A 56,636-nucleotide genomic window follows, 5' to 3' on the forward strand; every position below is an offset into this window, starting at 1 on the left:
ACGGCGTGGCCATCATGAGCGTGCGGGAGGGCATCGATTTCGGCACCGTCGTCACCACCGACAGCGCCCCGCTGCACCGGATGGTCGCGGCCATGCTCCACGCCGCCGGCGCCGCGGTGCACGCGCTGCGCGATCCCACCCGCGGCGGCCTGGTCGCCGCGGTCGTCGAGATCGCCCGCGCGGCGACGGTGGGCATCGAACTTGATCAGGCGAAAATCCCGATTCCCGAGACGGTTTCGTCCGCCTGCTCGTTCCTCGGGCTGGACCCCCTGCAGGTGGCCAACGAGGGCAAGATGGTGGCGTTCGTCGACCCCGGGCACAGCGAAGCGGTGCTGGACGCGATCCGGGGCCGCCCGGAAGGCGCGAACGCCGCGATCATCGGCCGCGTCGTCGCCGAGCATCCCGGCATGGTGGTGGGCAAGACCCCCTTCGCCACCACGCAGGTCATCGAACGTCAACTGGGCGAACAGCTTCCGCGTATCTGCTAGGCCGCCCACCAGCCGCGGTGGACGGCGCGAGAGTCGTCGGCCAGCAGCTGGTCGGGGATATCGAAGCCGGGCCGCACCCCCGCCGCGCCGGTGAAGTCCTGGCCGGCGGTGTAGCCGTTGGTCACCACCGGGGTGGCCAGTCCCGCCGCCCGCGCGGCGCGCAGGCCGATCGCCGAATCCTCCACCGCCAGCGCCGATTCGGCGGGCAACGCGAGCGCGTCGAGTGCCTTGAGGTAGGCCTCGGGTTCCGGTTTGAGCCGCTCCACATCGTCGCCAATGCCAACGACGAGGAAGCCGACGGTGTTCAGCAGCGCGACGACGACCGACACTCCGGCCGCGTCAAACCGAACCGCGACGCAAGGCGCACCGGGTAGCCACATCCACCGACACCACCAACCACCAAGCGGCTCCTTCGGTGCGGCTCACAACCCGGTCATGCGAAAGCTAGCGCCGATGTGGAACTTGTTGCCGGCGATTCGCAGGAATCGCCGCGTGGTTTTACGGCCGGACCATCAACCGTTTTGTACATCGACCGCGCGGCGCGGCGTTCCGGCCTTCCGTGAAGTCCGCGCGCCGGTGCCGGCCATTCCGTCAACCGATTTCGGCGAGCCGGGGGATCACCTCGTCGCCGAGGCGGCGGATGAAGCCCACGGGATCGGGGTTGCCGGGGAAGGGGCCGGCGTTGACCAGCTCGACGCCCAGTTCGGCGAAGGCCTCCACCGTCCCGAAGTACCCGTCGAGGTCATCGAACGGATTGACGAAGAGGCCCACGGTCTTTCGGATTTCGGCCGGGTCGCGGCCGACGGTGTCGCAGTGCCGGTTCAGCACCTCGATCTTGTGCTTGAGCTGGTCGGGCTCGGTCACCGTGCTGTTCCAGATGTCGGCGTACTGCGCGACCAGTCGTAGCGTCTTCTTCTCGCCGTCACCGCCGATCATGATCGGCGGGCGGCGAATCGGTTGCGGCTCACAGATCGTCTCGGCCAACTGGTAGTGCTTGCCCCGGTAGGGGCCGTCGTTCTCGCTCCACATCTGAAGGCAGATCTGCAGCGTCTCCTCGAGCATTTCGAAGCGCTGGCTGACGGGCGGATAGGGGAAGCCGAGGGCGACGTGTTCACGGTCGTACCAGGCCGCGCCGAGCCCCAGCGCCGAGCGACCCTGCGACAGCACGTCCAATGTGGTGACCGCCTTGGCCAGCAATCCCGGATAGCGGTAGGTGACGCCCGTGACCAGCAGGCTCAGGTCGATCTTGGTCGTCTGTCCGGCCAGAAAGCCCAGTGATGTGTAGCCCTCGAGGAACGGGTCCTCCGCGGGTCCCAAGGCTTCCATCTGCAAGAAGTGGTCGGCCAGTGTGAACAGCGTCGCGCCGCCCTGTTCGGCGGTCTTGGCGGCGTCGGTCAGCGTCGGACCCAGCGCCGCCGGATCGCCTGGCAGAAAATCGATGAAGTGTACTCCTAGTTCCATTGCAGCCCTTGCCCTTTCATTATTCGGTCAAGCGCTCGAGCAGCGCCAGCGCATCGAGGATGACGCGACGCTCGCGTTCCGAATACCGCTCGTGGATGGCGCGCGCCAGCCACTCCTCACGGACCTGTCGATTGCTCTCGGCGCGTCGCCGGCCCGCCGCCGTCAACGAAATCAGTTGCCGACGGCCGTCTTCCGGGTCGGGCGTGCGCTCGATGAGCCCCCGCTGCTCGAGGGCGGCCACTATCGTGGCCATGGATTGTGGACGCACCCGTTCGGCCGAAGCCAGGACGCTCGCCGATGAGGCCCCCTCTTTCCAGAGCCGGTTCAGCACCGCGGTCTGCGAGGGGGTCAGGTCGTCGTCGGTGGCGAGGTCCCTCAACTGACGCCGCAGCCTGCTGAACATCACCCGCAGGTCGCGGGCAGCCGCAGCCGCGGACTCGGTGATACCGTCCACAATGCCAGTCTAGACTGATCAGTTCAAGCTGTCTAGTTTCGCCCGAGCAACTGGAGGGCGGCGTCGACCGCCAGCGCCGCCACGTTGAGGGTCTTGGATCGCAGATCGTGCCGGGCCCCGGCGATCTCGACGACCGCCGTAGTGCCGGTGACCAGCGCGGCGGCGGCGCGCAGTTCGTCGGGCGTGCCGAAGGGGTCCGACGTCCCGTGCGTGAAGACGGTCGGCACCCTGATGTCGGGCAGGTGCTCGGTGCGGGCGCGCTCCGGCTTCCCCGGCGGATGAACCGGATACGAGAAGAGGGTGAGCATGTCCACCGGCGCTTCGCGGGCTGCCACCACCATGGACGTCTGCCGGCCGCCGTAGGAGTGCCCGCCGGCGATCAGCGGGCCGTCGGCGATGCCGCGGCACACCGTGATCGCCTCGACGATTCCGGCGCGGTCGGTGGCCGCCGAGCCGGACGGGGGCCCGCTGGGGCGCCGCCGCCGGTAGGGCAGGTTGTACCGGATGGCGAGCCAGCCGCGCCGCGCCCACTCGTCGCAAACCTGTTGCAGCAGAGGTGAATCCCGATTGCCGCCGGCGCCGTGGGTCAATACCACCACCCCGGCGGGCGGCCGAGCGGGTTCGTGCGCCACACCGGCGATCCGATCCAGGTTCACAGGAGCCTGAACAGAGGTGAGACGGGGCCGTGCCCGTGGCCCAGCGGATAGGAGGCGCGCAGGCACTCGGTGACCCACCGCTTCCCGAAGCCGACCGCGTCGGGGACGGTGTAGCCGTGCGCCAGCGCGCACGCGATCGCGGTGGCCAGCGTGTCGCCACCGCCGTGGTCGTTGCCGCCGGGCAGTCGCTCGGCATCGAACTCGTACCAGGACGCACCGTCGTAAAGCAGGTCGCAGCTGCGATCGGACGACCGCAGGTGGCCGCCCTTGACCAGCGCCCACCGCGGTCCCAGCGCGTGCAGCGCCTCGGCCGCCGCCCGCTGCGAAGCCACATCGACGACGTCGATGCCCACCAGCAGCCGCACCTCGTCGAGGTTCGGCGTCACCAGCGTGGCCACCGGAAACAATTGGCCGCGAAGCGAATCCAGGGCCGATGCCGCCAGCAGCGCGTCGCCGTGCATGGACGCACACACCGGATCGACGACGAGCGGGACACTCAACCCCAGCCGGCGCCAGGTGGTGGCCACCGCGGCGATGATGCCCGAGGACGCCAGCATCCCGGTCTTGGCGGCCTGGATGCCGATGTCGGTGACCACCGCCTCGATCTGGGCGGCCACGACGTCGTCGGGCACCTCGTGAAAGTCCTTGACGCCCACCGTGTTCTGCACGGTGACCGCGGAGACCGCGATGCAGGCGTGCACGCCCAGCAGCGCCATCGTGCGCATGTCGGCCTGAATCCCGGCGCCGCCCCCCGAGTCGGACCCGGCGACGGACAGCACGCGCAGCGGGGTCGTGCCCGGCGGCGGGAGTGGCAGCGTCGGAACCGACGAACTCAAGGCTGCGTGATCGGCAGATACACCCGGTTGCCGTGCTCGGCGAACTCGCGTGACTTCTCGGCCATGCCCTCGTTCATGACCGCCTCGATCGCCTCCTCGCTGTCGAGCCCGTGCTCGGCGGCGTAGGCCCGAACGTCGGCGGTGATCCGCATCGAGCAGAACTTGGGCCCGCACATCGAACAGAAGTGCGCCGTCTTGGCGGGCTCGGCCGGCAGCGTCTCGTCGTGGAATTCCCTTGCGGTGTCGGGGTCCAACGACAGCGCGAACTGGTCGTTCCAGCGGAACTCGAAACGTGCCGTGCTCAGGGCATCGTCGCGCTCCTGGGCGCGCGGGTGGCCCTTGGCCAGATCCGCGGAGTGGGCGGCGATCTTGTACGCGATCACCCCGTCCTTGACGTCCTTGCGGTCCGGCAGCCCCAGGTGTTCCTTGGGGGTCACGTAACACAGCATCGCGGTGCCGGCCTGGGCGATGATCGCCGCGCCGATCGCCGACGTGATGTGGTCGTAGGCCGGCGCGATGTCGGTGGCCAGGGGCCCCAGGGTGTAGAACGGGGCCTCCTCACACAGCTCCTCTTCCAGGCGCACGTTCTCGACGATCTTGTGCATCGGGACGTGCCCCGGTCCCTCGATCATCACCTGCGCGCCATGGGCTTTCGCGATCTTGGTCAGCTCGCCCAGCGTGCGCAGCTCGGCGAACTGCGCGGCGTCGTTGGCGTCGGCGATCGACCCCGGCCGCAGTCCGTCACCGAGGGAGAAGGTGACGTCGTAACGGGCGAAGATGTCGCAGAGCTCCTCGAAGTTGGTGTAGAGGAACGATTCCCGATGATGCGCCAGGCACCAGGCCGCCATGATCGAACCGCCGCGGGACACGATCCCGGTGACCCGCTTGGCGGTCAGCGGCACGTACCGCAGCAGCACGCCGGCGTGCACGGTCATGTAGTCCACGCCCTGCTCGCACTGCTCGATCACGGTGTCGCGGTAGATCTCCCACGTCAGCTCCGTCGGGTCGCCCTTGACCTTCTCCAGCGCCTGGTAGATCGGCACCGTGCCGACCGGCACGGGGGAGTTGCGCAGGATCCACTCGCGGGTCTCGTGAATGTTCTTGCCGGTGGACAGGTCCATGATGGTGTCGGCGCCCCAGCGGGTGGCCCACACCATCTTGTCGACCTCCTCGGCGATCGACGACGTCACCGCGGAGTTGCCGATGTTGGCGTTCACCTTCACCGCGAAGGCCTTGCCGATGATCATCGGCTCGCTCTCGGGGTGGTTGTGGTTGGCCGGGATCACCGCTCGGCCGCGGGCGACCTCGTCGCGCACCAGCTCGGCGGGCATGTCCTCGCGGGCGGCGATGTATGCCATCTCGGCGGTGATTTCGCCGGCCCGCGCCCGCTGCAACTGGGTGCCGCGATCGCGGACCACCCCGGGCCGGGGCGGCAGCCCGGCCGTCACGTCGATCACCGCGTCGGCGTCGGTGTAGGGGCCGGAGGTGTCGTAAAGGTCGAAGTGGTCCCCGGTGGACAGGTGCACGCGCCGGAACGGCACGCGCGCACCGCCGTCCAGCTCGCGGTAGACCTTGCTGCTGCCCGCGATGGGGCCGGTGGTTACGGACGCCTCGACGGCCTGGGAAAGCTCGGGGGTTTGTGCCAAGGTCATTTTTCATCTCCCTACGCCGGCATTACCCGGTCAGGTTCGTACGGTCGACGGCCGCAAGCCGTCCTCTCAGCGCATTCGACGTGCGCTCCCGCGTATTTGGATGTTCCGCACGCGACGTTACCCCCACCCCGCGCCAGTCGGCAGGCCGGCGGCCAATCTGCCCGGGCGGTAGCCGGGTGTATCCCCCGAATGGAAAAATGCATACGTGCAAGAGCAGGGGGAGATGGACGGGTCGACACCCGGCGGTGCCCGCGGCCGACAGCTGAGCCCGGTCGAGGCGGTCGCCCGCTATCTCAACGTCGGCGCCTTCCGGTTCTGGTTCATCGGCGAGCGCTGGGAGTGGTCCGACGAAGTCGCCAGGATGCACGGCTACGAACCGGGCACCGTCGAGCCGACCACGAAACTCGTGTTGTCGCACGAGCACCCGGAGGACCGCCAGCACGTCCAGGAGGTGCTCGACTACGCCCTGCAGTCGGCGGAATCGTTTTCCAGCCGGCACCGGTTCCTCGACACCGCGGGCAATGTGCACGATGCGATCGTGGTGGCCGACCGCATGTACGACGAGTCGGGAGCCGTGGTGGGCACCGCCGGGTATTACATCGACCTCACCAACACCTTGGACGAAACCCGGCAGGAGGCGCTCGACGAGGCGCTGCCGGACCTCTTCGAAAACCGCGCCGCGATCGAGCAGGCCAAGGGCGTGCTGATGTGTGTGTATCGGGTCAGCGCCGAGCAGGCGTTCCGGGTGCTGCAGTGGCGGTCGCAGGAGACCAACGTGAAGCTGCGGGCACTGGCCCGGCAACTACTCGCCGATGTCACCACTTCGGCGGGCGCCGCACCCGCTCTGCAGAGTCATTTTGATCACGTGCTGCTGACGGTGCATGAACGGATATCCGACGAGTCCTCTGGGTAACCAGAGGAATACGCGAATGGGGCAGCCCGCAAACAGTTAGTGTTCCTAGACACTGCGAGCGGCGCGCGCCGCTTGCGGACCGGCTGCGAAAGGCACAGACAGTTGTTGGCGGTGGAACACGAGGCTCTCGATGATGCGGTAGTGGTGCGCGTCAAGGGCGGTGTCGACTCCAGTACCGTCGATGAGGTCACCGCTCACCTGAACGCCGCGCTCAAGCTGGCCGAGGCACACCCGGCCCGACTTGTCGTCGTCGACCTGCAAGCGGTCGACTTTTTCGGAAGCGCCGCGCTGAACGCGATGCTCGAGTGTCACGACGGGGGCAAGGAAGCGGGCACGTCGGTCCGGCTGGTCGCGGACCACGACCAGGTGCTTCGCCCGATCCAGGTGACCGAGCTGGACCGCATCTTCGACATCTACCCCACGCTGCCCGAGGCGCTGCAACCCAAGCGACGGCAATGAACCCGGCGCTGCCGGCCGATCTCGCGGCTGCCGTCGCGTTGGGTGGGGAGATGGGCCGCAGGTTCGCCGAATTCGACTGGGACGCCCATCCGTTGGGTTCCCCCGTGGGCTGGCCGAGCGAGATGCGGGCCGCGGTGGCGACCACCTTGACGTCGCGGTTCCCGCTCGCGCTGTGGCTGGGCACTCACGATTTGTTCGTGGTCTACAACGAGGCGTACATCGAAATCCTCGGCGACCGGCACCCGAGCGCCCTGGGGCGGCCCGGCCGCGACGTGTGGTGGGACATCTGGGATTCGATCGCCTCGATGCTGGCCGGCGTGGTCGCCACGGGCGAGGCCACCTGGTCGCGCGACATGATGCTGCCGATGGTCACGGCGGGCCGGCGCGAGGAGAGGTACTTCAGCTTCACCTACAGCCCGCTGGTCGACGCCGCCGGCCGGCCCTTCGGCGTCTTCTGCCCCTCGTACGAGACCACCGAGCGCGTGCTGAGCGAACGCCGCCTGCACCTGCTGAACGCGGTGGCCTCCGCGCTGATGGGCACCGGCAGCATCGAGGACGCGGTGGCCGTGGCCGTCACGGTGTGCGCGGGCCAGCCCGCCGACCTGCCGTTCATCGGCGTCTACGTGGACGACGCGGAGACCGGCTGCGTCGCGTTGCGCGGCGCCACGCCGTCGGTGTCGTCGCTGCTGCCGCACGATCTGGCGCGGCTGACCGAGTGGGGTTCGGAATCCAAATCGCGCGCGGAGGTCACGCTGATCGAGCGGCTGCCGGAGGCCATCCCGGGCATCGGCCACGCCCTGGCGGCCGATTGCCCCGACCAGGCCCTGGTGTTGCCGCTCGGTGAGGCGCCGGCCGCCGGCGCGCTGGTGGTCGGCCTCAGTCCTCGCCGCCCGCTGGACCCGCAGTACCGCGGCTTCTGCCAGCTGCTCGCCGACCAGCTCACGTCGACCTTCGCGCAGATCGTCTCCTACGAACAGCAACGGCAGCGGGCCGACGCGCTGGCCGAGCTCGACCGGGCGAAGACCGCGTTCCTGACCAACGTCAGCCACGAATTCCGCACGCCACTGACGCTGCTGCTCGGGCCGCTCGACGATGCGCTGTCCGAGGCGGCGCCGGACAGCGTGCTGGCGGACCGGCTGAGCACGGCGGTCCGCAACGCGCGGCGCCTGCAGCGCCTGGTCGACTCGCTGCTCGACTTCTCCCGCATCGAGGCCGGCCGCGCGGACGCGAAGTTGGTGTGTACCGATGTCGGCGCGCTGACCGCCCACGTCGCGTCATCCTTCACCGAGCTCTGCCGCCGGGCGGGGCTCGAGCTCGTTGTGGAGTGTTCTCCGGTGCTGGCCGACGTCGACCCCGGCATGTGGGAGACGATCGTCCTCAACCTGCTGTCCAACGCGGTGAAATACACACTGCACGGCTCGATTTCGGTCCGGGTGCGCGCCGAGCCCGGGTACTGCGTCGTCACCATGCGCGACACCGGGGTGGGAATCGCGGCAGATGACCTGGACCGCCTGTTCGACCGCTTCTACCGCGCCGACAACCTTCGGGGTCGCAGCGTGGAGGGCACCGGCATCGGGCTCTCGCTGGTGCGCGGGCTCGTCGAGCTGCACAGCGGGACCGTGGAAATCGAGAGCGAGCTCGACCGCGGGACCACGGTCACCGTCCGGCTGCCGCAATCGATCGGCACCGCGGCCGACCAGGCGACCGCGGGCCAGCTGGACGAGACGAATCCGTACGTCGCCGAGGCGCGGCAATGGCTGACACCCGTCCCGGGGGGCGACGGGCCGGCCCCCGCGCCCGAGAGGTCGCGCCAGCTGGTGCTGATCGCCGACGACAACGCCGACATGCGACACCATCTCGACCGGGTGCTGTCGGCCCACTGGGAGACCGTGCTCGCCGCCGACGGCGAGTCGGCGCTGGCGGCGACCCGAAACCTGCGCCCGGACGCGGTCGTCACCGACGTCATGATGCCGGGCATCGACGGCTTCGGACTGGTGGCGGCCATCCGCGCGGACCCGGAACTGGCGGCCACCCCGGTCCTGATGCTGTCGGCCCGGGCCGGGGCGGAGGCGATCGACGAGGGCTACGCCGGCGGCGCCGACGACTACCTGCCCAAGCCGTTCCGCTCCCAGGAACTGGTCGACCGGGTGAAGTCCCGGCTGGCCGCCGTGGCGCGCGAGCGCGACCGCCAGCGCCGCGCGGCGGCCTCGGATCTGGTGCTACTCGACTCGGCGCTGCAGGCCACCGACTCGGTCGCCGGGATCCTGGACGCCTTGCTGGAGTCCTCGTTCGGCTCCGCCGACGCCGCCACCGTCACGATCGGCATCTTCGACGGCGAACGCTACATCCGGTTCGAATACGCCGGCCAGCTGCCCGGCGAATTGCGCGACCGCTATCACGTGACCACGCTCGACTCCCCGGTGGTGGGAGCCGACGTGGTGCGCACCGGTCAGCCGATGGTCATCACGGACACGCTCGACCTGCCCCCGCGCTATCAGCACGCGGTGCAGGACACCGCCGGCAGCGTCCGCGCCTGCGTCGCCCACCCGCTGCGGGATCACTCGGACCGGGTGTTCGGGGTGCTGGCCCTGCTGTGGCCCACGCCGCGAGAGTTCGACGTCGCCGAACTCGACGCGTTCGGCCGGATGGCCGAGCTGACGTCCTCGGCCCTGGACCGGGTCCGCGTGCTGGCGCGCGAACACCGCATCGCGGTCGACTTCCAGGAGCAGCTGCTGGAGCTCGACCGCGGCTCGACGGCGGCGGTGGTGGCCGCCGTGTATCAGCCCGCGGGGGAGGCGATGCGCGTCGGCGGTGACTGGTATTCGGTGACCCCACTGGATCGCACCCACCGGTTGGGGATATCGGTGGGCGACGTCGTCGGGCACGGGTTGGCCGCCGCGATCGTGATGAGCAGGCTGCGCGCCGCGGTGGCGGCCTCGGCCCTGACGGCGGGCGAACCGGGCGCGGTCCTGGGCGCGTTGGACCGGTACGGGGCCAGCGTGGCGGGGGCGCGCTGCGCGACGGTGGCCTACGCGCTGGTCGAGACGGAACCCGACACCGGGTGCGCGACCGTCAGCTACAGCTGCGCCGGTCACCCCTATCCGCTGGTCGTATTTCCCGACCGTCGCGCGCTGTTCCTGACGGCCGGCCGGCGTCTGCCGGTCGCCATCAAGGAACACGACGCCGAAAGCTACCCGGCCGACGCCACCGCGACGGCGAACCTGCCACCGGGGAGCCTGATCCTGCTCTACACCGACGGGCTCATCGAGCGGGCCGGCGAGACGCTGGACGACGGCCTCGCCCGGCTGCGGTCCGCCGCCGCGGACTGCGTCGACCTTCCGGTCGAGTCGGTCTGCGTCGAGCTGCTGTCCCGGATGGCGCCGCTCACCGGCTACCGCGACGACGTCGTCCTGCTCGCGCTGCGGGCCGGCCACCAGGCCCCGCGCAGCTTCGCCACCGTGGTCACGGCCGCGCCGGGGCAGATCCCCGTCGCGCGCGATCGGCTACGCAACTGGCTGGCCGGCATCGCCGTCGACCCGAAGCGCGAGCTGGACATCCTGCTGGCGGCCGGCGAAGCCGTGACCAACGCGATCGAGCACGGCAGCGACGGCGAGCCGCGCCGGACGGTGTCCCTGGAGGCCTTCCTGCGCCAACACACGGTGGCCGTCACGATCAGCGACACCGGCCGATGGGTGGGCGATTCCTCGGCCAGCCTGCGCAGCCGGCGACGCGGCCGCGGTCTGACCCTGATCGGCGGACTGGCCGATCACGTCGACACGCTGCGGACCCCGGGAGGCACCCGGGTCACGTTGCGGTTCGACCACGCCGTACGGACGCCTTAGGCCCGCTCAGGCCTCTTCCATCGCCTCGCCGAGCTCCTCCAGGAGCTTGTTGTGGTGGTTGGCCGCCAGGAAGTGTCCGGCGGCGATGACCACGGCGACCGGCCAGTCGATGAGTTCGAACGCCGCCAGGGCGGCCAGGCCCCCGAAATAGGCCAATTGCTCCGGCCGCGGAATCTCCATCTGGCCGACGACCGGAAGGTTGACGACGAACGTCTCGCCTTCGCGGATCTTCTCCACCGCCTCGCGCTGCGACGTCCCCCTGCGCGACTTCTTTTCCGCCATCATTTGCCTTTCAGTAACGAAGGGTTTGCCGCGCCGCCGGGTGCCGCGGCCACCGTCGGACCTATGTCGACGATGACCGACGCCGGGGGCGATCCGCTAGTTTCCTCTATTGCTCGGGTGCTGAAGGTGCCGTTACAGGAACTCTATGCGCTCCTGTGGCGGGCCGGGGTGGTAGAGGTTCACCCACCTCGACGGGGGCCGCGGCGGATTTGTCCGGACCCGTCAGCGCACGATTCGCAATCCCGATCGCGACGGTCGCCGCGGCGGCGGACCCCAGCCCCTGCGCCCAGCCGACCGGACCCAGCGGTGTGCATCCCAGCAGTTGGCTGACCACGGGGATGCTGATCAGCGTTCCCATCGCGGCCAGCGAGCCCACTGCGGTGAACACCACCAACGGGGCGTGTGAATCCAACAGCGTTTGACCAAGCTCGGCGCCCACCAAGGCGACCAGCGCCACGGTGGACGCGCGCTGTGGGCGGCCGGTGACGCTTCCCATCGCCCACGCCGACGTCGTCGCGGCGGCCGTGGTGACGCCGCGGATGGCCACGGCACGCCACAACGCGGGCTGATCGGGGCCCCGGATGCTCGGGTCGACCGGGCCGCTGGGCTTGCTCACCGCGAGGGCCGCGGCCGGCAGCGCGTCGGTCATCATGTTCACCAAGAGCAGCTGCCGGGTGTTCAGCGGTGAGGTCCCGGTGATCGCGCTGCCGATGATGGCGAACAACACCTCGCCGGCGTTGCCGCCGAGCAGCACGGACACCGCGGCCTGCACCCGTTGCCAGAGTTGGCGTCCCTCTTGGATGGCGTGCAGCAGGCCCTCGATGCGGGCGTCGACCAGCACCACGTCGGCGGCCATGTGCGCCGGGTCGCTGCCGCCGGCGACGACGCCGATGCCGACCGTGGCCGCCCGGATGGCGGCGGCGTCGTTGGCCCCGTCCCCGACCATCGCGGTGCGCACGCCCGCGCTTTCGAGGGTCTGAACGACCTGGACCTTGTTCTCCGGTGTCATCCGGGCGAAGATCACCCGCTCGGTCACGACGCGCTCTTGATCCTTGCGCGACAACGCGTCCCACTCGGCGCCGCTGATCACCTGCTCGGCGGTCACGCTGAGCCCGAGCTCCTCGGCGATGGCGCGGGCGGTGATCGGGTGGTCACCGGTGATCAGCTTGACGTCCACCGAAAGCCGGCGCAGATCCGCGAGCAGGTCCGCCGCCTCGGCGCGCGGGGTGTCGGAGAGGCCGAGGAACCCGGTCAGCGTCAACCCATCCCGCGCGAAGTCGGCGATGTCGTCGGGATCCTGCCGGATGGCTTGCGCCTGAGCCGGATTCAGTTGCCGCCGCGCCACCGCGATCACGCGCAGGCCGCGGCCGGCCATCTGGGCCACCGTCTCCGCCAGGTCGGGGCTCACGTCCGCGCAGGCGGCCAGCACTACCTCGGGGGCGCCCTTGATGGCGAGCTCGGTGTCCGTCGCGGAGGCCGAGAACGATCGGCCGGAGCGGAACGGCAGGTGCGCGACGGCTGCGCTGGTGCTGTGGCCGTTGACCGACGCGGCGGCCTCGACGATCGCGACATCGGTGGCATGCGCGTGCGGGCCGCCGTTGGACGGCGGCGCGGCGCGGGCGGCGCAGCGCAGCACCTCCTCGCGCGAAGTGCCCTGCGCCGCAACTACTTCGGCCACCCGCAACCGGTTCTGGCTGAGCGTTCCGGTCTTGTCGAAGCAGACCACGTCGATGCGGCCGAGCGCCTCCACCGAACGCGGGACGCGCACCAGCGCGCCGAACTTGGTGAGCCGCCGCGCCGACGCCGCCTGCGCCAGGGTCGCCACCAGCGGCATGCCCTCCGGCACCGCCGCGACGGCGATCGCGATCCCGCTGGCCACCGCCTGGCGCAGGACCGAGCCCCGCAGCAGCGCGAGCGCGCTCACCAGCGCTCCGCCGGTCATGCTGACCGGGAACGCGCGGTTGGTGAGCTGGCTGAGCTGGTGCTGCAGCCCGATGTCCGACGAGAGGTCACCGGAGACCAGCTCGGCGGCGCGACGCTCCTGGGTGTCGGCCCCGACCGCGGTCACCACCGCCACCGCGGTGCCTGCCACCACGGTCGTCCCGGCATACAGCATGCAGCGGCGTTCGGCGAGCGCGGCGCCCGGCGTCGGCTCCACCTGCTTTTCCACCGACAGCGACTCCCCGGTCAGCGTCGACTCGTCGACCTCGACGTCGACCTCCTCGATGATGCGGGCGTCGGCGGGCACCACCTCGTGGGTGCGCACCTCGATGACGTCGCCGGGCTGCAGTTGCGCCGCGATGACGTCGGCGTACACGCGGTCCCCCGCACCGTCGGAGAGCACCTTGCGGGCCGGTGGGATCTGTTGGGCGAGTAGGTGATTCAGCCGGTTCTCGGCGCGGAGCCGCTGGCTGGCCGCCAGCATGGAGTTCCCGGCCAGCACCGAGAAGACCAGGACGGCGTCGACCGGGGAGCCGAGCACCGCGCTGGCCGCCGAGCCGAGCGCCAGCACCGGGGTCAGCGGGTCGGTCAGCTCGGCGCGGACGGCGGCCGCGAACTGCAGGAAGGCGTGCGCGCGTGTCTCGGGCTGCGGGGCGCCGAGGGTGGCCAGCGCCAGGCGCCTCGGGTCGCCGGCCGGCTCCGAGTCGGGTGGCGGCAACGCCCGACGGACGTGCTCGACGGCCATCGCATGCCACTCCTGGACGGGAGCCGGGCGGGGGGCATCCGCCCTGATGATGCCGCGCGCCAACAGGTATCCCGACAGCGCACCGGCCGCCGCGCCACTGGTCACCGGCCCGCGCCCGATGCCGCGCACACCGGGAATCATCAGCAGCGAGCCCATCGCCGTTGCGCCGGCCGAGATCCCGACGCCGCGTTGGGCGGCGGCCCGGGCCGCCGGCAGCGCGTGCAGGACACGCCAGGCCGCGCCCAGGTCGGGCAGCAGCAGGTCGGCGTACCACGGCGGGGGACCGTCGCCGGCCTCGGGCATCATGCCCAGCGCCACGTCGGCCGACCAAATGGCTTGCGCCCCAGGGGATGACAGCACGGCGACGGTGCGGCCCGCCTCCTGCAGGCCCGCCACGGCACCCGCCAGCGCGTCGTCGATGGAACCCCGCCCCAGCGGCCTGATCTCGTCGAACGCCGGCCGCAGTTCGCCCAGCGAATCGTCCTCGACCGAAACCAGTTCGGATCCCGCCCGGTGCGCCTCCGAGACGACCGCCGACGCCAACGGATCGTGGGTGAAGCAGAACAGCGCCTCGACTTGGGTGTTCGGCTTGCTGGGCGATATCGCAGGCACCGGATGCCAGCCCGGACGCAGCCGATTCTTCTCCAGCATCAGCTGGGCCCGCGACCACGCGGCGGGCAGCTCGGCTTCCCGGGCGCCGCGAATCAGCGACACCCGCAAGCTCTTGGTGCACAGCACCCGGGGATCGATGACGATCGCGTCGACCCGGTCCAGGCGGCGCAACGCCTCCGGGCGCAGCGCCAGGACGGCGTGCCGGTCGGCCAGCCCCCGGCCCAGCGCCGCGGCGAAGGCCTCCGGCGTGGTCCGGTTGGCCGCCGGCGTGGTCACCAGGACGGCCAGGGCCGCCTGGTTGAGGTTGCGGGTGGTGGCGCCGACGATCCCGGCGCTGATCGCTTGGACGAGAGCGAACCGGCCGGCGTGGTGGTCGTCCGGCCGGCCGCGCGGCGGCTTGGCCGCCGCCGACGGGTCGGTGCGCGGATGGTCGGCCTGGGTGGCCAGCTGAGGTTCGTGACGGACCCACGCGCGCGCCTCCGCGCGGCATTCGGCGGCCTTGAGCGACTGCATCAGCAGGCCCACCGACAATGAGGCGGGGGACTGGGTGACGGTTTCCGCGGCCGTCACGGCCAGGGTCAGCGCCGTGTCGGTCGCGGGCCGGCCGATGCGGTCCTCGAGCAGGCGGCGCGGCCACGGTTGGTAGTCGAGCGCGACCACGCCCGCCAGGACACCGATGGGCATGCGCGGCCAGCGCAGCGCGCGCCCGGTCAGCGCTATGCCAAGCCCGGCCGCGCTGGCGGCCGCGGTGGCGGCCCGGGTCGCCAGCACCACGCCGTCGCCCGGCAGGCTCGTCGGGGGTGCCAGCGGTTTGGCGGCTGCGCTTGGCGCGCAACGCTTCTCGGTGGAATCGACGATGCGGCACAGGTCGCGCAGCGAGGTGTCCGCGTCGCCGATGGTGACCACCACGCGGGACAGCGGGTAGTTCAGGGCGGCGGACGCGACCCCTCGATGGGCCAGCAGCGTGTCGAGCACCGAGCGTCCGAGTTCGTCACCTGAGGCGCCGTCCAGCCCCCGCACCTCGATCCAGGCGCGCTCCGCGCCACGCCAGCAGCGGCGGCCCAGTGTTGCCGGGCTCTCCTGAGGCAGTTCGGCCGAGATTGCGCGGGCGCCCTCGCGCAGCGGAATCGCGGCGATGGTGACGCCGGCCTCCACGAGCGAGGTGGTGGCCTGGATCCCCGCCGCGACGGCGCGCAACGGCGCAGATCGTTGTATCGCTGTCGCAATACTCAAAAGCGGCTTCGGGCAGTCCCGTTAGTTGGTGCTACGCAGCGCGCTGCCGCCGGCGCGGCGACCGGCGGCCTTCTTGGCCGTCGACTTGCCGGCCGCCTTCTGCGGCGCGGACTTCTGCGGCGCGGGCTTCTCGTCCGCCGGTTCGGCGGGCACGGCCTTGAGGCTGGCCTTCGGCGTCGGCGCGCCCGATCCGTTGCGGTGGCTCAGCCGTTGCAGCAACAGGACGCCGCCGCCGACCGCCAACAGCACCGGCCACTCGACCAGCCCGGCGACGCCAAGCGCGCCGATGGCCACCGCGGCCGCAGGCGTCGAGTGGCTGCCGCTGCTGATTCCCTTTTTGATGCCCTCGGCGGCCCCGGTGACGCCGCCGACGACGCCATTCACCGCCGCGCCACCCACGGCGCCGGCGGCCGCGGTCGTCGCGCTTGCCGCGCGATTCACCGTTTGACCCACCCCTCGGACTGCCCCGCCGATGACACTCATCATGACTCCTTGGCTTTCCTGCCCTTGCCGCGAACGCGCGTCACCGGTGAGCTGTACCCACTGAACGCATCGTTAACAGCAAAAAAACACTGTTTGTCGCTTCTAACAAAATCAAAGCCTGCCACCTTACAAACGCGCAGACAACGAACGGTCGCATTTAATTTGCCTGAGCTTAACCTGGTTAGAAGCGCGGCGCGAACGAGGTCAACGCGATTTAGTCTCGCCTTATGTCGATTTGCACCGGTGCGTGATCGCTGGCGGCCTTTCCCTTGCGCTCGTCGCGGACGATCTGGGCGTCCGTCACGCGGGCGGCCAACTCCGGTGAGGCCAGGATGAAGTCGATGCGCATCCCTTGCCGTTTCGGGAACCGCAGTTGGGTGTAGTCCCAATAGGTGTACACACCCGGCCCGGGCGCGAAAGGCCTTACCACGTCGGTGAATTGGGCGTCGACGATAGCGCCGAACGCGCGGCGCTCGGGCTCGGAGACGTGGGTGGCGCCGACGTAGAACTCGGTGCTCCAGACGTCGTCGTCGGTCGGGGCGATGTTCCAATCGCCGGCCAACGCGATCTGCGCGGTGGGGTCGTCGCGCAACCAGGCGGCCGCCGTATCACGGAGCGCGGCAAGCCATTCCAGCTTGTAGGTGTAGTGCGGGTCGCCCAGCGCGCGGCCGTTGGGCACATACAGGCTCCAGACCCGAACGCCGCCGCAGGTGGCGCCCAGGGCGCGGGCCTCGGCCGTCGCGGCCACCTCCGGTTTGCTGCTCCAGCTGGGCTGGCCGTCGAAGCCGATCCGCACCTCGTCGAGGCCCACGCGTGAGGCGATCGCTACGCCGTTCCATTGATTGAAGCCGACGTGCGCCACCTCGTAGCCGAGTTCGAAAAACGGCAAGCTGGGAAATTGGGTGTCGGAACATTTGGTCTCCTGCATGGCCAGCACGTCGACCTCGGCGCGCGCGAGCCAGTCGAGGACGCGGGCCAGGCGGCTGCGAATCGAGTTGACGTTCCAGGTGGCCAGCCGCAGCGGGGATCGCGAGCGCGGCGAGGCCGGGTGCTGCGGGTCGGCGCCATCGGTCAGCGGGGATCGCGAGCGCGGCGAGGCCGGGTGCTGCGGGTCGGCGCCATCGGTCAGCGGGGATCGCGAGCGCGGCGAAGCCGGGCGCTGCGGGTCGCCGCCATCGGTCATCGCTAGACGGTATCCCAGGCGGGGGAGCGGGCCGGGAAGTAGCGGCGGCTGTGGTGGGCCCGGAAGCCAAGCGCTTCGGCGAGAGGTGTCGCGGCGTCCCCGGGGACGACCAGATAGGCGCGGGTCGCGCCGCGCCCCGCGGCCCGGGTCAACAGCGCCTCGCACGCCGCCGGGTCGTCGCAGGCCGCCGGCAGGCCAACCCAGCGCGTGCCGTCGGGGGCGTCGGTCACGGCCGCGAGCGCCGTGGCGTCGGGGTCAGGGTCGGCGTCGTCCGCCCCCGCGGGCGCCGAGACGTCGCGCACCAAGACGCGTTCCGTGCGTTCGGCGCTGAGCCCCGACGGCAGCGGCAACAAGCGATCGGGAATGGCCAGTCGCGGGGTCAGGCCGCGGCGCTCATACCAGTCCGCGATCGCCGCAACGGTGCCGGACCGAGCCGATACATCCAGCGGCACAGCGAAATCGACCCCGCCCCCGGCGCGCAGCAGCCAGCCGTCGAGCCACGCCCGTTCCGTGCCGGGGGACGCCGCGGCAACCGCGTGCTCGAGGGCCCGGATTTCGGAGGTCCGCACGGGGGCGTCGGTCAGCACCCGCAGCGCGACGACGTCGTCGGGCAACACCTCGGCGACCGCGCCTGTCTTGGTCCGGACCCGCACCACCGGGTCGACCGCCAGCAGCTGCCCCACCGCGTCGGTCAGGGGCGGCACCGAGCCCGGGGGCCGCCGGTAACGCAGCGTCACCCGCGTGCCCAACTCCGGCCACGAGAACATCAGTGACCGAAGGGGTCCGGCCCTTCACCGGGCAGCCACGACAGTCCGGGCACGCCCCAGCCGTGCGCCTTGACGGCGCGCTTCGCGCTGCGGGCGTGGCGACCGATCAGCCGGTCCAGGTACAGGAAGCCATCCAGATGCCCGGTCTCGTGCTGCAGCATGCGCGCGAACAGGCCCGTGCCCTCGAGCTCGACCGGCTTGCCGTCGGCGTCGACACCGGTGACCCGCGCCCAGGTGGCGCGGCCGGTGGGAAACGACTCGCCGGGGACCGAGAGGCAGCCCTCGTCATCGTTGTCCGGGTCCGGCATGGTCTCCGGTATCTCGGAGGTCTGAAGCACCGGGTTGACGACCACACCGCGGCGCCGTTCGGTCCGGCCCCGGTCGTCGGCGCAGTCGTAGACGAAGACGCGCAACCCGACGCCGATCTGGTTGGCGGCCAGGCCGACTCCGTGCGCGGCGTCCATGGTGTCGTACATGTTGGCGATCAGCTCCGCCAGGTCCGCCGGCAGCGAGCCGTCGGCGCCGACGGGCACCGGCTGCGTCGGGGTGTGCAAGACCGGATCCCCGACGATCCGGATCGGTACGACTGCCATGGTCGGCTAAGCTACCGCACGCCCGTGGGCGCCGAAGCCGGCATGTTCTCCGCGGGCAATCTGAGCCAATCGGCCGACTCGCGGGTCTGGATGACGGCTTGAGGGTTTGCGCCGTGGTTCAATATTCGCCGAAACACGCCCTCAGGTAAATCAAGTCATCTACAGCAGCCGAGAATCGCCGGAAGGGTCCAGGGGAAGCTATATGGACAGCGCCATGGCGCGGGCAAATCGATCGGGGGACGATGCCGAGATCGCAGATGGCCTCACCCGCCGTGAACACGACATCCTCGCCTTCGAACGTCAGTGGTGGAAATTCGCGGGCGTAAAAGAGGAAGCGATCAAAGAGCTGTTCTCGATGTCGGCGACGCGCTACTACCAGGTGCTCAACGCGCTCGTCGACCGGCCGGAGGCGCTCGCCGCCGACCCGATGCTGGTGAAGCGGTTGCGGCGGCTGCGGGCCAGCCGGCAGAAGGCGCGGGCGGCGCGGCGCCTCGGCTTCGAGGTGACCTGACTCGCTACAGTGGGCTCGATGAAAGAGCGAGTCCCCGACTCCACGGGGCTGCCCCTGCGGGCCATGGTGATGGTGCTGTTGTTTTTAGGCGTCATCTTCCTGCTGCTGGGCTGGCAGGCGCTGGGGTCGTCCGGCAGCTCCGACGACGACTCGGCCTCGGCGGTCTCCACGTCCTCGGCCACCAGCACCTCTGCCACGCCCACGAGCACTAAGCCCGCGGCCAACCGGTCCGATGTTCAGGTGTACAACATCTCGACGAAAGAGGGCGTCGCCTCCCATACCAAGGATCAGCTGACGGCCGGCGGTTTCAACGTCACCAAAGTCGACAACCTGACCGTGCCCGACGTCTCGGCCACCACGGTGTATTACACCGATGCCGACGACGAGCACGCCACCGCCGACGCGGTCGGCAAAATCCTGGGCGCTCCGGTCGAACCGCGCATCCCGGCCCTGAGCGGAGAACCCCCCGGGGTCATCGTCCTCGTTACGGGTTGACCCGTCAGCGGCTAGGCTTCCGCTATGCCTCAGCTCGCTGGTTACCGCACCGCCGCCGTCACCGTTTCCGCGCTCTCCGCAGCAACTTCGGTCGCCCTGCTCGGCGCGTGCTCGTCGCCGCAGCACGCGTCCACGTCCCCGGGCACCACGCCGTCGGTGTGGACCGGTTCGCCGGCGCCGTCGGGAACCGGGACGCCGGAGGGCGGGCCCGTCGCTGCGCCGTCGGGGCCGAGCATCGTCACCCACCTGAAGGCGCCCGACGGCATCCAGGTCGCGACCGCCACCTTCCAGTTCAACAACGGCTACGCCACGGTCACCATCGAGACGACCGCCAACGGGGTGCTCTCGCCCGGCTTCCACGGGGTGCACATCCACAAGGTCGGCAAGTGTGAGCCCAACTCCGTCGCCCCGACCGGTGGCGCGCCGGGCGACTTCCTGTCCGCCGGCGGGCACTTCCAGACGCCCGGGCACGCCGCCGAACCCGCCAGCGGTGACCTCACCTCGCTTCAGGTGCGCAAGGACGGGTCCGGGATGTTGATGACCACGACGGACGCCTTCACCATGGACGACCTGCTCAACGGCGAGAAGACGGCGATCATCATCCACGCCGGCGCCGACAACTTCGCCAACATCCCACCGGAGCGGTACAGCCAGACCAACGGCACCCCGGGCCCCGACCAGATGACGATGAGCACCGGTGACGCCGGCAAGCGGGTTGCGTGCGGTGTGATCGGTGCCGGCTAACTCCGACCACGCGCGCATCGATTTCGCCCGGTCACCGAGGCCGACCCTCGGCGTGGAGTGGGAGTTCGCGCTCGTCGACGCGCAGACCCGCGACCTGAGCAACGAGGCCACCGCGGTGATCGCCGAGATCGGCGAAAACCCGCGCGTACACAAGGAGTTGCTGCGCAACACCGTCGAGGTCGTCAGCGGTGTCTGCCGATCCGCCGGCGAGGCGATGGAGGATCTGCGGGAGACCCTCGGCCCGGCGCACCGAATCGTCCGCGACCGGGGCATCGAACTCTTCAGCGCGGGCGCCCACCCGTTCGCGCAGTGGTCCACCCAGAAGCTCACCGACGCGCCCCGCTACGCCGAACTGATCAAGCGCACGCAGTGGTGGGGCCGGCAGATGTTGATCTGGGGCGTGCACGTGCATGTCGGAATCTCGTCGGCGCACAAGGTCATGCCGATCATGACGTCCCTGCTGAAGTACTACCCCCATCTGTTGGCGCTCTCGGCGTCCTCACCCTGGTGGACCGGCGTGGACACCGGCTACGCCAGCAACCGCGCGATGATGTTCCAGCAGCTGCCGACCGCCGGCCTGCCGTTCCAGTTCCAGACCTGGGCGGAGTTCGAGGGGTTCGTCTACGACCAGAAGAAGACCGGCATCATCGATCACGTCGACGAAGTCCGTTGGGACATCAGGCCTTCACCGCACCTGGGCACCCTCGAGGTGCGGATCTGCGACGGCGTGTCCAACCTGCGCGAGCTGGGCGCGTTGGTGGCGCTGACGCACTGCCTGGTGGTGGACCTGGACCGCAGGCTGGAAGCCGACGAGACGTTGCCGACCATGCCGCCGTGGCACAACCAGGAGAACAAGTGGCGCGCCGCCCGCTACGGGCTGGACGCCATCATCATCCAGGACGCCGACAGCAACGAGCGGCTCGTCACCGAGGATCTCGACGACGTGCTGAATCGGCTTGAGCCCGTGGCGAAATCGTTGAACTGCGTCGACGAGCTGGCCGCGGTGGCCGACATCCCCAGGCTGGGCGCCTCTTATCAACGGCAGCGTCGGGTGGCCGAGGAACACGACGGCGACCTGCGGGCGGTGGTCGACGCGCTGGTGGCCGAGCTGGAGATCTGATGGAGTTGGCGATGTTCCCGCTGGAGTCGGCGCTGCTGCCCGACCAGGAGCTGCCGTTGCGGATCTTCGAGCCGCGCTACGGCGCGCTGGTCCGGCATTGCCTGGACACCGGCGACCCGTTCGGCGTCGTGCTGATCTCGCGGGGGCGTGAGGTCGGTGGCGGCGAGGCGCGCTGCGACGTCGGGGTGTTGTCCCGGATCGCCGAATGCGTCGACCACGGCGCCGGCCGGTACTCCTTGCGGTGCCGGACCGGGGAGCGGATCCGGGTCTGCGCGTGGCTGCCCGACGATCCCTACCCGCGGGCGACGGTGACCCCGTGGCCCGACGAGCCGGGTGAATCGGTCACGGCCGCCCAGCTGGTCGAGGTCGAGGACAAAGTGATGGCCCTGTTCGAGCGGATCGCCGACGCGCGCGGCGTGGCGTTGCCGGACCGCACGCAGCTGCTGGGGGAGGACCCGGCCGCCGAGCCCGGACAACGCCTGTACGCGTTGGCCTCTCGCATCCCCATCGGCACGGCCGACGTCTACGCGGTGCTGTCGGCGCCGTCGGCCGGCGAGCGCCTGGCGGCGCTGCGCGAGGCGGTCGAGGCTCTCGCCGAGGTGGTGGAGTTTCAGCTTTCCGAATAGTTCGACAGGGGACTAGATGAAGGTACATCTGCAGGTCGACGGCTCACCGGTGGACGCGACGGCGAGCGCCGCCGACATCGCGGCGACGGGCGCCGACGGCCTGTTCACCTTCGAGGGCCAGCACGATGTGTTCTTCCCGCTGGTCCTCGCCGCCGGCACCACCCGCCTGGACCTGATGACCAACGTGGCGATCGCGCCGCCGCGCAGCCCGCTGCACCTGGCCCACGCCGCCTACGACCTGCAGCTCTACAGCGGGGGGCGGTTCCGGCTCGGCCTCGGCTCGCAGGTGAAGGCCCACATCGAAAAGCGTTACGGCAGTAAGTGGGAGCGGCCCGCGGCCCGGATGGGCGAAACCATCGCGGCGATCAAGGCGATCTTCGCGGCCTGGGAAGGCCGCGCCCGCATGGACTTTCGCGGCGAATTCTTCACCCACACCATCATGGCGCCCAACTTCAATCCCGGGCCCAACCCGTTCGGGCCGCCGCCCGTGCTGCTGGGGGCGTTGGGCCCGGTGATGACGCGCACCGCCGCGGAGGTCGCCGACGGGCTGCTGGTGATGCCGTTCAACAGCGCCCGCCACTTCGCCGACCGCACCATCCCCGCCGTCCGCGAGGGCCTGCGGCGCTCGGCGCGATCCGCCGAGGACTTCGAGATCATCGTGCAGGCCATGGTCGCCGTCGGCCGCGACGAGGCCGACCTGACCGCGGCGACCGACGGTGTGGCGTCGCTGATTTCGTTCTACGGCTCGACGCCCGCCTACCTGCCCGTGCTCGAGGCCGAGGGCTGGGCCGACGTCCAGCCCGAGCTCAACGCCCTGTCCAAGCAGGGCCGCTTCCCCGAGATGCGCCGGCTGGTCAGCGACGAGATGGTGGCGCGGATCGGGATCGTCGGCACGCCCGAGGAATGCGCGCGGCAGATCGCCGCCCGGTTCGGCGAGCACGCCGCCGAGGTGTGCTGCTACTTCCCGGGTTACACGCCGGCGGCCGCGGACGTCGCGGACCTGATCGGCGCCCTACACCGCACCCCGGCGCTGCGATGAGCCCCGACCTCACCGTCGACGTCGACGCGGGCGTGGCGGTGCTCACGCTCAATCGGCCCGACCAACTCAACGCCTACACCGCCGAGATGGGCGCGCTGCTGAGCCGGGCCTACTCGGACTGCGACGGTGACGACGACGTCCGGGCCATCGTCGTGACCGGGGCCGGGCGGGCGTTCTGCGCCGGCGCGGATTTCTCCGGCGCGGCAAACCCTTTCGACGCCCCGGGCGAGGAATTCTCGGCGTCGCCGATCACCCCGGCCGCCTTCGAGCTGCGCAAGCCGGTGATCGCCGCTGTCAACGGGCACGCGATCGGCATCGGCCTGACCATCGCCTTGCAGGCGGACCTGCGCATCGTGGCCGACGACGCGAAATACGGTGTGGTGCAGGTCCGCCGGGGCGTGCTCCCCGATTGCATGGCGCACTGGACCTTAACGCAGTTGACCACGCTGGGGGCGGCCGCGGACATCCTGCTGACCGGCCGCACCTTCGGCGGGGCCGAAGCGGTGACCCTGGGCATCGCGAACCGGGCGCTGCCCGCCGGCCAGGTGCTCGACCACGCGGTGTCGGTGGCCCGCGACATCGCGGTCAACGTGGCACCGATGTCGGCGGCGCTGTGCAAGCGGCTGCTCTGGGACACCGCGATCAACGGCTACACCCCGCGCCAGGTCGCCGCGCTGGAAACCCAGCTGCACCAGCGGGTGATGGGCACCGCCGACGCGCGCGAAGGGGTCGCCGCGTTCCTGCAGCGCCGGCCGCCGTCCTTCACCGCGCGGGTGTCCCGGGAGTGGACCGAGCTGCCCGAACCGTGACGCGGTGGCCACGCCGGCACCGTGACGATCAGCCGCTATCCGCTGGACCTTGGCCGACGTGCGCGCCGAGGGGGCCGGATGGGCCCGCCGGCCAGCAACTCGGCCAGTGCCATACCGAGGCTGTGCAGGCTGGTCGGCAGCGAATACGTTCGGTCGACGGTCCAGTTGAGGATTCCCCCGGACAGCGCCCCGACGATGATGTCGGCCAAGGTTTCCGCGTCGTGCCTCGCGCCGATCTCGCCGCGCGCGATGCCCTCCTTGACCAGCTCGACGAAGGTGTCGTGCAGCTTGGACCCGCGCTCGATGCCGTAGCCGTTGGTGGCCAGCATTTCCCCGATCAGCTCGCGATAGGTGTCGCCCGATTCGACCAGTGTCGCGGCGATATCGTCGAATACGCCGACGATGCGCGCCGGGATCGCTTGGTCGGCGCGGTCGAAGACGACGTCATGCAGGTTGACCAGTCGTCGTTGCGCCAACGCACGGATCATGTCCTGCCGGGTAGCGAAGTGGTTGAAGAACGTTCGATTGGCGACGTCGGCGCGCTCGCAGATTGCCTCGATGGTGGTGGCCGAGACGCCCTGCTGCAGGAACAGCTCGAAGGCGGCTGCGAGGATTCTCTCTCGCACCTCGGCCTTGCGCCGTTCATGCCGGTTCACGTTCTGTCGCACAACTTTTCGGAAAGGATCCACCAGTCCGCAGCGCGCGCTTCGTCGTGCGCGTAGGGCGCGACCGCGTCGCTGATCCCGCAGTCTTCCAGATACAACGCGCCCTTGTCGGCCAGCTCCGGGCTGACTGCGGCCCAGACTTGGGTAGCCGCACCATACTCGGGGGTGGTGAAGTCGAGGAACCCGTCGGTCGCGTCGCCCCGTCGGGCGGTGCCGCCGGCGGCCATCGTGCGTAGCGCGGAGAAGTCCGCGCGCGACATGTGCCGCGCCAGCGAAGTGGCCACGGTGCCGGGATGGACAGCGTAGGCTCGGATTCCGAGGCCGCGCAGACGCCGGTCGGCTTCCAAGGCATGCAGGATGTTCGCCGTCTTCGACGCCCCGTAGGCCACGAACTTGTCGTATTCGCGACGCTCCCAGTTGGGGTCGTCGAAGTCGACGTCGCCCATGACGTGGCCCCCGGAGGACAGGGTGACGATCCGCGCCGCGCCGGCGGTGGCGAGGTTGGGAATCAGGAGCCGGGTCAGTTCGAAGTGCCCGAAATGGTTGGTGCCGATCTGTGTCTCGAAGCCGTCGCGGGTCCGCCCGAAGGGTGTGAACATGACACCGGCGTTGTTCATCAACACGTCGATGGCCGGTGCGATGTCGCGGATCGCGTCGGCCGCCGTGCGCACACTGGCCAGATCGGTGAGGTCGAGCGCGACCGTCGAGGTCTGCGCGCCGGGCACCTCGGCCGCGACCCACCGATCCGCCTCCGCCAACCCCGCCGGGCTGCGGGCCGCCAGGATGACGTGTGCGCCGGCGGCGGTGAGCGCTCTGGCCGCCTCGCGGCCCAGCCCGGACGATGCGCCCGTGATCACACATGTCTTGCCGGACAGGTCGATTCCGTCGATGACCTGACGCGTGGTCGGACGTTGGGTCATGCCGGTGCCAGCTGCCAAAGGGGCACCACGACCGCGGGGTCGCACTCCTCGTCTACGATCCACTTGCACATCCGGCGGATCGGTTCGATGGCGTCCTGCGGCATGGCGACCGCCACGTTACACGCGTAGCCCAGGCTGGTCAGGCGTTGAGCGCCGAACAACGGCAACGTGTCCCGCAGCTCACGCTTGAGCGATTCGGGGTAGATCCCGATGGTCTGGGTATAGGCGTTGACCGCCGCGGTCACCCTGTCGATGCCGTCGACCGGGACGATGTTGGCGATCCGCCCGGACAACATCGGCGAATAGTCCACGGGTTCATCGAATTGCGAGACGACGATGGCGCCTTCCCGCCGTTCGCCGCCGATCACGCGGTAGAAGTCCTCGGCCATCCGCGAGGCATCGACGTGGTCCAGCAGCTCGCGGTTGGGGTAACGCGGTGGGGTGCTGACAACCGAGGGCAGCGCGATAAGCTCGTCGTAAATCAGTTCACCGAGCCGGTTCGCGTTGGCCAGACCCGCGGCGTCGGTTCCACTGAGCACGTAGATCACCCGGGCGTTGGCGCACCCCTCCTGATTGGCCACGCCGATGTCGGTGGCGGCCCGGCGGGCCACTTCGCGCATCACCTGCTCGCTGTCGAAGGCCTCGCGACCGATGATCGTGGCGCTGCGCTTGGGGTCCAGCGCAATGAGTTCCAAACCGGGCTGGATATACCGAGTCACATGTTTAACCGATGCCAAGCCGCCCCAGGCCACGATCTTCTCGATGTGATGCGGCTGATAGAGCTTCTCTTCGACGGTGAGGTCGCCGCCCTTCCAATAACCGACCACAAGGTGCTTGGTGATCGGGTGATCCGGGGCGATGTCGGCCAGAGTGCGGGCGATGGCGACGGCGGTGAGGGGATCGTTGGACGGCGCCTTGATGATGACGTCCGATCGGGTGATGACCGACCGCAGGATGGTCACCGCCGAGACCAACCCGCCGTTACCCGCCGGGATGTGCAGGGTTCTGGCACCGAAGGCACGCACCCGCAGGTCACGACCGTCACGCAGCCTGCGCGTGACCCACCCGTTCAGGTAGTCCAATCCCACCTGCGTGTCTGCGATTTCGATGACGTTGTCCCGCGAGAACAGCGGCCCCAGCACGCGGTAGCTGTTCTTCAGCATCTCCGCCGGCAGCACGTTGGCGACCAGCGAGGCCTCGTAGGCCTCCTGCAGGTGGTCGTTGGTCTCGAAGTTCAGCGCGTCACCCAGCGCCGCGAGCACATCGAGGATCTCGTCGAAGCCGAGCGCGTAGAGGTCGCTCATCTGTGCGGGGCTACGCAAGGTCAACCGGTCGACGTGCTTGGTCATGTCGGGCGCCTGGAACTGTGCTGCCCCGATGCGAGTATCGAACGGGATCAGGTCGTCGGTGATGACGCGGCCGCGCAGGAAGAGCGGGACGGTGTAGGCGATCACAGCTCCACCCCTTTCATGAAGTCAACCGCCTCGTTGTGCACCTCATGCGTTGCGGCGCAGGTGATCCGGTCGTCCTCGACCCCCTCCTTCTCGCTGTAGCGGACGATGTCGCGCTCGAAGGCGACGCTGGCCTGCCCGCAGGGACACCGAGCGTCCCAGTCGATGGTGACTTCGTCGCCGGATATGACACCGCCCCAGTGGGCGCGCAGCAAGATGTCGTATACGGCCGCACGTCCGGTCTGCACACCGGTGCGAGGAAGCGGCTCGCTGGTGTCGGGATCGAGCACGAACGGAATAACCCACGGCGCCACGTGGTAGCGGCCCTCGGCGCAGCCCCAGTGAAAAGTGCTCGACTCCGAGAACCCGTAACCGACCTGGATACGGTCGACGCCGAGGAACTCCTTGATGACGTCCATGAAGTCGTCCGGCAGCGCAACGCCTTTCATCCCGCCGCCGGTCAGGATCGCCGAGTCGGGGGCGAACACGTCGCGCATCCCACGTTCGAGGCCGGCCCTGGCGATGTCGTACATCAGGTGGTAGGTACCGAGCATGAACACCCGCTTGCCGCGCAGCTGCTCGGTGATTCGGGCGAAGAACGCATCCATGTCCTGGGCCTGACGTGCCTGCATCGCGATGAACTCGTCCTTACGGGCGGCCAGCGCCGGGTCGATCTCGAGCCGGTCGAGCTCGCCACGCGATGCCGCCGCGCGCATCTTGGAGGCCAGAAACATCAGGTCGGTGTCCACCGCGAATGGGTAGAGGGCGTGGAATCTGCTTTCGTCGCCGCCGGTGAAGCCGCGCTTGATCATGTTGGCGATGCGCAGGTGACCGAGCTTGCCGTTGGCGAAGTTCGGCCACACCACGTCGACGGAGGGGTTGAGTTCGGCGTCCGTCGGCTCGCGGCCGAAGGTCTGGAACAGGCAGATCTTCCACAGCGTCATGCCCTCCTCGGTGCCCCGCTTGTCTTTGGGAAGGATCGAGATGGTTCCGGTGGTGCCGCTGGAGGTGATGACCTCCAGCGGGGTCTGCGCGTCGAGCCGGTCGATCCACTCGTCAATCCCACTGCAACCGACGGTGTCCACGGTGGAAAGGTCGTAGCTGGTGAGCTTGTCCAGCCACCTGGTCAATAGGTCGAACCGCTTCTTGTCGATGAGCGCCGGCGGATACGACTTGAACGCGGTATGCGAAAACATCAGCGGCGCAACGTCGTCGAAGTCGTCGAGTGCGCTGATGCCCAGTCGATCCGCCAGCTTGCGGAGCATTTCGATGCTGCGGTAGTGCTCTTGGAAGCGGATGCTCATCGCTTGGCGCTGCAGGTCTTCGAGGTCGCGGCGCGCGATGCTGTGCATCCGGGTGTAGGACCGGTCGAAGAAGCCGATCGGGTCATTCATGAATTCGGTGACCGTCATCGCCGTCCCTCGATCCGTTGCTGCTGAGCCGCGAGGCCCACCATAACGGTTCATGCAGAGACAAGCAATAATGCAGTCTACTGCAAATTAGGCCGTTAGCCTCGCTCCGCCGTGCTGAGGCCACACCGCCGCGCGCGCCATCAGCCGCGGCGCGACGACCCGATGCAGCGGCCCGACGACGGCCCAGACCGTCCGGGCCCTGAGTCTGCGGCAGTAGTGCACGCGGGTGGTGAGGCTGGCGCGCCGATCGTCGCGGCGGCGCAGCGTCAGCTCGCCGCGCATGAGCGGTCCGCGCGCCCTCAGCACCAGCTCGTCGGGATCCGAACGCACGATGGTCCAGCCGATGAGGTGATCCGGTGACGAGATCGGGCCGAGGTCAAACCCCAGGACGTGGCGGTGGATCCACAAGACGGCGCCGCCGCCCGATCCGCGCCCGACCGCGTCGCGGAACGTCTGCTCGGCGGTGCGCGAGTCCCCTTGGGGGAGCGGCACTTCGAAGACGTCGGTGTAGTCGGCCCGCTCGGCGGCCCGAGCGATCCGGTTCAGCGTCCGCCGGACGACGACGCGGTGGCCGCCGGTGCCGATCACGAGCGCCCGGTAAACCTTGCCGTGCACGCCGGGGAAGGCCGCCCAGGTCGCCGAGCGCACGCGGGTGCGGGCGCCGGTCAGGGGCTCCAATTCGAACACCCACCGGTACACCGCGAAGGGGTGCCGGCCCTTCAGCGCGAACCGGGCCGGCGCCCGCGCCTCGTCCAGGGTGAAGCCGATCGGCACCGTCGACGGGTCGCCCGGGTCCCGGCACATCACCCGCAGCAGCGCCGACCACGTGTCAGCGCGCCCCGCGTCAACGGTTATGGCATGCTCATCGATATAGGGTAATCGTTCCATATAGAAGGACCATACTAGATCGTGGCACCTCCGCGGAAGCATGAAACCGATGTGATCCTCGACGCCGCCCGGGCGCTGGTGCTCGACGGCGGGCCGCGCGCGGCCAGCGTGGCGGCGATCGCCAAGGCCAGCGGCGCGCCCGCGGGCACCCTGTATCACCGGTTCGGCAACCGCGACGGCATCCTGACCGCGGCGTGGCTGCGGGCGCTGGAACGCTTCCAGGCGCGCGCCCTGGCCGCGGGTGGCGAGACGGCCACGGACACCGCCGTGGCGATGGCGGTGTCCGCCGTCGGCTTCGCCCGCGAGTTGCCCGACGACGCCCGGCTGCTGTTGACGATCCGGCCCGGCGACCTGCTCGACGACGAGCCCGACGCGGCGTTCCGGGAGACGCTCGCCGCGATGAACGCGCCGCTGACCGAGCGGATCGCGGTGTTGGCCCGGCAGCTGTACGGCAACAGCAGGCCCCGGTCGGTCGACGCCGTCGCGCGGGCGGTCGCGGACCTGCCCTACGCCGTGGTCCGCCGGCACGCTTACGACGATCCGATGCCGCGCTGGCTCGAGGACGACGTCGCGGCGTCGGCGCGGGCCGTGCTAAGGAGCTTTGGCGAACGCCCGTAGCGACTCCACCTGCGCGCGATCCAGTGAAGGGCGCACGATTTGGCGCGCCGCCGCCAGGTCGGCGGCCGTCACGTCGGTGGCATCGATGGAGCGCCGCATCGCGGTCAGCGCCGCCTCGCGCAGCAGCGCCACGCAGTCGGCGGCACTGTAGCCGTCCAGCTCGGCGGCCACCTCGTCGAGGTCGACGTCGTCGCTCAGCGGGACGGATTTGCCCGCGGTACGCAGGATTTCGCGGCGGGCGGCGGCGTCGGGCGGTTCGATGAACACGTGCCGCTCCAGCCGGCCGGGGCGCAGCAGCGCCGGGTCGATCAGGTCCGGCCGGTTGGTGGCGCCCAGCACGACGACGTCGCGCAGCGGGTTGACGCCGTCGAGTTCGGTCAGCAGCGCGGCCACCACCCGGTCGGTCACGCCGGAGTCGAAGCTCTGGCCGCGCCGGGGCGCCAGCGCGTCGATCTCGTCGAGGAACACCAGGGACGGGGCGGAGTCGCGGGCGCGCCGAAACAGTTCTCGGACGGCCTTTTCCGAGCTGCCCACCCACTTGTCCATCAGCTCGGAGCCTTTGACCGAGTGCACCGACAGCTGCCCGGTGCTGGCCAGCGCGCGCACGACGAAGGTCTTGCCGCAGCCGGGCGGCCCGTACAGCAGGACGCCGCGGGGCGGTTCGACGCCCAACCGGGCGAAGGTGTCGGGGTGCTGCAGCGGCCACAGCACCGCCTCGGTGAGCGCCTGTCGGGCCTCGGCCAGGTCGCCCACGTCGTTGAGGGTCACGTTGCCGACGGTGACTTCCTCGCTGGCCGAGCGGGACAGCGGCCGGATGACGGTCAGCGCGCCGACGAGGTCGTCCTGGTTCAGCTCGGGCGGGTGCCCGTCGGCGCTGGCACGTGACGCCGCCCGCAGCGCCGCCTCCCGCAGCAGCGCGGCCAGGTCGGCCACCACGAAACCCGGTGTGCGCGCGGCAATCTCGTCGAGGTCGAGGCTGCCCGCGGGCACGGATTTCAGCAGCGACTCCAGCAGCGCCTTGCGGGTGCCGGCGTCGGGCAGCGGCAGGCTGATCTCCCGGTCGCAGAGGTCCGGCGCCCGCAGCCGGGCGTCGAGCTGGTCGGGCCGCGCGGAGGTGGCGATCAACGCGACGCCCTCGGTCGCCACGGCGCTGCGCAGCTCGCCCAGGATCAGCGCGGCCACCGGCTCGGGGGTGGCCGGCAGCAGGGCGTCGACATCGGTGATCAGCAGGACGCCGCCGCCGTCGCGGACGGCCCGCACCGCCGAGCTCACGGTCTTGAGCCGGTCCTCCGGCGTCAGCGCGCCCACCTCCGGGCCGTCCAGCTTGACCATCCTGCGGCCGTCGCACACCGCGCGCACCAGCGTCACCTTGCCCACCCCGGCCGGGCCGGACACGAGCACGCCCAGGTTGGCGCCGGCGCCCAGGGTCTTGAGCAGGTGCGGCTCGTCGAGCGCCAGCTTGAGCCATTCGGTGAGCTTGGCGGCCTGCGGCTGCGAGCCCTTGAGTTCCTCGACGACCGTCTCCGGGCTGGCGACGTCGACCAGGTCGGTCGACAGTGTCGCGCCGACGGACGGCATACCCACGCCCCAGGTGACCAGCGAGTTGGGCTGCACGCTCACCGGCCCCCGCGGATCCACGCCGGTGACCGTCAGCAGCTCCGAGGTCCAGCTGATGCCGACCGACGCGGCCAGCGCGCGTGTGGCGTCCGCCGTCGAAAAGCCGGGTCCGAGATCGCGCGGCAGCAGCGACACGGCGTCGCCGACGGTCAGCACCTTGCCGAGCAGTGCCTGCCGCAGGGTCATCGGCGAAATCGACTGGCTGGCCAGCGACGAGCCGGACAGCGTCACGGACCGGGCGCCGTAGACGGTGACCGCGCCGACGATCACGGCGTTGCCCTCGCGCACCCCGGCGTTGGACAGCGTCCCCTCGTCGAGCATCCCGGTGCCGACCCGGGTGTCCGGCCCGGCCACGCCCCCCCCCCCCGCCGTGGTCCCCGAGCCCGTCTCCGCCCCCGCGTCCCACTCCCGGATGCCCAGCGCGGCAACCACGCTCGGGTGCAGCCGGACGACGCCGCGGCGCGAGTCGACGGCGGAGGTGTTCAACCGCGCGGTGAGCGTGAGCTGACGGGCCGCATCCTCGCCCGGCCGGCTCATGGCAGGCGCCCACCCGGTTTGCGCAGACCCAGCCGCGCCATCGACCGGCGGTGCGGCTGCGCCCGGCGGATCGCGCGGCGCGCGGCGCGGCGCTGCTTGGGCTCGTCGGACCACGCCTCGGGGTGCGCGGCCAGCCAACGCTGGTTGCGGACCGCGAACGGGACGTGGCACAGATAGGCGATGATGATGACCCAGATCAGCACGTAGGGGGCCAGCACCGCCGCGGCCGCGCAGATGGCCAGCAGCGCCAGCAACGGCGCCGCCCAGCTGGGCGGCACCGCCGCGGCGTGCATCTTGCGCATCGGGATCTTGCTGATCATCAGCATCGACGTGCCGGTGATCCAGATGCACAGGAACGTCGTCGACGTCCACCAGCCCTCGCCGAACTGCAGCTTGAGCCCGATCAGCCCGATCATCGACACCGCGCCCGCCGGCGCCGGCATGCCGACGAAGAACTCGTGGGTGTAGGCCGGCTGGCTGCCGTCGTCCTGCAGCGCGTTGTACCGCGCCAGCCGCAGCACCACGCACACCGCGTAGAGCAGGATCACCACCCAGCCGGCCGGCGACTTCGTCAGCATCGTCACGTAGAGCACGATCGCGGGCGTCACCCCGAAGTTCACCGCGTCGGCCAGCGAGTCGATCTCCTCGCCCATCCGCGACTGGGCGTCCAGGATGCGGGCCACCCGGCCGTCCAGGCCGTCCAGGATGGCTGCCGCGGCGATCAGCGCCATCGCGGCCTTGGGTTGGTGCTCGAGGGCGAACCGGATCGAGGTCAGGCCCGCGCAGATGGACAGCACCGTCATCGCGCTGGGCAGGATCTGCAGGTTGACCGACGGCCTGCCGCGTGGCTTGCTGATCATGGCAGCTCGGCCAGCACGGTTTCGCCGGCGATCGCGCGCTGGCCCTCGCGGACCAGTGGTTCGGCGCCCGCCGGCAAATAGGTGTCCAGCCGGGAGCCGAACCGGATCAGGCCGTAGGTGTCGCCGATCGTCAGCTTGTCGCCGACGCGCGCGTCGCAGATGATGCGCCGCGCCAGCAGCCCGGCGACCTGCACCGCCACCACCTCCGCGCCGGTTGGCGTCCGGATGCGCAGGCTGGTGCGTTCGTTCTCGGTGCTGGCCGCGGCCAGATCGGCCGAACCGAACCGGCCGGGCCGGTGCTGCATGGCGATCACCTCGCCGCTCACCGGGGCGCGTTGCACGTGGGCGTCCAGCAGTGACAGGAAGATGCTGACCCTGGGCAGCGGCGCGTCGCCCATCCCGAGTTCGGCCGGCGGGGCGGCGTTGTCGATCACGCACACCAGCCCGTCGGCGGGTGCGACGATGGCGCCCGGCCGGGTCGGCGGCACCCGGGGCGGGTGGCGGAAGAACCCGGCGCAAGCGCCCGCCGCCAGCAGGCCGGCCCGTCGGATCCACCGATGCCTGCGGCCGGCCAGCGCCACTGCCAGGCCACCGGCGATGAACGGACGGCCGGCCGGGTGCACCGGCGGAACGGTCGAACGCACCAACTCCAGCGCGTGCTGCGGGCTGAAGGTTGGCTCTTCGGCCGTAGGGCCGACAGGGCGGGGGCGGCGTGCCACGCGGCCATCTTACGAAAGCCGCGGCTGGTTGGTTCGGGACCGCTTGGGGAACGCCCATCTTCGACATGCATCCGAATGACCCGCGGCTGCGCCGCGCGAAGATCGCCGTCACCGCCGTGTTCATCGCCCACGCGGTGGGGTTCTCGTCGTGGGCCGCCCACATTCCGGCGGTCAAGGCCGGGCTCGGCCTGTCCGACGCGGCGCTGGGCACGGCGCTGTTCGGCGCGCCGCTGGGGTCGGTGCTGGCCACCGTGGGCAGCCACTGGGCGCTGCCGCGCTGGGGTAGCCACCGGCTGATTCCGGTCACCGCGGCCGGTTACGCGCTCGCGGGGACGACGGTGGGGCTGGCCCGGTCCGGCCCGGCGCTGTTCGCGGCGCTGGCGTTGTGGGGGATGTTCCAGGGCGGGCTGGACGTCGCGATGAACACCCAAGCCGGGACGGTCGAGCGGCTGGCGCGCGCACCGATCATGGCCCGCTTCCACGGCATGTGGAGCCTGGGCGCGTTGCTGGGCGCCCTGATCGGCGCGGCGTGCGTCGGGGCCGGCGTCGGGCTGACGCCCCAGCTGGCGGCGGTCGGGCTGGTCGTCCTGATCGTCGTCGCGGCGCTGGCGCGTGGGCTGATCCCGGACCCGGCGGCGTCGCCTCGGGAGCGGTCCGGGCGGGGCTGGCTAACGCCGACGGTGGCGATCCTGGCGGCGGTGGCCTTCGTGTCCTTCTTGTGCGAGGGCGCCGCCACCGATTGGTCGGCCAACTACGTGCGCAACGTCGTGGGCGCCGGGCCCGGGGTCGCCGCGCTGAGCTATGCGGCGTACACGCTGACGATGGTCCTGACCCGGCTGGGCGCGATACGCCTGCACGCGCGGGTGTCGGCCCGCCGGTTGCTGCCGGCGCTCGCGCTGGTAGGCGCTGCGGGCATGGGCGTGACGCTGGCGACCGCGAATCCGGTTGTCGCCGTGGGCGGTTTCGCCTGCTTGGGGGTCGGCGTGGCGCTGCTGGTGCCGACCGCGTTCAGCGCCGCCTACGGCGCGGGCGGCGCGGGCTCGGCGATCGCGATCGTCGCCGCGACGGGCTGGCTCGGTTACCTGTTGGGGCCGCCGCTGATCGGCCACCTGGCCGACCGGGTCGGACTGTCGGCGGCGCTGGTGACGATCCCGGTGCTGATGTCGGTTGTCGCCGTCGCCATCCGCAGCGCCGCCGCGTTCGACCGGGCCGACGATTTCCATCGGCAGGTCGCCACCCCTGCGGGTTAGGTGAGGTCCCAGACCTGCAGCTCGGTCCCCTCGGGCACTTCCACCACGTCCTCGGGGATGTCCAGCAACGCGTTCGCCGACGCCAGCCACCGCAGGTGGTGCGAGGCCGGCGGGCCGTAACTGGTGACCGTGGCGGAGTCGCGGTCCAGCACCGCGCGACGAAACTGCCGCTTGCCGCGTGGCGAGGTCAACGATTCGGTGAGCACGGCCGCCCGGTGCGGTCGCTCCGGGTCGGGCAGGCCCATTGCCCTGCGCAGGGCGGGGCGGATGAACACCTCGAAGGACACCAGGGCGCTGACCGGGTTGCCGGGCAGGGTGACGATCGTCGCGCCGGCCACCCGGCCGATGCCCTGCGGCATGCCGGGCTGCATCGCGACCTTGACGAACTCGACGCCCTGGTCGCCCTCGCGGCCGAAGGCGTCCTTGACCACCTCGTAGGCGCCGGCGCTGACCCCGCCGCTGGTGATGATCAGGTCGCAGTCGGCCGCGTACCGATCGAGGATCGAACTGAACTGCGCCACATCGTCTTCCGCGGTCGCCACGGCGATCACGTCGGCGCCGGCGTCGCGGACGGCCCCGGCCAGCATGATCGAATTCGACTCGTAGATCTGCCCCGGCCGCAGCGGATTGCCGGGCGCCACCAGCTCCGACCCGGTCGATATCACCAGCACCCGCTGGCGCGGCAGCACCGGCAGCTCGGCCATCCCCAGCGCCGCGGCCAGGCCGAGCATGGCAGGCGTCACCACCTGGCCGCGCCGCAACACCGTCGTGCCGGGGGCGACGTCTTCGCCGGCGCGCCGGATGTGCTTGCCGGGCTCGCGGGGCGCGCGGATCGACACGACGTCCACGCCGCCGTCGGTGTCTTCGACCGGCACGACGGCCGTCGCCCCGGCGGGCAGCGGCGCGCCGGTCATGATGCGGTGCGCGGTGTTGGGTTGCAGCGTCAACTCGTCGGTGCGCCCGGCGGGAATGTCCTCGGCAACTTTGAGCGTCACCGGATGCTCGGGTGTGGCGCCGGACGTGTCCTCGGCGCGCACCGCGTATCCGTCCATCGCGGAGTTGTCGAAGACCGGCAGCGCCAGGCGCGCGACCACGTCCTCGGCCAGCACCAGCCCCTGCGCCTCGGCCAGCGCGGCGGTGGCCGCCGGGCGGGGACGGATCAGTTCGGCTACGACGCGCTGGTGTTCTTGGACCGACCGCACCGGGCCATTATCGGCCGGTCGGATTTCCCAACCGACCCCGGTGAGCCCTTGGGGCCGACGTAGAGTCGAGAACGTGATTACCGGGATGGCCCACACCGGGGTGTGTGTTCCGGATTGCGAGGCGGCCGTGGCGTTCTACCGCGACGTGTTGGGCCTGCGTGTGCTCTCGCCGCCATATGTGATGACGGGTAACGCCATTCGCGAGGACATGGGCGAGCTGGTGGCGGACCCCAGCATGAAGGCGGCCATCGTCGGGTTTGACGCCGACGGCGACCGGGTGCTCGAGGTGATCGAATACCTCGGTCCGCGGGACTCCGATCGCCCCGGCCGCGACGCCCTCACCGACCCGGGGCTGTCCCACGTCGGGCTGATCTGCGAGGACCTCGACGCCACCCGGGCGGAGCTGGAGAGCAGGGGCGTGCGCTTTCTGGTCAGCGGAATCGCGGAGGTCGCGCGCGTCCGCACCACCTGGTTCGTCGACCCGTGGGGCGTGGTGTTCATCCTGGTGGAGAAGAGCGGGCCGCAGCGACCCTACTTCGCCCAATGGGACTGAAGCCGCGAGTCGGGATCATCGGCGCCGGCGCCGGCGGCATCGCCATGGGCATCCAGCTGGCCGAGGGCGGCTACGACTTCACCATCTTCGACCGGGCCGACGGATTCGGCGGGACCTGGCGCCACAACACCTTTCCGGGCGCGGCGTGCGACGTCCCGTCACACCTGTACTCGTATTCCTTTGCGCCCAACCCGCGTTGGAGCAAGACCTACGCCGACCAGCCCGAGATCCTGGCTTACCTGGAAAAGGTCGCAATGGACCACGGGCTCGGGCCACGCCTGCGGGCGAACACCGCGGTGGCGTCGGCGCGCTGGTCGGACAACCGGCGCCGCTGGACCCTGACCGACGACGCCGGTCGCGAGCACGAGTTCGACGCGGTGGTCAGCGCCGTCGGGATGCTCGACGTGCCCCATGTCCCAGACATCCCGGGCGCGCGGCGGTTCCGGGGCCGCCAATTCCATTCGTCCCGATGGGATCACAGCAAGCCGACGGCCGGTGAGCGGGTGGCGTCCATCGGCACGGGCGCCAGCGCCATCCAGTACGTGCCCGCGATCGCGCGGGAAACCGCGCACCTGACCGTGTTTCAGCGGACCCCGATCTGGATCGCGCCCCGCTTCGACTTCCCGTTCACGCCCGAACAGCACGAGCTGTTCGAACGCCACCCCGAGACGGCCCTCAAGCTGCGCGACGAGGCGTTCGACGCCTACGAGTCGTCCAGCTTCGACGTCGACGCCGCGCAGACGCGGGAAGCGACCGAGCTGGCCCGCAGCTACCTCATGCGCAAGGTGGCCGACCCCGAGCTCCGCGCGAAGCTCACGCCGGACTATCCGGCCGGCTGCAAGCGGCCGCTGATGTCGCGCGAGTGGTATCCGACGTTCGCGTTGCCCAACGTCACCCTGGAGACGACCGCCATCGCGGAGCTGACCGAGCGCGGTGTGCGCACGGTCGACGGCGTCGAGCACCGCGTCGACACCGTCATCTACGGCACCGGGTTCAAGGCCGCCGACTACCTGGCCAGCGTCGACGTCCGCGGCACCGGCGGGCGCCGCCTCGCGGACGATTGGAGCGACGGGGCCGAGGCCTACCTGGGCACCCTGGTCGCCGGCTATCCCAATTTCTTCACGCTGTACGGCCCCAACACCAACGGCGTCAACTCGATCATCTACATCCACGAGGCGCAGACGACGTTCGTCCGCCACATCCTGGACACGATGAACGCGCGGGGGGCGCGCACCGTGCAGGTGACCCCCGACGCCCAGCGCCGCTACAACGACGAGATACAGGCCGCCATGGCGGGCAAGGTCTGGCTTGCGTGCGACAACTACTTCCGGCATCCGAGCGGGAAGGTGGTCACCCAATTGCCGTACAGCGGGCGCACGTTCTTCGAGCGCACCCGCGAGCTGGTCGACGCCGACTACCGCTTCGGTCGGTGACCGGGCCGCAGGCGCCGCCCGCGCACCCTGGCCGACGCGCTCGGCACCCGCCTCAGGCCCGGGCGCCTCGGCCGTTTGACCCGCTCGGCGGTTCTGACCGGGGCGCTGAACGCCGTCTCGACCTTCATCCGCAGCCACGCCGCGGCGCGCTTCGACCTCACCTGCACCGGCAAACCCTACGTCGCGCACGCCGCGTATCGCCGCCGAGCGCCGAGAGTTTGCCGAGCATTAACCGGGCGGGTCTACTGCACCCAATAGTTGTCGTGCCGGACGAACCACTCCCGGCGTTCGTCGTCGGTCATGTCGGCCAGCGCCGCGAAGCCCTCGAAGTAGGCCTCGCGCGGTGCGCCCGGGGCGAACAGCATCAGGATCGACGCCGGCTCGTCGGCCTCGTTGCGGAAGCCGTGCACGCCACCGGGCGGCACGTAGAGGAAATCGCCCGGATGCCCGTCGGCCCACTGGGTGCCGTCGTAGAGCTTCATCGTCCCGGAGAGCACGAAGAACGCCTCGGACATCGCCCGGTGGAAGTGGGCCGGGGGCCCGCCGCCGGCCGGGCCGATGTCGACCCGGTACAGGCCGTAGTCACCGTCGGTGGCCTGCTGGTTGGCCAGGTAGTGGTACTTGGTCCCGAAGCTTTCGTAGTCGGGTGGCTCGTCGGCGCGCTTGAGCCACGCGCTGACCTCCGGCTGGTCCTTCGTGTATCGGGGCGGCGGATAGGGCGGCACGACGAGCGACATGGTTTCCAGCCTGCCAGTTAGCATCGCGAGAGTGGAGGCCCCGGAAGACGTGCGCGCGCAACGGCTGCTCGAGGCCCAGGAGAAGGCGTCGCAGTTGTTCGATGAGGTCGAGCGGCGCGGCATCATCCGTCCCGGCGTTTCCGAGCGACGGCTGTCCGACGAAATCAATGACCTGTCCGCGCAGCTGTTCGGCGTGACGCGGCACTGGCATCGGCGGATCGTGCGGGCGGGCGAGAACACGCTGCAACCCTTCAGCGAGCGCCCACCGGACCTGGTGGTCGCCGAGGGCGACATCGTGTTCCTCGATTTCGGGCCGATCTTCGCGGAGTGGGAGGCCGACTTCGGCCGCACCTTCGTGCTCGGCGACGACCCGGCGAAGGCGGCCTTGCGCGACGCGCTGCCCAGGGTGTGGCGCGCCGGCCGCGAGTACTTCGACAGGCGCCCGGACGTCACCGGGGCGGAACTGTTCGACTTCGTCGTGGGCGTGGCGCACGCCGAAGGTTTCGACTTCGCCAGTTCGATCGCGGGTCACCTGGTCGGCGAGTTCCCGCACAAGAAGATCGCCGGCCCCGGCGTCGAGTGGTACATCGCGCCCGGATCGGACAAGCCGATGCGTCGCACGGACGCGACCGGCCGCCTGTGTCATTGGATCCTGGAGATCCATCTGGCCGATCGGGTCCGCGGCTTCGGCGGTTTCTACGAGCAGCTGCTCGATCTGCCCTAGTCAGACCAGCGGGTACGTGACGCCGGTGAGCTCCTCCGACACCGCCCACAATCGCCGCTGCACGTCGACGTCGTGGGACCGGCCGTTGGACGTCACCAGCTTGGGGTAACCCCGCTGTTCGCCGAAACCGTCCGGGCCGTAGTACTGGCCGCCGAGCACGCCGGGGTCGGTGGCGGCGCGCAGCGTGGGCAGGGCGCCCATGTCCGCGGCCTGGAAGAGTGGCTCGACCACGGCCGTGAGCGCCCCCACCAGTGCCGGGAGGTTGCGGGTCAGCTCGGTGCGCGAGCCGCCCGGGTGTGCGGCCACCGCGATCGTCGTCCCGCGGGGCGCGAGCCGTCGCTGCAGCTCGTAGGTGAACAGCAGGTTGGCCAGCTTGGCCTGTCCGTACGCGCCCACCCGGCTGTAGCGGCGTTCCCATTGCAGGTCGTCGAAACGGATCCGCCCGAAGCGATGGCCCTGGCTGCTGACCGTGACGACCCGCGAGCCGGCGACCGGCAGCAGCCGGTCCAGCAGCAGGCCGGTGAGGGCGAAATGGCCGAGGTGGTTGGTCCCGAACTGCAGCTCGAAGCCGTCCTTGGTGGTCGCCTTCGGGGTGAACATCACTCCCGCGTTGTTGATCAGCAGGTCGATGCGGTCGTAGTCGGCCTTGAGCTGCCCGGCCGCGGCGCGGACGGAATCCAGCGACGTCAGGTCGAGCTCCTGCAGCGCCACGTCGGCGCCGGGGATCTTGGCGGCGATCCGCGCGGCGGCGTCCTTGCCCTTGTCGAGGTTGCGCACCGCGAGCACGACGCGCGCCCCGTGGTCGGCCAGCGCGGCGGCGGTCTCGTAGCCGAGGCCGGTGTTGGCCCCGGTGATGACGGCGACCCGGCCGGCCTGGTCGGGAATGTCTCGTGCGGTCCATTTGGCCATGACGGGCTCCTTGAACTAGTAGAGTAAACGGGGCGAGTGCTCCGGTTCCGACTATACGGAACGTACGCCCCGTTTTGTCAACCGATGGGTGGTGAACAGTTGGCCCAACCCGCACGGCCGCTGCGCGCCGACGCGGCGCGCAACCGCGCACGCGTCCTGGACGTCGCCTACGAGACCTTCGCGGCCGAAGGCCTGTCGGTGCCCATCGACGAAGTCGCCCGGCGGGCCGGGGTTGGCGCCGGCACCGTCTACCGGCACTTCCCGACGAAGGAAGCGCTCTTCACGGCCGTGATCGAGGACCGGATGCGCCGCCTCATCGATGACGGGCACGCCCTGTTGGAATCGGAAGGCCCGGGGGAGGCGCTGTTCGCCTTCCTGCGCTCGATGGTGCTGCAGTGGGGCGCGGCGGACCGCGGTCTGGTCGACGCGTTGGCCGGGTACGGGATCGACATCGCCTGCGCGGCACCCGACGCCGAGGACGCGTTCAAGGCGATGCTGGGCGAGCTGCTGCGTGCCGCGCAGGAAGCGGGCACGGCGCGGCGCGACATCGAGATGCAAGATCTCAAGGCCATCCTGGTCGGCTGCCAGGCGGTGCAGGCCTACGACTCGGCGCTGGCCGAGCGGGCTACCGACGTCGTCGTCGACGGCTTACGCGCGCAGCGATAAGGCCTGACCTGTTCTTGCACTCGGCATAGGCGAGTGCTAAGAATGACGTTGGCACTCGCGACAGGTGAGTGCTAGGTCGGGACGGTGAGACCAGCAGACACCTGGGGTCGTCCGTCGCGGGCACTGCACCCGGCCAGCGTAAGTAATGGGGTGGCCACCCGTGGTCACCCGGTGTCATTCCCGATCCGGAGGAATCACTTCGCAATGGCCAAGACAATTGCGTACGACGAAGAGGCCCGTCGCGGCCTCGAGCGGGGGCTCAACGCCCTCGCCGACGCGGTAAAGGTGACGTTGGGTCCCAAGGGCCGCAACGTCGTCCTGGAGAAGAAGTGGGGCGCTCCCACGATCACCAACGATGGTGTGTCCATCGCCAAGGAGATCGAGCTGGAGGACCCGTACGAGAAGATCGGCGCCGAGCTGGTCAAGGAAGTCGCCAAGAAGACCGACGACGTCGCCGGTGACGGCACGACGACGGCCACGGTGCTGGCCCAGGCGCTGGTCCGCGAGGGCCTGCGCAACGTGGCGGCCGGCGCCAACCCGCTCGGCCTCAAGCGCGGCATCGAGAAGGCCGTCGAGAAGGTCACCGAGACCCTGCTGAAGTCGGCCAAGGAGGTCGAGACCAAGGACCAGATCGCCGCCACGGCCGCGATCTCCGCGGGCGACCAGTCGATCGGCGACCTGATCGCCGAGGCGATGGACAAGGTCGGCAACGAGGGCGTCATCACCGTCGAGGAGTCCAACACCTTCGGCCTGCAGCTCGAGCTCACCGAGGGTATGCGGTTCGACAAGGGCTACATCTCGGGCTACTTCGTCACCGACGCCGAGCGGCAGGAAGCGGTCCTCGAGGACCCCTTCATCCTGCTGGTCAGCTCCAAGGTGTCGACGGTCAAGGACCTGCTCCCGCTGCTGGAGAAGGTCATTCAGGCCGGCAAGCCGCTGCTGATCATCGCCGAGGACGTCGAGGGCGAGGCGCTGTCCACCCTGGTCGTCAACAAGATCCGCGGCACCTTCAAGTCGGTGGCCGTCAAGGCCCCCGGCTTCGGTGACCGCCGCAAGGCGATGCTGCAGGACATGGCGATCCTCACCGGTGGTCAGGTGATCAGCGAAGAGGTCGGCCTGTCGCTGGAGAGCGCCGACGTGGCGCTGCTCGGTAAGGCCCGCAAGGTCGTCGTCACCAAGGACGAGACCACCATCGTCGAGGGCGCCGGTGACCCCGACGCCATCGCCGGACGCGTGGCCCAGATCCGCCAGGAGATCGAGAACAGCGACTCCGACTACGACCGCGAGAAGCTGCAGGAGCGCCTGGCCAAGCTGGCCGGCGGTGTTGCGGTGATCAAGGCCGGGGCTGCCACCGAGGTGGAGCTCAAGGAGCGCAAGCACCGCATCGAGGACGCGGTGCGCAACGCCAAGGCGGCCGTCGAGGAGGGCATCGTCGCCGGTGGTGGCGTGGCCCTGCTGCACGCGGCCCCGTCCCTGGACGAGCTGAAGCTCTCCGGTGACGAGGCCACCGGAGCCAACATCGTCCGCGTGGCGCTGTCGGCTCCGCTGAAGCAGATCGCCTTCAACGGTGGCCTGGAGCCCGGCGTCGTCGCCGAGAAGGTCAGCAACTCGCCCGCCGGTACCGGCCTGAACGCCGCTACCGGGGAGTACGAGGACCTGCTCAAGGCCGGCGTCGCCGACCCGGTCAAGGTGACCCGCTCGGCGCTGCAGAACGCGGCGTCGATCGCGGCGCTGTTCCTGACGACCGAGGCCGTCGTCGCCGACAAGCCGGAGAAGGCGGCCGCACCCGCGGGCGACCCGACCGGTGGCATGGGCGGTATGGACTTCTAGAAAGTCAACGAAAAGCCCGGCCTGCGTTGCAGGCCGGGCTTTTTCGTGCGCGCCGTGTCGAGTGTGGGGGATATGCGCGTCAACACCCGCGAATTCGTCCACAGCACCCACGCTCGGCGCATACGCAGATGGGCTGTCGCGGCAAATATGCCGGAATGGAGCCATTCCGGGGCAGCGACGCGCTAAGGAACGGCGCGGTTACCCGCAGTCAATTGCGCACCCGATATCGCGCGGTCTTCCGCGACGTGTACATCGCCAGGGGCGCGGAACTGACAGCAGTCGCCAAGGCGCGCGCAGCTTGGCTGGCGACGGGTTCGCCTCTGGCCGGACTGTCTGCCGCAGCGGTCCTCGGCACGAAATGGGTCGATGCGTCGGCGCCCGCGGAGATCGTGCGGCTGGACCGGCACAGTCAGCGGGGCATGGTTGTCCGCAGCTATCAGCTCGCCGCTGACGAGGTGCGCGTCATCGCCGGAATGCGCGTGACCACCGCGGCCCGAACAGCTTTCGACATCGGGCGGGGTTCGCCCACTATCAGGGCCGTCCCCATCCTGGACGCGTTGCTCAACGCGACCGGTATCAAGCCCGCCGAGGTAATCGCTTTGGTTGACCGCCACCGCGGAGCCCGTGGCAGTCTCCGGTTGCGAGCCGCGCTGGATCTGGTCGACGGCGGGGCGGAATCACCTCAGGAGACCCGGGTGCGGCTGCTTCTGGTGCGTGCTGGCCTGCCAAAGCCGGAGACGCAGATCGAGTTTCCCGACCTACGCATCCGGGTCGACATGGGGTGGCGTGAATGGAAGGTCGCGGTGGAGTACGACGGTATCCAGCACTGGGAGGACCGCTATCAACGGTCGTGGGATATCGAGCGAGTCGCCTTGCTGGAGGCGGCCGGCTGGGCGGTGGTCAGGGTGAGCGCCGAGATGTTGTCCAGGCCTGAGGCGTTCGTAGAGCGAGTAAAGGACAAGCTTCGCGAGCGTGGGGCCTATGGCCGGATTCGAGGCGGTTCGCGTGCATAGCGCCCACACTCGGCGGCCCAGGGGTGAACGTCCGGCCCGGGGGCGACGCCGGCTCAGCGGGAGAACACCACGCAGTCGTGCAGGCAGCCCTTCGCCGCGCCCGGAGAGCCGGGGTCGGCCTCGCGGTGCAGCAGCGCGCGGGTCGGCGCGACTTCCAGGCGAACGGCGTCCCCGGCGTCGCTGATCGAGGCCGTGCCGTCGACGATCAGCGAATAGCCGCCGGGCTCGGTCGGGGGCCACAGCAGGGTGACGTCGCGCCGCTGCGCCAGATTCTGCCGGGTGCGGCCGCCGATGAGGCCGATGTCCAGGGTCGCGTCACGCAGCCGCGGCTCGACCGTCACGGTGTGCACGCGGTAGTCGTCGTCGACGGTGACCAGGTAGGCGAACGGGTAGTCGGGAAGGGCGGCGGCCAGGCGCTCGACGTCTACCTGCTTCTTGGTGCGCATGACCCTCCAGGATAGGCGCGGGCCGGGCCGCTACAGCGTGCGCGGAACCCGCGCCGCCGGCAGGCCGAACGTCAGCTGACCGCTGCTGCTGAAGTGGAAACCGAGGTTCTGCAGCACCTGCTGCCAGGGCGCCAGTTTCTCGACGGCCGCCGACGCGTCGGCATGGTAGCCGTACATCGCCTCCACGTCCGACGCCCACATCTGGTCGTAGGCCGCCTCGATGTCGGCGATCGCGGGGGTGTTCTGGCCGAGCCAGTTGGTGGCCGACAACGCGTGCGCCAGGGCGCGATTGGCCGCGACCACCGCGGGCTGCACGGTCGCCGCCAGCGCCCCCTCGAACGCGGCCGCCACGGCCGAGGCCTGGCTGGACACCGCCTGGGCCTGGGCCGCCGCCGCGCTCAGCCAGCTGACGTAATGCGTGGCGAGGGCCATCATCGCCGCCGAGGACGGACCCTGCCAGGAGCCGCTGGCAAGATTTGACGTAACCGAAGAAAACGACGATGCTGACGATGCCAAGTCCTCGGCCAGTCCGTCCCAGGCTTCCGCGGCAGCAAGCAGCGGCCCGGCTCCGGGACCCGAGAAGATTCGTGCCGAGTTGACTTCTGGCGGCAACCACGCAAAATGCGGGCTCGTCACCGGCTCAACTTACCCGGGATCTGGCTGTTTTGGTGGCGTTATTGCGCGGCTACCGGCCGCGGTTGCCGACCTCGCACCAACTTGCCTGGACGAGCGTCTGTGGGCACGCCATTCTCCGCGATCACCTCGCCGGCCACGATCGTCGCGACGTAGCCGTCTGCGGTCTGGTCCAGGCGCCGGCCCCCGGCCGGCAGATCGTAGGTGATGACCGGCTTGTGCAGGCGCAACGCGGCGTGATCGATGACGTTGAGGTCGGCCTTGTAGCCGACGCCGATGCGACCCCGGTCGCCCAGCCCGGCGATGCGGGCCGGCACCGAGGTGAGTTCGCGGACGGCCTCCGGCACCGTGAACCGGCCCGACGCGCGGTCACGGGCCCAATGGGTCAGGAAGTACGTCGAGTAGCTGGCGTCGCAGATCATCCCGTAGTGCGCGCCACCGTCGCCGAGCCCGAGCACCACGTCGTCGCGGTGCAGCAGCTTGCCCACGGTGTCCAGCGAGTTGCCCTGCAGGTTGCTGGTCGCCACCAGCAGCATGGCGCGGCCCTCGTCGTCGAGCAGCCGGTCGTAGGCCTCCTCCATCGGGTTCACCCCGCGGGCCCGCGCCCGCGCCCCGATGGAGGTCGACGGGTCCGGCTCGTAGTCGGGGGTGTCGCTCAGCGGGTAGATCCAGTCCCACATCTGAGCGACGTACAGGATGGGGTGGCCCTGGCCCGGCTTGTCGGCCAGGATGCGGGCGCGGACCTCCGGCTTGCGCATCTCGGCGACCCGCTCGGCCAGTGGCAGGTGCGCGATCTCGCGGTAGCTCGGGTAGAGCACGAACGGGTTGGCGGACAGCTGCAGGCCGATGATCAGCCCGATCGGGCGCGGTAGCAGCTGCGCGGTGATCCGGGGGTCGGCGTCGCCGGCCCTGGAATTCGCCTTCTCGATCATCGTGATGGCGTCCTCCCACGTGGGATCGCCCGAGTTGGCGACCACCAGCGTGAAGGTCAGCGGCAGGCCGACGTCCTCGGCGACGTCGAACACCGTCTGCAGCACCGGCTCGTAGCCGCCGGCCGGGATGTCCGGCACGAACTGCAGCAACCCGCCGCCGCCGTCGACGACACCGCGGGCGATCTCCTCGATCTCCTCGCGGGCGGCGTCGTAACTCGGGATGGGCGAACCGCTTTCGGTCTTGTGGATGGTCAGCCGCGACGACGCAAAGCCGAGCGCGCCGACCTCGACCGCCTCCTTGGCCAGCGCCCGCATCTTGGCGAGGTCGTCGGCGGTGGCCGGCTCGCGGTCGGCGCCGCGCTGACCCATCACGTAGACCCGCAGCGGCGAGTGCGGCAGGTAGGCGGCGACGTCGATGTCCCGCTTGCCGGCGTCCAGCGCGTCCAGGTACTCGGGGAACGTCTCCCACGTCCAGGGCAGGCCGTCGGTCATGACGACCCCGGGGATGTCCTCGACGCCGGCCATCACGTCGACCAGGACGTCGTGGTCGGACTGGCGGCACGGCGCGAAGCCGACGCCACAGTTGCCCATGACCACCGTGGTCACGCCGTGCGCCGACGACGGCGTCAGGCGTTCCGACCAGATGGACTGGCCGTCGTAATGGGTGTGCAGGTCGACGAAGCCCGGGGTGACCAGGAGGCCGGTGGCGTCGATCTCCCGCTCGGCGCGCTCGCCGTTGACCCGACCGACGGCCGTGATGACGCCGTCGCGCACCGCGACGTCGCCGACGTACGGCTCACCACCCAACCCGTCGACGATGGTGCCGTTGCGGATGATCAGGTCGTAAGTCATGCAAATAATCTACGACCGCGCCCGCCGGTCGTGCCAGGATCTAGTGTCGCTGGTATGGCCAACACCTCCAGCCCCGATGCCGCCGTCCAGGAACTGCTCCGCGACGCGTTCACCCGGTTGATCGAACACGTCGACGACATCGCCGACGGCCTGACCGACGCGGTCGCCGAGTACCGGGTGACCCCGGGCGCCAACAGCATCGCCTGGTTGCTGTGGCACAGCGCCCGGGTGCAGGACCTCCAGCTGGCCGACGTGGCCGGGGTGGAGCAGGTCTGGTTGCGCGACGGCTGGGTGGACCGGTTCGGGCTGGACCTGCCGCGCAACGACACCGGCTACGGTCACGGGCCCGAACAGGTGGCCAAGGTCAAGGCGCCCGTGGATCTGCTGTCCGGCTACTACCACGCGGTGCACAAGCTCACGCTCGAATACATCGCCGGCGTGACCGCCGGCGAGCTGGAGCGGGTGGTCGACACCAACTGGGACCCGCCGGTCACGGCCGGCGCCCGGTTGGTGAGCATCATCGACGACTGCGCCCAACATCTCGGTCAGGCCGCCTACGTTCGCGGAATCGCGCCCTAACGGTTTCCCGGCGTGCGAATCGTGGCCGCCGTCTTCAGGGCGGTGCTGTGGCTGGCGACCACCGTCGCGCTGGCCGTGGCCATTCCGGCGTCGTGGCTGCAGCTGAACGTGGTCAGCGAGGGCGGCTACGTCGCGCTGGCCCAGCGGGCCGCCGGTGACCCCGGCCTGCAGTCCGCCGCCGCGGACGAACTGGCCAACCGCGCGATGGCGCTCATCGCCGAGCACAACGGCGGACGCCAGCCGGTCGAGGGCGCCGAGGTGCACCTGGCCGCCGTCGCGTTCACGGCCGGGCCCGCCTTTCCGGCGCTGTTCGCCCAGGCGAACCGGGCGGCCCATCGCTGGCTGTTCACCGCCGGCGGCGCCGGCGACTCGTGGTCTATCGACGTGGCGCCGATGCTCGAGGACGCCTCGATGCAGCGGACACTGAGCCGCCACAACGTGAAAGTGCCTGCGACGCTGACGGTTCCGTTGACGGAGTCGGCACCCTCGGCCCACGGTTGGCTGCGGCCGGGCCGGCTGAGCCCGCTCGCCGCGGGGGGTCCGTGGGTGAGCGCCGGCGCGGTTGCCCTCAGCGTCGTCTGCGCCGTGCTGCTGTTGGCCACGGCGCGCCGCCGCGGCAAGGCGCTCACCAGCCTCGGGGTCTCGGCGTTGCTGGTCGGCGCCGCCGGCTGGGCGGGCATCGAGATCGCCGGTCGCCACGTCGGCGACGCGCTCAACCGCACCACCGACGACGTCCGCCGCATCGCCGAGGTGATGGTCGCCCACGCCGAGGTGGGCCTGCACGAATGGCTCGACCTCACCCTGCTCGTGGGGGTCGCGCTGGTGGTCGGCGGTGTGCTCGTCGCGATGTTGGGCAGCCTGGCCAAGAAGCCGGCCGGCTAGCCGAAGGTGAACGAAAACACCTGCAGCCCAGGGCTTATCCGCATGTCGAGCCGGTCGCTGTGCGCCGCCTCATCGGCCACGATCGGGTGCAGTGTCGGTGGCCCGCCGATCGCCGTCGTCGTCGCCTTGCCGTCCCGGGACACCGTCAGGGTGCCCGTTCCGCCCACGACGACGTAGACGTCCTTGGCGGTGTAGTTCAGCCGGATGCCGGCGTCGTCGCTGTCGGCGGTGGCGCCCTGGTCGTCCAGCTTCCACCGGCCGCGCAGCGCGAACGTGTCGCCGGCCAGCTGCGGCGGATAGCCGAACGCGCCCGACTTGTAATCGCCTGGGCCGCCGTAGTTTCGGGCCCGGTCGATCCCCAGATACGTCTCGGGCGTGAGCCGGGTCTGCGGTGTGGTGTCCGCCGAATGCGTCGGGCCGGGCAGCCGGATATCCGGATGGGCGTCGACGAGCAGCTCGCGGATCAGCCTCTCGGTGCCGTCGTAGTCGCCTTCGCCGAACTTGGTATGCCGGACCGTCCCGGTCGCGTCGATCAGGTATTCGGCTGGCCAGTACAGGTTTTGGTAGTTGTTCCACGTGGTGTAGCCGTTGTCCAGCGCGACGGGGTAGCTGATGTGCAGCGCGTCCGCGCCGCTGGCCACATTGGCCGGTACCCGCTCGAAGGCGTACTCGGGGGTGTGCACCCCGATGGCGACGAACCCGGCGTCGTGATACCGGTTGTACCAATCGATTACGTGCGGGATGGCGCGCTGGCAGTTGATGCACGAGTACGCCCAGAAGTCGATCAGTACCACCTTGCCGCGCAGCGACGCCAGGTCGACCGGGGCGCCGCCGGGGGTGTTCAGCCACTGCGTGATGCCGCTGACCGCGGGTGCCGGTCCGCAGGCCTCGAGCCGCTCCGCGCCGTCGGTGCAGTCGCTCAGCGCGCCGCCGCCAGGCGCGCCGAGCCGCTGGCGGATCTCGTTGGCGCCGACCGCTTTCTGCATCGCCGCCGTGTAGTCGGGGACCGCGCGTTGCAGCGTCGCCGGCAGGTTGAACACCAGCGCGACGGCGAGGACGATCATGGTGATTCCGCCGGCGATCTGCACGATGCGCTGCCGCCGGCGGAAGGCGCCGACGCGCTCGGCGACACCCCGCCCGGCCAACGCGAAGGCCAGCAGCGGCAAAGCGGTGCCGATCGCGAACGCGGCGGTCAGGATCACAATGGGCAGGCCGATGGAGGCGGTGCCGCCCGCGACCACGATCGCGGCCAGCACCGGACCCGCGCATGGCACGTACAACGCGCCCAGCGTCAGGCCCAGCACGAAACCGCTTACCCCGGTTCCCGGTTGGCGTTGCGGCAGGCGCGCGAACGGCCGCTCGATCAGGTGCTGCAGCGGTGGGAAGATCAGGCCGAGGCCGATGAGCGTCAGCACCACCAACGCGGCCCAGCGGATCGCGTCCTGCGGCAGGTGCAGCGCCGACAGGATGGCCGAGCCGACCAGCGTCACCGCGCCGAAGCTGCAGACCAGGCCCGCGATCACGAGGTAGGGCCGGGCGGCCCGGCGGCGCGCTGGGGTGCCGTCCACGCCGGAGAAGAACACCACCGGGAGCACCGGCAGGATGCACGGCGAGATCCCGGTGATCAGTCCGCCGAGGAATCCGATGAGCGCGATGGTGTGCATAGCTACTTACACCCCTACCCGCGCCGAATGGTTCACGTGACCCAGCGCAAATCACACCCCGTGCGTTATACAAATCACACAATGTGCGTTACGCTCCATCGGTGGCGCAGCTAACCTTCCAACGCGCCCGCACCGAGGAGAAGAAGCGCCAACGTGCGGAGGCACTGGTGGAAGCCGCGCGTTCGCTGGCCCTCGAGACCGGCGTCACCTCGGTCACCTTGACCGCCGTCGCCAACCGGGCCGGCATTCACTACTCCGCCGTCCGTCGCTACTTCACCTCGCACAAGGAAGTGCTCCTGCACCTGGCCGCCGAGGGCTGGGTGCGCTGGTCGAACACCGTGTCCGAGAAGCTGGCCGAGCCCGGCCCCAAGTCGCCGTCGGAAATCGCCGAAACGCTGGCGAACGCGCTGGCCGAGGACCCCCTGTTCTGCGACCTGCTGGCCAACCTGCACCTGCACCTCGAGCACGAGGTGGACGTCGAGCGGGTCGTCGAGGTCAAGCGCATCAGCACCGCCGCCACGCTCTCTCTCGCCGATTCCATCGAAAGCGCGGTGCCCGGAATCGGCCGCTCCAGGTCGCTCGACATCCTGCTGGCCGCGTACTCGCTGGCGGCCACGCTGTGGCAGGTGGCCAACCCGCCGGAGCGCCTCACCGACGTCTACGCCGAGGAGCCGGAAGTGGTTCCCCCCGAGTGGAACACCGACTTCGCGTCCGCCCTCACTCGCCTACTGACCGCCACGTGCGTGGGGCTCATCTCGGGATCGCAATGAACGCAGAGGGGAGGCCGGGGGGTATGGCTCGGCGAACTGCAGCCGCTGAACACGGGAAGGACTTGGAGCGCGCATGACGACGACCGAGCCAAGGACCGAGCCGCTGGAGAAGCACGGCTCCGCCGGCAAGGGCGGCGACAAGGTCGCTCCGCGCCGCGCCGGGAAACAGGGGATTTTCGGGCGCTACTGGTTGGTGCTGACAATCGCAGCCGTCCTCGCGGTGTCGGGATTCGTCGTCTACCGATTGCACGGCATCTTCGGCGTTCACCCCGGTTCGTTCGGTGGTGGCACCTCGGGCGAGGTCCTCGACCAGTTCAACGCCAAGACGATCACGCTCGAGGTCTGGGGCTCGCCGGGCAGCACGGCGACCATCAACTACCTCGACGAAAACACCCATCCGCAGCAGGCACTCAACGTGCCCTTGCCCTGGAGCAAAATATTGAGTTCAACGAAGCCCGGCATCCCGGCAAACCTGGTGGCGCAAGGAGACGGGAGTTGGATCGCCTGCCGATTCGTTGTGAACAACCACGACGGCCACGGTGACATCATCAAAGCCCCGAATCGCTCGGATTCCAACGAAACCGTGAACCCCTTCGTCTACTGCCTGGACAAGTCCGCATGAGCGAGCCGAGCGAGGCTGAATCGGTCGCGCCGCCAATCTCGCAGCCGCTGATCCCGCCATTCCTGCCGAGGATGATCCACCGGCTGGCGCTGCCGATAGTCCTGGTGTGGCTTGGCATCGTCTTCGTCACCAACACCGTGGCGCCCCAACTGGAGGTCGTCTCCAAAACCCATTCGGTGTCGATGAGTCCAACGGACGCGCCATCGTTTCAGTCGATGATGAAGGTCGGGTCGACGTTCAAGGAGTTCGACTCCGACAGCTCGGCGATGGTCTTGTTGGAGGGTGATAAGCCGCTCGGCGCAGAAGCGCACCGCTACTACGACGAGATCGTCAGGCGCCTCGAGCAAGACAAGAAACACGTTCAGCACGTGCAGGATTTCTGGAGCGATCCGCTGACCGCCGCGGGTTCCCAGAGCCACGACCAGAAGGCCGCCTACGTCCAGGTCTACCTCGCCGGCAACATGGGCGGCGGCCTATCCGCCGAGTCCGCCGACGCCGTCCGCAAGATCGTCAATTCGGTGCCCGCCCCGCAGGGAATCAAGGCGTACGTCACGGGCGCGGGTCCGTTGTTTGCCGACCAGTCCCACGCCGGTGAGAAAGGCGTCGCAATAGTCACCATGGTCACGATCCTGGTGATCATCGTCATGCTGCTCTTCGTCTATCGCTCGCTGGTCACCGTCCTTGCCGTGATGTTCATGGTCTTCGTCGAATTGGCGGCGGCCCGAGGGGTCGTGGCTTTGCTGGCCAACTACGACATCATCGGCCTCTCCACGTTCGCCAACAATCTGTTGGTGTTGATCGCGATCGCCGCCGGAACGGACTACGCGATTTTCGTGGTCGGCCGCTACCACGAGGCCCGCGGTCTGGGCGAGACTCGCGAACAGGCCTTCTACACCATGTTCCATAGCACCGCGCACGTCGTACTCGGGTCGGGCCTGACCATCGCCGGCGCGATGTACTGCATGAGCTTCTGCCGATTGCCATATTTCGCGTCGCTGGGTGCGCCGTGCGCCATCGGCATGTTGGTGGCGGTGCTCGCGGCGTTGACCCTGGGCCCTGCAGTGCTGACCGTGGCGTCATTCTTCAAGCTCCTGGACCCGAAGCGCACGCTGCAGACTCGGGGCTGGCGCCGCATCGGTACCACCGTCGTCCGCTGGCCGGCACCGGTTCTCGCGGTGACCATCGCGGCCGCGCTGGTTGGCCTGCTCGCCCTGTCCGGCTACACGACGGACTACGACAACCGCCACTTCCTGCCGGCGGACACCCCGGCCAATGTCGGTTACGCGGCCGCGGACCGGCATTTCGACCAGGCTCGGCTCAACCCCGAACTGTTGATGATCCAGACCGATCACGACCTGCGTAACCCGGCCGATTTCCTGGTCCTGGACAAGGTCGCCAAGGCGGTCTTCCACATCCCCGGTATCGGCCGGGTGCAGACCATTACCCGGCCGTTGGGCACGCCGCTGGACCACAGCACCCTCGGTTTTCAGATGAGCGCACAAGCCGCGGGGCGGATCCAGACCCAGCACTATCAGGACGAGCAGGCGAACAACCTGCTCAAGCAGGCGGACGAGCTCAAGAAAACGATGGCGTTGTTGCATGAGCAGATGCAGGTCACCCAGGACCTCAGCAACACGACACATGAAACCACCCGGCTCACCAAGGAGACGGTGGAGATCACCGCAACGTTGCGCGACGAAATCGCCAACTTCGACGATTTCTTCCGGCCGATCCGCAGCTTCTTCTACTGGGAGAGGCACTGCTACGACATTCCGGTCTGCTGGGCGCTCCGATCGATCTTCAACGCGCTCGACGGCATCGACCAGGTGGCCCAGAACATCGTGAACCTCAGCGCGAACCTCGACAAGTTGGATCAGATTCAGCCGAAGCTGGTGGCGCTGATACCGCCGCAGATCGCGAGTCAGCAGCACAACCTCGACACCATCATGTCGAACTACGCGACCACTATGGGTCTTAACGAACAGGCCAGGGCGCAGTCCGACAATGCCACCGCCCAGGGCGATGCCTTCGACAAAGCGAAGAACGACGACACGTTCTATCTACCGCCGGAGGCGTTCAACAGCCCGGATTTCGCACGGGGTCTCAAACAGTTCATCTCGCCGGACGGGCACTCCGTCCGGTTGATCATCTCCCATGAAGGCGACCCGGCGAGTCCTGAGGGCATCAGCCACATCGAACCGATCAAGCAGGCGGTGCACGAGGCGATCAAGGGCACGCCCTGGGAGGGCTCCAAGGTCTACCTCGGCGGTACCGCCGCGACGTACAAGGACATGCACGACAGCTCCGACATCGACCTGATGATCGCCGGAATCTCTGCGGCCACACTGATTTTCATCATCATGCTGGTGATCACCCGAAGCGCCGTGGCGGCCTTCGTGATCGTCGGTACGGTGTTGCTGTCGCTGGGCGCGTCATTCGGACTCTCCGTGCTTCTCTGGCAGTACATCCTGGGCATGAAGTTGCACTGGATGGTGCTCGCGATGGCGATCATCATGCTGCTGGCGGTCGGCTCGGACTACAACCTGCTGTTGATATCGCGGTTCAAAGAGGAGATCCACGCCGGCCTCAAAACGGGCACGATCCGCGCCATGGCGGGTTCGGGCTCGGTGGTGACCGCCGCCGGTCTGGTGTTCGCCGCGACCATGGCGACGTTCATGTTCAGCCCGCTGATGGTGATGGCCCAAGTGGGGACGACGATCGCGCTGGGCCTGTTGTTCGACACCTTGATCGTGCGGTCGTTCATGACGCCGTCGCTGGCCACCCTGCTCGGGCGCTGGTTCTGGTGGCCGCAGCACGTGCGTCCGCGGCCGGCCAGCACCATGCTGCGACCGTACGGACCGCGTCCCGCTGTGCGCGAGTTGCTCCTCAAGAACGTCGATGAGCACCCGGTGGGCGGAGTGGTGCAGCCGCGCTGATACCACGAGGTCGCGTGGATTCCGAGATCACCGCTGACGTGACGGACTGCGGGTCGCGCGCGGAGGCAAAAAAATCCGCGCGTCCTTCCTCAGCGGACGCGCGGACTTTTTTGAGGCGTTAGGCCCAGTTCCACACCGACATATCGCCGGGCGGGTATTGCGCGCACACGTCGGTGGCCTTCGCGACGACGCCCTTGTTGTTGAAGAAGAGCTTCATGTGGTTGGGCCACGCGTACCACAGCGGGTCGTTGTTGTAGAAGTTCTCGGAGTAGGTGCGGCGGTCCTCCGGCGACAGGGAGTAGAACCAGTGCACCTTGTCGATCGTCGCCTGCTGGACGTTCGGGTGGTTGTTGAAGTCGATCATGTAGCGCTGGTAGTACACCGGGCTGGTATCGCGGGTGGCCGCCATGATCTGCTCTGCGTCGCAGGTGGTGCTGATCATCCTGCGCGGAATCGGGAAGTCCTCCGTCGAATCGGCGACGGCGGTCTTCGGGAAGACGGCCGCGGCGATGCCGAGGGCGAGGAAGGCGGCGCCTGCGCGCAAGCCAGTGTTCAGCCGAGACATAGCTGTAACGGTAACACTTTTTGAGCGGCGGCGGCCAGGTTCCTAGTTTGTCTCAGCATTGGTCCCGATCAGGCACGATGACGTGTGTGGGGTCGGGCCGCAGCTCCGGCGGGGCCTGGCTGTAGTCGCCGAACGGGCCATCGCGGCGCTCGACGGCCGCCCGCACGCCCTCGGTCTCGGCGGTCTTGATGAAGTCGAGGGCGTCGGGGGTGTTGCGCATCAGGCCGTCGAGGATGCCGCCGAGCGTCTGGGTGGACGCCAGCCCCATGTTCTCGTAGGCCTGGTTGACGATCAGTTTCTGCGCCCGCAGCTGCGACAGCGGGATGCGGGCCAGCTCGGCGGCGATCTCGGCGACCCGGGCCTCCAGGCGCTCGAACGGCACCGCTTCGTTGATCAGCTCGATCTCGGCCGCCTGGACGCCGGTGAGCGGCCGCCCGGTCAGCGAATGCCACTTGACCTTGGCGAAGCTGAGCCGGTAGAGCCACATCCCGCTCAGGTAGGCGCCCCACATCCGGCTGTACGGGGTGCCGATCACCGCGTCGTTGCTGGCGATGACCAGATCGGCGCACAGCGCGTAGTCGCTGGCCCCGCCGACGCACCAGCCGTGCACCTGGGCGATGACCGGCTTGGACGCCCGCCAGATGGCCATGAATTTCTGCGTCGGTGCGGTCTCGCGGGCGGTGACCATCGCGAAGTCCTTGCCGGGGTCCCAGTGGCCATCGGTCATCATGGCCTCGCCCCACTGTTGGAAGCCGCCGCCGAAGTCGTAGCCACCGGAGAAGGCCCGGCCGGCGCCGCGCAGCACGATGACCTTGATCTCCGGGTCGCGCTCCGCCAGCCCGACGGCCGCCTCGATCTCATCGGGCATCGGCGGCACGATGGTGTTGAGCTGCTCCGGACGGTTCAGCGTGACGGTGGCCACCGGGCCGGACGTCGTGTACAGCAGCGTCTCGAAGTCGCTACCTGGCATGGCTTCCTTAGGGGTCGGGCTGGCGGTTTTCCGGTGACGACGCGTAGATGCGGTCACCGATCTTGAGATATGGCGTCGTCAGGTACGCCGACATGACGGCCAGGCCGGTGAAGATCACCGCCACACAGACGGCGTTGGGCCAGAGCTTGCCCGTGCCGACGGCGAAACACACGGTGCCGATCGCCGCGGTCGCCCAGTAGAACCGCCGGCCGGCCCGGCGGTCACCGATGAACCGGTAGCGCGCCTGCGCCGCCGAAACCAGCACGAAGATCAATCCGGTCGCCAGCAGGGTGAGTTCGATGCGTTGGGTCGCGGACACGTCGACGATCTTATGACCCGGAGCGCGGTCCCCCCAGCATCCGCCACAGGAACGAGTAGGTCAGCGCCGACTTGAACGCGACCTGCTGGTTGTCGGCGGCGCCGGCGTGGCCGCCCTCGATGTTCTCGTAGTAGAAGACCGGGTGCCCCGCGGCCTCGAGGGCGGCCGTCATCTTGCGGGCATGGCCCGGGTGCACCCGATCGTCGCGCGTGGAGGTGGTCATCAGCACCGGCGGATAGTGGCGCGTCGCCGAAATATTCTGGTACGGCGAATATTCGGCGATGAAGGCCCAATCCTGCGGGTTGTCCGGGTCGCCGTACTCGGCCATCCACGAGGCGCCGGCGAGCAGCAGGTGGTAGCGCTTCATGTCCAGCAGCGGGACGCTGCACACCAGCGCGCCGAATCTGTCGGGGTAGCGGGTCAGCATGATGCCCATCAGCAGGCCGCCGTTGCTGCCGCCCTGCGCGCCCAGCTGGTCGACGGTCGTGATGCCGCGGTTCACCAAATCGGTTGCCACG

General features: G+C 69.6%; 55 protein-coding genes, 1 pseudogene and 1 riboswitch (2 of these 57 cut by a window edge). Of the genes and pseudogenes, 25 read left to right on the plus strand and 31 right to left on the minus strand.

What is annotated here, in order from left to right; translation table 11 throughout:
* Nucleotides 1-488 carry the end of a hydrogenase expression/formation protein HypE gene (gene hypE / locus BRW65_RS11335; protein ID WP_073874551.1) on the plus strand. 580 nt of this gene lie to the left of the window's left edge, so the window shows 488 of its 1,068 coding nt (coding positions 581-1,068); its start codon lies beyond the left edge, outside the window; its stop codon occupies nt 486-488.
* On the opposite strand, the gene BRW65_RS11340 is transcribed toward hypE, so the two are convergent.
* The 6 genes from BRW65_RS11340 to thiC form a co-directional block, all read right to left on the minus strand.
* Nucleotides 485-817: an HAD-IA family hydrolase gene (locus BRW65_RS11340; RefSeq protein ID WP_073874553.1), complete on the minus strand. Its 333-nt coding sequence runs from the start codon at nt 815-817 to the stop codon at nt 485-487. The genes hypE and BRW65_RS11340 overlap by 4 nt on opposite strands.
* 262 nt (nt 818-1,079) lie before the next feature.
* The gene (locus BRW65_RS11345; RefSeq protein ID WP_073874555.1) at nt 1,080-1,949 is read right to left on the minus strand and encodes an LLM class F420-dependent oxidoreductase; all 870 of its coding nucleotides are present in this window, start codon (nt 1,947-1,949) and stop codon (nt 1,080-1,082) included.
* A 19-nt stretch (nt 1,950-1,968) separates the two neighbouring features.
* Nucleotides 1,969-2,403, minus strand: coding sequence for a MarR family winged helix-turn-helix transcriptional regulator (locus BRW65_RS11350; protein WP_073874557.1), 435 nt, complete (start codon nt 2,401-2,403; stop codon nt 1,969-1,971).
* Between the two features lie 32 nt (nt 2,404-2,435).
* Nucleotides 2,436-3,059, minus strand: coding sequence for an alpha/beta hydrolase family protein (locus BRW65_RS11355; RefSeq protein WP_073874559.1), 624 nt, complete (start codon nt 3,057-3,059; stop codon nt 2,436-2,438).
* Complete coding sequence (gene thiD, locus BRW65_RS11360; protein ID WP_073874561.1) at nt 3,056-3,895, minus strand: bifunctional hydroxymethylpyrimidine kinase/phosphomethylpyrimidine kinase; 840 nt, start codon at nt 3,893-3,895, stop codon at nt 3,056-3,058. Before thiD ends, BRW65_RS11355 begins: the two co-directional genes overlap by 4 nt.
* Nucleotides 3,892-5,547: a phosphomethylpyrimidine synthase ThiC gene (thiC, locus tag BRW65_RS11365; RefSeq protein ID WP_073874562.1), complete on the minus strand. Its 1,656-nt coding sequence runs from the start codon at nt 5,545-5,547 to the stop codon at nt 3,892-3,894. Before thiC ends, thiD begins: the two co-directional genes overlap by 4 nt.
* Nucleotides 5,539-5,649, minus strand: a riboswitch (TPP riboswitch). Its footprint overlaps the gene before it by 9 nt.
* A 121-nt stretch (nt 5,650-5,770) precedes the next feature.
* Between thiC and BRW65_RS11370 the strand changes: the two genes are divergently transcribed.
* The 3 genes from BRW65_RS11370 (at nt 5,771) to BRW65_RS11380 (ending at nt 10,761) form a co-directional block, all read left to right on the plus strand.
* On the plus strand, nt 5,771-6,460 hold the full coding sequence (locus tag BRW65_RS11370; protein WP_073874565.1) for a PAS and ANTAR domain-containing protein: 690 nt from the start codon (nt 5,771-5,773) through the stop codon (nt 6,458-6,460).
* A gap of 102 nt (nt 6,461-6,562) precedes the next feature.
* Nucleotides 6,563-6,919 (plus strand): STAS domain-containing protein, encoded by a 357-nt coding sequence (locus BRW65_RS11375; RefSeq protein WP_073874566.1) that lies wholly within the window; start codon nt 6,563-6,565, stop codon nt 6,917-6,919.
* Nucleotides 6,916-10,761 carry an ATP-binding protein gene (locus BRW65_RS11380; protein ID WP_073874568.1) on the plus strand — a complete coding sequence of 1,282 codons (3,846 nt, stop codon included), beginning with the start codon at nt 6,916-6,918 and terminating at the stop codon, nt 10,759-10,761. The genes BRW65_RS11375 and BRW65_RS11380 overlap by 4 nt, the downstream gene beginning before the upstream one ends.
* Nucleotides 10,762-10,767: 6 nt before the next feature.
* On the opposite strand, the gene BRW65_RS11385 is transcribed toward BRW65_RS11380, so the two are convergent.
* Complete coding sequence (locus tag BRW65_RS11385) at nt 10,768-11,043, minus strand: hypothetical protein (RefSeq protein WP_139273001.1); 276 nt, start codon at nt 11,041-11,043, stop codon at nt 10,768-10,770.
* Nucleotides 11,044-11,106: 63 nt separating this feature from the next.
* On the opposite strand from BRW65_RS11385, the pseudogene BRW65_RS32260 reads away from it, so the two are divergent.
* Nucleotides 11,107-11,184, plus strand: a pseudogene (locus BRW65_RS32260) (hypothetical protein); the annotation flags it as partial.
* Here the strand turns inward: BRW65_RS32260 and BRW65_RS11390 are convergent.
* From BRW65_RS11390 to BRW65_RS11410, 5 genes are all read right to left on the minus strand, one after another.
* Entirely contained in the window at nt 11,150-15,574 is a 4,425-nt protein-coding gene (locus tag BRW65_RS11390; RefSeq protein WP_073874570.1) for a cation-translocating P-type ATPase, read from the minus strand. The pseudogene BRW65_RS32260 and the gene BRW65_RS11390 sit on opposite strands and share 35 nt — an antisense overlap.
* Nucleotides 15,575-15,595: 21 nt before the next feature.
* The gene (locus BRW65_RS11395; protein WP_073874745.1) at nt 15,596-16,057 is read right to left on the minus strand and encodes a hypothetical protein; all 462 of its coding nucleotides are present in this window, start codon (nt 16,055-16,057) and stop codon (nt 15,596-15,598) included.
* A 214-nt stretch (nt 16,058-16,271) separates the two neighbouring features.
* Nucleotides 16,272-17,078, minus strand: a complete 807-nt coding sequence (locus tag BRW65_RS11400) for an exodeoxyribonuclease III (protein WP_073874747.1) — start codon at nt 17,076-17,078, stop codon at nt 16,272-16,274.
* A gap of 164 nt (nt 17,079-17,242) precedes the next feature.
* Nucleotides 17,243-18,007 (minus strand): GNAT family N-acetyltransferase, cg3035/Rv0428c family, encoded by a 765-nt coding sequence (locus tag BRW65_RS11405; protein WP_073874572.1) that lies wholly within the window; start codon nt 18,005-18,007, stop codon nt 17,243-17,245.
* Entirely contained in the window at nt 18,007-18,600 is a 594-nt protein-coding gene (locus tag BRW65_RS11410) for a peptide deformylase (protein WP_073874574.1), read from the minus strand. Before BRW65_RS11410 ends, BRW65_RS11405 begins: the two co-directional genes overlap by 1 nt.
* Nucleotides 18,601-18,802: 202 nt before the next feature.
* Between BRW65_RS11410 and BRW65_RS11415 the strand changes: the two genes are divergently transcribed.
* The 7 genes from BRW65_RS11415 to BRW65_RS11445 are packed head-to-tail and all read left to right on the plus strand — an operon-like array spanning nt 18,803 to nt 23,944.
* Nucleotides 18,803-19,111 carry a DUF3263 domain-containing protein gene (locus BRW65_RS11415; protein ID WP_007167558.1) on the plus strand — a complete coding sequence of 103 codons (309 nt, stop codon included), beginning with the start codon at nt 18,803-18,805 and terminating at the stop codon, nt 19,109-19,111.
* An 18-nt stretch (nt 19,112-19,129) separates the two neighbouring features.
* Complete coding sequence (locus BRW65_RS11420; RefSeq protein WP_073874576.1) at nt 19,130-19,606, plus strand: LytR C-terminal domain-containing protein; 477 nt, start codon at nt 19,130-19,132, stop codon at nt 19,604-19,606.
* Between the two features lie 24 nt (nt 19,607-19,630).
* Nucleotides 19,631-20,350, plus strand: a complete 720-nt coding sequence (gene sodC / locus BRW65_RS11425) for a superoxide dismutase[Cu-Zn] (RefSeq protein ID WP_073874578.1) — start codon at nt 19,631-19,633, stop codon at nt 20,348-20,350.
* Nucleotides 20,340-21,470 (plus strand): glutamate--cysteine ligase, encoded by a 1,131-nt coding sequence (locus tag BRW65_RS11430; RefSeq protein ID WP_073874579.1) that lies wholly within the window; start codon nt 20,340-20,342, stop codon nt 21,468-21,470. The genes sodC and BRW65_RS11430 overlap by 11 nt, the downstream gene beginning before the upstream one ends.
* Nucleotides 21,470-22,096: an LON peptidase substrate-binding domain-containing protein gene (locus BRW65_RS11435; RefSeq protein WP_073874580.1), complete on the plus strand. Its 627-nt coding sequence runs from the start codon at nt 21,470-21,472 to the stop codon at nt 22,094-22,096. The genes BRW65_RS11430 and BRW65_RS11435 overlap by 1 nt, the downstream gene beginning before the upstream one ends.
* Nucleotides 22,097-22,112: 16 nt before the next feature.
* Nucleotides 22,113-23,135, plus strand: a complete 1,023-nt coding sequence (locus BRW65_RS11440) for a TIGR03617 family F420-dependent LLM class oxidoreductase (RefSeq protein ID WP_073874581.1) — start codon at nt 22,113-22,115, stop codon at nt 23,133-23,135.
* On the plus strand, nt 23,132-23,944 hold the full coding sequence (locus tag BRW65_RS11445) for an enoyl-CoA hydratase-related protein (RefSeq protein WP_073874582.1): 813 nt from the start codon (nt 23,132-23,134) through the stop codon (nt 23,942-23,944). The genes BRW65_RS11440 and BRW65_RS11445 overlap by 4 nt, the downstream gene beginning before the upstream one ends.
* A 35-nt stretch (nt 23,945-23,979) precedes the next feature.
* Here the strand turns inward: BRW65_RS11445 and BRW65_RS11450 are convergent, their stop codons facing one another.
* The 5 genes from BRW65_RS11450 to BRW65_RS11470 all read right to left on the minus strand — a co-directional run bounded on the left by BRW65_RS11450 (nt 23,980) and on the right by BRW65_RS11470 (nt 29,280).
* Nucleotides 23,980-24,600 (minus strand): TetR/AcrR family transcriptional regulator, encoded by a 621-nt coding sequence (locus tag BRW65_RS11450; protein WP_073874584.1) that lies wholly within the window; start codon nt 24,598-24,600, stop codon nt 23,980-23,982.
* The gene (locus BRW65_RS11455) at nt 24,597-25,529 is read right to left on the minus strand and encodes an SDR family NAD(P)-dependent oxidoreductase (RefSeq protein ID WP_073874586.1); all 933 of its coding nucleotides are present in this window, start codon (nt 25,527-25,529) and stop codon (nt 24,597-24,599) included. Before BRW65_RS11455 ends, BRW65_RS11450 begins: the two co-directional genes overlap by 4 nt.
* The gene (locus BRW65_RS11460) at nt 25,526-26,983 is read right to left on the minus strand and encodes an acyl-CoA reductase (protein WP_084187791.1); all 1,458 of its coding nucleotides are present in this window, start codon (nt 26,981-26,983) and stop codon (nt 25,526-25,528) included. The genes BRW65_RS11455 and BRW65_RS11460 overlap by 4 nt, the downstream gene beginning before the upstream one ends.
* Nucleotides 26,980-28,392, minus strand: a complete 1,413-nt coding sequence (locus BRW65_RS11465) for a hypothetical protein (RefSeq protein WP_073874588.1) — start codon at nt 28,390-28,392, stop codon at nt 26,980-26,982. Before BRW65_RS11465 ends, BRW65_RS11460 begins: the two co-directional genes overlap by 4 nt.
* An 87-nt stretch (nt 28,393-28,479) precedes the next feature.
* Nucleotides 28,480-29,280, minus strand: coding sequence for a DUF2867 domain-containing protein (locus BRW65_RS11470; RefSeq protein ID WP_073874590.1), 801 nt, complete (start codon nt 29,278-29,280; stop codon nt 28,480-28,482).
* Nucleotides 29,281-29,301: 21 nt separating this feature from the next.
* Between BRW65_RS11470 and BRW65_RS11475 the strand changes: the two genes are divergently transcribed.
* Entirely contained in the window at nt 29,302-29,898 is a 597-nt protein-coding gene (locus tag BRW65_RS11475) for a TetR/AcrR family transcriptional regulator (RefSeq protein ID WP_073874592.1), read from the plus strand.
* Here BRW65_RS11475 and BRW65_RS11480 read toward each other — a convergent pair.
* The 3 genes from BRW65_RS11480 to BRW65_RS11490 are packed head-to-tail and all read right to left on the minus strand — an operon-like array spanning nt 29,872 to nt 33,631.
* Nucleotides 29,872-32,052, minus strand: a complete 2,181-nt coding sequence (locus tag BRW65_RS11480; protein ID WP_073874594.1) for an AAA family ATPase — start codon at nt 32,050-32,052, stop codon at nt 29,872-29,874. The genes BRW65_RS11475 and BRW65_RS11480 overlap by 27 nt on opposite strands.
* Entirely contained in the window at nt 32,049-32,912 is an 864-nt protein-coding gene (pssA, locus tag BRW65_RS11485; RefSeq protein ID WP_073874596.1) for a CDP-diacylglycerol--serine O-phosphatidyltransferase, read from the minus strand. The genes BRW65_RS11480 and pssA overlap by 4 nt, the downstream gene beginning before the upstream one ends.
* Nucleotides 32,909-33,631, minus strand: coding sequence for a phosphatidylserine decarboxylase (locus BRW65_RS11490; protein WP_073874598.1), 723 nt, complete (start codon nt 33,629-33,631; stop codon nt 32,909-32,911). The genes pssA and BRW65_RS11490 overlap by 4 nt, the downstream gene beginning before the upstream one ends.
* Nucleotides 33,632-33,696: 65 nt before the next feature.
* On the opposite strand from BRW65_RS11490, the gene BRW65_RS11495 reads away from it, so the two are divergent.
* Entirely contained in the window at nt 33,697-34,881 is a 1,185-nt protein-coding gene (locus BRW65_RS11495) for an MFS transporter (RefSeq protein WP_073874600.1), read from the plus strand.
* Here the strand turns inward: BRW65_RS11495 and moeA are convergent.
* A complete protein-coding gene (gene moeA, locus BRW65_RS11500) occupies nt 34,878-36,083 on the minus strand; it encodes a molybdopterin molybdotransferase MoeA (protein ID WP_073874602.1) in 1,206 nt (401 codons plus the stop codon). The genes BRW65_RS11495 and moeA overlap by 4 nt on opposite strands.
* A gap of 73 nt (nt 36,084-36,156) precedes the next feature.
* Between moeA and BRW65_RS11505 the strand changes: the two genes are divergently transcribed.
* Together BRW65_RS11505 and BRW65_RS11510 are read left to right on the plus strand one after the other, a co-directional pair.
* Nucleotides 36,157-36,636: a VOC family protein gene (locus BRW65_RS11505; protein ID WP_073874604.1), complete on the plus strand. Its 480-nt coding sequence runs from the start codon at nt 36,157-36,159 to the stop codon at nt 36,634-36,636.
* The gene (locus BRW65_RS11510; RefSeq protein WP_073874606.1) at nt 36,627-38,069 is read left to right on the plus strand and encodes a flavin-containing monooxygenase; all 1,443 of its coding nucleotides are present in this window, start codon (nt 36,627-36,629) and stop codon (nt 38,067-38,069) included. Before BRW65_RS11505 ends, BRW65_RS11510 begins: the two co-directional genes overlap by 10 nt.
* Before the next feature lie 242 nt (nt 38,070-38,311).
* Here BRW65_RS11510 and BRW65_RS11515 read toward each other — a convergent pair whose 3' ends face one another.
* Nucleotides 38,312-38,806: a cupin domain-containing protein gene (locus BRW65_RS11515; protein WP_073874608.1), complete on the minus strand. Its 495-nt coding sequence runs from the start codon at nt 38,804-38,806 to the stop codon at nt 38,312-38,314.
* A 31-nt stretch (nt 38,807-38,837) separates the two neighbouring features.
* Between BRW65_RS11515 and BRW65_RS11520 the strand changes: the two genes are divergently transcribed.
* Entirely contained in the window at nt 38,838-39,530 is a 693-nt protein-coding gene (locus BRW65_RS11520; protein ID WP_073874610.1) for a M24 family metallopeptidase, read from the plus strand.
* Here the strand turns inward: BRW65_RS11520 and BRW65_RS11525 are convergent, their stop codons facing one another.
* Complete coding sequence (locus tag BRW65_RS11525; protein WP_073874612.1) at nt 39,531-40,439, minus strand: SDR family NAD(P)-dependent oxidoreductase; 909 nt, start codon at nt 40,437-40,439, stop codon at nt 39,531-39,533.
* 99 nt (nt 40,440-40,538) lie between these two features.
* Between BRW65_RS11525 and BRW65_RS11530 the strand changes: the two genes are divergently transcribed.
* From BRW65_RS11530 to BRW65_RS11540, 3 genes are all read left to right on the plus strand, one after another.
* Entirely contained in the window at nt 40,539-41,105 is a 567-nt protein-coding gene (locus BRW65_RS11530; protein WP_432206420.1) for a TetR/AcrR family transcriptional regulator, read from the plus strand.
* 204 nt (nt 41,106-41,309) lie between these two features.
* Nucleotides 41,310-42,935 (plus strand): chaperonin GroEL, encoded by a 1,626-nt coding sequence (gene groL / locus BRW65_RS11535; protein ID WP_073874616.1) that lies wholly within the window; start codon nt 41,310-41,312, stop codon nt 42,933-42,935.
* A 155-nt stretch (nt 42,936-43,090) separates the two neighbouring features.
* Complete coding sequence (locus BRW65_RS11540; protein ID WP_073874751.1) at nt 43,091-43,948, plus strand: endonuclease domain-containing protein; 858 nt, start codon at nt 43,091-43,093, stop codon at nt 43,946-43,948.
* Between the two features lie 53 nt (nt 43,949-44,001).
* Here the strand turns inward: BRW65_RS11540 and BRW65_RS11545 are convergent, their stop codons facing one another.
* From BRW65_RS11545 to BRW65_RS11555, 3 genes are read right to left on the minus strand one after another with little or no spacing between them, the layout of a single operon-like run.
* Nucleotides 44,002-44,394, minus strand: coding sequence for a hypothetical protein (locus tag BRW65_RS11545; RefSeq protein ID WP_073874618.1), 393 nt, complete (start codon nt 44,392-44,394; stop codon nt 44,002-44,004).
* 30 nt (nt 44,395-44,424) lie between these two features.
* Complete coding sequence (locus tag BRW65_RS11550; RefSeq protein WP_073874620.1) at nt 44,425-45,030, minus strand: PPE family protein; 606 nt, start codon at nt 45,028-45,030, stop codon at nt 44,425-44,427.
* A gap of 38 nt (nt 45,031-45,068) precedes the next feature.
* Entirely contained in the window at nt 45,069-46,811 is a 1,743-nt protein-coding gene (locus BRW65_RS11555; protein ID WP_073874622.1) for an N-acyl-D-amino-acid deacylase family protein, read from the minus strand.
* 54 nt (nt 46,812-46,865) lie between these two features.
* Here BRW65_RS11555 and BRW65_RS11560 point away from each other — a divergent pair, with 54 nt between their 5' ends.
* Nucleotides 46,866-47,390, plus strand: coding sequence for a mycothiol transferase (locus BRW65_RS11560; protein WP_073874624.1), 525 nt, complete (start codon nt 46,866-46,868; stop codon nt 47,388-47,390).
* Between the two features lie 12 nt (nt 47,391-47,402).
* On the plus strand, nt 47,403-48,272 hold the full coding sequence (locus BRW65_RS11565; protein ID WP_073874626.1) for a hypothetical protein: 870 nt from the start codon (nt 47,403-47,405) through the stop codon (nt 48,270-48,272).
* On the opposite strand, the gene BRW65_RS11570 is transcribed toward BRW65_RS11565, so the two are convergent.
* A complete protein-coding gene (locus BRW65_RS11570; protein WP_073874628.1) occupies nt 48,269-49,936 on the minus strand; it encodes a cytochrome c biogenesis protein CcdA in 1,668 nt (555 codons plus the stop codon). The genes BRW65_RS11565 and BRW65_RS11570 overlap by 4 nt on opposite strands.
* Before the next feature lie 83 nt (nt 49,937-50,019).
* Between BRW65_RS11570 and BRW65_RS11575 the strand changes: the two genes are divergently transcribed.
* From BRW65_RS11575 to BRW65_RS11585, 3 genes are all read left to right on the plus strand, one after another.
* The gene (locus tag BRW65_RS11575; protein ID WP_139273002.1) at nt 50,020-50,706 is read left to right on the plus strand and encodes a TetR family transcriptional regulator; all 687 of its coding nucleotides are present in this window, start codon (nt 50,020-50,022) and stop codon (nt 50,704-50,706) included.
* A gap of 73 nt (nt 50,707-50,779) precedes the next feature.
* Nucleotides 50,780-51,328, plus strand: a complete 549-nt coding sequence (locus tag BRW65_RS11580; protein ID WP_073874630.1) for an MmpS family transport accessory protein — start codon at nt 50,780-50,782, stop codon at nt 51,326-51,328.
* Nucleotides 51,325-54,264 (plus strand): RND family transporter, encoded by a 2,940-nt coding sequence (locus BRW65_RS11585; RefSeq protein WP_073874632.1) that lies wholly within the window; start codon nt 51,325-51,327, stop codon nt 54,262-54,264. The genes BRW65_RS11580 and BRW65_RS11585 overlap by 4 nt, the downstream gene beginning before the upstream one ends.
* A gap of 118 nt (nt 54,265-54,382) precedes the next feature.
* Here BRW65_RS11585 and BRW65_RS11590 read toward each other — a convergent pair whose 3' ends face one another.
* The 4 genes in view from BRW65_RS11590 to BRW65_RS11605 are tightly spaced (at most 52 nt apart) and all read right to left on the minus strand, a layout consistent with a single transcriptional unit that may run on beyond the window.
* The gene (locus tag BRW65_RS11590; RefSeq protein ID WP_073874634.1) at nt 54,383-54,829 is read right to left on the minus strand and encodes a DUF5078 domain-containing protein; all 447 of its coding nucleotides are present in this window, start codon (nt 54,827-54,829) and stop codon (nt 54,383-54,385) included.
* A gap of 52 nt (nt 54,830-54,881) precedes the next feature.
* Complete coding sequence (locus BRW65_RS11595) at nt 54,882-55,799, minus strand: crotonase/enoyl-CoA hydratase family protein (protein WP_073874636.1); 918 nt, start codon at nt 55,797-55,799, stop codon at nt 54,882-54,884.
* Nucleotides 55,800-55,806: 7 nt separating this feature from the next.
* A complete protein-coding gene (locus BRW65_RS11600; RefSeq protein ID WP_073874638.1) occupies nt 55,807-56,118 on the minus strand; it encodes a hypothetical protein in 312 nt (103 codons plus the stop codon).
* Nucleotides 56,119-56,128: 10 nt separating this feature from the next.
* Nucleotides 56,129-56,636 carry the final stretch of a prolyl oligopeptidase family serine peptidase gene (locus tag BRW65_RS11605; protein WP_073874753.1) on the minus strand. The gene runs 1,553 nt beyond the window's last position, so the window shows 508 of its 2,061 coding nt (coding positions 1,554-2,061); the start codon falls outside the window, past its right edge — the gene reads right to left on this strand; the stop codon is at nt 56,129-56,131.

It is taken from the genome of Mycobacterium paraffinicum, assembly GCF_001907675.1.
In the GTDB taxonomy this organism is placed as follows: Bacteria; Actinomycetota; Actinomycetes; order Mycobacteriales; family Mycobacteriaceae; genus Mycobacterium; species Mycobacterium paraffinicum_A.

Coding starts and splice junctions, on each gene's coding strand:
- BRW65_RS11345 (WP_073874555.1), bottom strand. CDS start 1,949: ATGGAACTAGGAGTACACTTCATCGATTTTCTGCCAGGCGATCCGGCG.
- thiC (WP_073874562.1), bottom strand. CDS start 5,547: ATGACCTTGGCACAAACCCCCGAGCTTTCCCAGGCCGTCGAGGCGTCC.
- BRW65_RS11370 (WP_073874565.1), top strand. CDS start 5,771: ATGGACGGGTCGACACCCGGCGGTGCCCGCGGCCGACAGCTGAGCCCG.
- BRW65_RS11380 (WP_073874568.1), top strand. CDS start 6,916: ATGAACCCGGCGCTGCCGGCCGATCTCGCGGCTGCCGTCGCGTTGGGT.
- BRW65_RS11385 (WP_139273001.1), bottom strand. CDS start 11,043: ATGGCGGAAAAGAAGTCGCGCAGGGGGACGTCGCAGCGCGAGGCGGTG.
- BRW65_RS11395 (WP_073874745.1), bottom strand. CDS start 16,057: ATGAGTGTCATCGGCGGGGCAGTCCGAGGGGTGGGTCAAACGGTGAAT.
- BRW65_RS11405 (WP_073874572.1), bottom strand. CDS start 18,007: ATGTTCTCGTGGCCGGAGTTGGGCACGCGGGTGACGCTGCGTTACCGG.
- BRW65_RS11410 (WP_073874574.1), bottom strand. CDS start 18,600: ATGGCAGTCGTACCGATCCGGATCGTCGGGGATCCGGTCTTGCACACC.
- BRW65_RS11415 (WP_007167558.1), top strand. CDS start 18,803: ATGGACAGCGCCATGGCGCGGGCAAATCGATCGGGGGACGATGCCGAG.
- BRW65_RS11420 (WP_073874576.1), top strand. CDS start 19,130: ATGAAAGAGCGAGTCCCCGACTCCACGGGGCTGCCCCTGCGGGCCATG.
- sodC (WP_073874578.1), top strand. CDS start 19,631: ATGCCTCAGCTCGCTGGTTACCGCACCGCCGCCGTCACCGTTTCCGCG.
- BRW65_RS11435 (WP_073874580.1), top strand. CDS start 21,470: ATGGAGTTGGCGATGTTCCCGCTGGAGTCGGCGCTGCTGCCCGACCAG.
- BRW65_RS11440 (WP_073874581.1), top strand. CDS start 22,113: ATGAAGGTACATCTGCAGGTCGACGGCTCACCGGTGGACGCGACGGCG.
- BRW65_RS11445 (WP_073874582.1), top strand. CDS start 23,132: ATGAGCCCCGACCTCACCGTCGACGTCGACGCGGGCGTGGCGGTGCTC.
- BRW65_RS11455 (WP_073874586.1), bottom strand. CDS start 25,529: ATGACCCAACGTCCGACCACGCGTCAGGTCATCGACGGAATCGACCTG.
- BRW65_RS11465 (WP_073874588.1), bottom strand. CDS start 28,392: ATGACGGTCACCGAATTCATGAATGACCCGATCGGCTTCTTCGACCGG.
- BRW65_RS11470 (WP_073874590.1), bottom strand. CDS start 29,280: ATGGAACGATTACCCTATATCGATGAGCATGCCATAACCGTTGACGCG.
- BRW65_RS11480 (WP_073874594.1), bottom strand. CDS start 32,052: ATGAGCCGGCCGGGCGAGGATGCGGCCCGTCAGCTCACGCTCACCGCG.
- pssA (WP_073874596.1), bottom strand. CDS start 32,912: ATGATCAGCAAGCCACGCGGCAGGCCGTCGGTCAACCTGCAGATCCTG.
- BRW65_RS11495 (WP_073874600.1), top strand. CDS start 33,697: ATGCATCCGAATGACCCGCGGCTGCGCCGCGCGAAGATCGCCGTCACC.
- BRW65_RS11510 (WP_073874606.1), top strand. CDS start 36,627: ATGGGACTGAAGCCGCGAGTCGGGATCATCGGCGCCGGCGCCGGCGGC.
- BRW65_RS11515 (WP_073874608.1), bottom strand. CDS start 38,806: ATGTCGCTCGTCGTGCCGCCCTATCCGCCGCCCCGATACACGAAGGAC.
- BRW65_RS11525 (WP_073874612.1), bottom strand. CDS start 40,439: ATGGCCAAATGGACCGCACGAGACATTCCCGACCAGGCCGGCCGGGTC.
- groL (WP_073874616.1), top strand. CDS start 41,310: ATGGCCAAGACAATTGCGTACGACGAAGAGGCCCGTCGCGGCCTCGAG.
- BRW65_RS11540 (WP_073874751.1), top strand. CDS start 43,091: ATGGAGCCATTCCGGGGCAGCGACGCGCTAAGGAACGGCGCGGTTACC.
- BRW65_RS11545 (WP_073874618.1), bottom strand. CDS start 44,394: ATGCGCACCAAGAAGCAGGTAGACGTCGAGCGCCTGGCCGCCGCCCTT.
- BRW65_RS11555 (WP_073874622.1), bottom strand. CDS start 46,811: ATGACTTACGACCTGATCATCCGCAACGGCACCATCGTCGACGGGTTG.
- BRW65_RS11560 (WP_073874624.1), top strand. CDS start 46,866: ATGGCCAACACCTCCAGCCCCGATGCCGCCGTCCAGGAACTGCTCCGC.
- BRW65_RS11570 (WP_073874628.1), bottom strand. CDS start 49,936: ATGCACACCATCGCGCTCATCGGATTCCTCGGCGGACTGATCACCGGG.
- BRW65_RS11580 (WP_073874630.1), top strand. CDS start 50,780: ATGACGACGACCGAGCCAAGGACCGAGCCGCTGGAGAAGCACGGCTCC.
- BRW65_RS11585 (WP_073874632.1), top strand. CDS start 51,325: ATGAGCGAGCCGAGCGAGGCTGAATCGGTCGCGCCGCCAATCTCGCAG.
- BRW65_RS11590 (WP_073874634.1), bottom strand. CDS start 54,829: ATGTCTCGGCTGAACACTGGCTTGCGCGCAGGCGCCGCCTTCCTCGCC.
- BRW65_RS11595 (WP_073874636.1), bottom strand. CDS start 55,799: ATGCCAGGTAGCGACTTCGAGACGCTGCTGTACACGACGTCCGGCCCG.